This is a genomic window from Microbulbifer mixtoriginis (SeqCode) (assembly GCF_052466695.1).
On the sequence record NZ_CP174285.1, the window covers coordinates 3168357 to 3226027 of the forward strand.

Here is a 57671-nt window from a genome sequence, read left to right on the forward strand (position 1 = left end):
GGCTTGGGTTCTGGTTATTAACAACCTTCACCGGTTGCGATTCGGTCGGACCATTACAAACTTCGAAATCGCCCTGTTTATTACAGGCCCAAACCCGGAATTTATATTGGCCGTTCTCAAGACCGGCGATGGCGGTCGTATTACCGGCGCCTCGGTAGCTGAGAATAGCTTGGTCTAAAACCTGAGGATCAACCTGCTGACCGCTGGATATACTATCGTTCGTCCAGGCAGTTTGCCCTGAATCTACATCGTAACTGCCCTGCTCCAGATAAAACTGTACGACTCTATTGGCTGGATTACTCCAGATCACTTCCACTTTGCCATCGTAGATCACCGCTGGGGTCGCACTAATGGACTCTATAGATCCCGGCCTATGGGCCACGTGTAGTGATTCGGCCGAGGAATAGCCGGAACAGGCTCTAGGGTTACAAGCTTCAACCTGGTAACTGTGAGTGCCGTCATCCTTGCCGTTAACCGTATAGGTCGTCGAGGAGGAGTCACCGTCCTCTCCCAGAACAACCTTGCCATTTTCCTTGAGCACAAAGGTTCCATGGGGAGCATCCAGGTACTGACCCGCTTGATAGCGCCAGGAAACGCTGTAGTTGCCCGAAGTACTATTTTCAAGTGGTTCAATTGTTGGGGCACTCGGTAGTGGCACATGCCACACCTGAACTTTTACGGTATCACTCCAGGCGCTCAAATCGCAGTCAAAATAACTATTACAGCCGCGAACACGATAGTAATAGGTTCCATCCTCTTTTCCGCTAAATGATGCCCCAAGGGTCTGGGTCACGGCGCTGTTAAAGTCGCCCGTGGCAGACTCCTGATATTCCCAGTATTCAATAAAGTCCCCTGGGTTTTCGGCAATCTGAAAAGAGTAATTTCCGTCCCAATCATATCCTTTATAGTCAGTCTCTCCGTGTTCAAGGCTAACTATCGCTTTAACCGGAGGATAGATAATCCTACCGTAGACACGCTCTTCGCCTCCAAGAGGCAGTGATACCCACTCCGAATTTTCATTCGCCTGGGCATGGGCAGCTTCAAGGTGGAAAGAAATTTGTCCTGGTTTTAAAAAAGGGCCAACCTGACATCCACCTTCAGCGCCCTCGCACATGTAGTTAGAGCCATTTTTTACTTGGCTGGATACCACTCGAACCTTGGCCGTACCGCCGCCAAAACTCCAACTGAGGCTGAACTTACCATCGGTAGAAATACTCGGAGAAAGGAACAACAGTGGGTGCTGGTAAGTCAACGAGGTACGCCAACCACTGCATGCCCTCCCCGCAGGCTCCACATTGCATGACTTGACTCTAAAGACGTAACGGCCTGCACTAACGCCTGCGACTGTCGCCGTTAAAGCACTTCCGCGATACTGTTCTTCCCAGGCACCATCAGCCGTTTCTAATTCGAGTACAAACTCGTCGTTGTTACCCTCTCCCGCTTCCCAGTAAACCGAGATTTCATCCGCGCTAGAGCCAGCCTCGACTTCAATAGTGCGCGGAACAGCAGGCGCTAGTATCACGTCTACGAAGGATGTAACCCCCGCGGTAGAACAATCGCCACTGATACAGCCTCGCACCTGGTACCCATAACGGCCAGACTCTGATTGAGTCACGGTAACGCTATTGGTATTGATATCCTGCCAAGGGCCAGCGTTAACCCGGTATTGGTAGTGATCAATCGTAAACGGCGCGGGATCCCAAGAGACGGTATATTGGCCATTCGTACTGACTTCGGGATTGATAGCGGCTGTGCGAGCATTCAAGCGCTTGACAACTTTACTGCCCAGAGTCCCGGTGCAACCATAAATTATTGCTCCATCGCTATGGCAGTGCTCCAGTAGATATTGATACTCTCCCTCTCCTCGATCTTCAATCGGGCCACCGATCGACTCCTGGGTTGGCAACCTGAGATAAGCACGATAAGCCGTTTCCCCCGGCCCCCGTTCACTGATGCGCACAGAGTCCGCTAAATTTGTCCAGAACAATGTGTAATCTGTCGCTAAAACAGGGCCAGAAATACTGGAGTTCGAAGCGCCTCCATCATAAACAATCTCTGCAGAGGCTGAGTAAGCTGAGCAGGCAAAATCATTACACGCTCTCACTTGGTAATACCAAGTACCAGTCCTTAAATCACTATCAGGATAAAAAGTCTTATTGGCGGAATACACCAGCTCCCAAGGACCATCAAAAACCTTTCTTCTTAACTGGTAGGCACTAATCGCTCCAGCAGGCTGGCTCCAGCTAACGACGTTTGACCCACCACTACTCATCGTTGGAATTCCAGGGGTGCCCGGAGGTGTCCGTACTTTCAGCTCTTTACTTTCAGAGCTCGTGTTACAAGACCAATCGTATCCATTACAGGCAAGCACTCTAAACTTCCACTCGCCATCAGTTAAACCCTTAACAGGCTCACTGAGATCCGTTTGTGAGGTCCCAATACGCAACCAGGAGCCACTATTTTGCTTTTCTTTTTCGAGATAATAATAAGTGGCATTACCTGAAGGCTTAGCCCAAGTAAGGTTGACTTCGCCATTGCTACTCTGCGTTGAGGAAAGCGTGGGGGCTTGAGCACTGCCCGGCACCTTGCGATAGAGCATCACATTACTGGCGCTACTGTAATTACCACAGTTATATTCTGGAGAGGCGCCACCGCCTTCACTGAACACCATGCAGGATTTTAAAGAGTATGTGTACTGCCCATCACTCGATGGAGCACTAATCTCTATACGAGTAGTCGGCCCTTTTACCTCCCAGGTGCGCCCACTTTGGTTCTCCTTCAAAAAGAAGGCATTACCGACCCGGGATGACCAAGTGATTGCAACCTTTGAAGCGGCGTGTGTTGAGGGGGCTGTCGGTGCAGTACCTGCTGAAGGGTAGTTCACAGCTGTCTGTTTCTGTCCACCCGTTGTACAAGACCAACTATGGGTGTTACAGGCTCTTACTTTATATAAATAAGTGCCCTGGCCCTTATCTTTTACCGAGAAGCTGCGGGAGGTGCCGGTGTTATGACTTGTCCAACTGGAACCATTGTTACTACTCTCAAGCAGCTCATAATAGGAAACTGTGCCGGAAGCCGCTGACCAGCTAATACTATAATAACCATTCAGGCTAGTTGTTGGGTTGTTTGGTGTTCCTGGTGTGCCAGGCCTTCGTCTTACCGTAAGGGTATTCCCACCATATCTCCAACCACCGCATCCTGAAGCGTTACAGGCCCTAACAGCATAGTTATAAACAGCATCAGTCCGTCCACTTAGCCACTTGCTCCTTGCTGTACCAGAATAAACTGCCACGTATGAGCCTGAGTTTTTCTTTTCTCTCAATTCATATCGAGAAACAATGCCACTAGCAGTACCCCAGGAAATTGTAAACTCACCATTATTATCGGTTTTGGGTATTAAAACTGAACTGGGAATACCAGGCACAGGTACCTTTACTGTTACGCTAACATCACCTAGCGATGACAGCCCACCAGCTACCCACTCCTGGATAATTGGGTTCCAAACTTCGCTATAAACTGCGGTAACTGAGTAAGTGTATGTTCCATTTTCTGTATGAGAGAAGGTCCTACTAGTAACGTTTGATACATGATAGGTACCAATTAGTGTCGATCCCCTTCGGACATTGATCGAATAGTATTCAGCTGATGAGTTATAAGACCAACTAATCTTATGTGTGCCTGTAGAGCTGGTTGTGCTTGTATAAACTGCTGCATTAGCGGAACCTCCCCCCAAAAAGAAAAAAATCAGAATTACCACAGAAGCAACTATTGTTGCTCGCATTGGCTTAATACCAGTAGAGGCAGACGGACCAGCTACCTTCTGTATAGGACTTTTCGCCTCACTGAACAGATAAAAACCCAAATACGGCAGGAGCAAACAAAGGCTTAGAAACATCAAAGAAATACTCAACATGAGATCAAGAAAACGAAACGGAATAGGTTTGGTCTATTGCTCTACAAGGAAATACATCCATACGGAGGGCTAGCAGTAAATAATATAAAGTACGTCTTCATATTTTAATTCACTGCATGCACTATCTTCCATCCACATATGTAAACAAAAGAAAAGATATACATCTTAGGCTGGCAGGACAGGTAGATACTTTGTGTTACTTGAGTGATCTAATATCTCGATAAAAGAAGAAATAGAATATAAACAGACATGTAAAAACCGCACTCTCACTCTCACTCTCAAAATGTTGAGAGCACGATAATCTTAAAATACCAACCAGGCCCCTTATCTCCCTCCAAAAACTGCCCCGAAATGTCTTTAACTCCAATGTACACGGCAACCCCCTGATAAAAACCAGCTTCAGTCAGTCCTCATCACGCTTATTTTCTTTAGGCTTTCCAAAGCCAGTGAAACAAATTTTTATAGCAACGCGCCATTAAGAAAAATTAACCAGCACTAGGAGCAACTTCAAAATAATAAGGAGTAGTGAAGTTTTTCCTCCGGAAACAATAATTTAAAAAGAGAACGTCATCGACACCTTACAAGACTATTTTACAAGCACGGCTAATTCAGCATCGCTTTATATCCCAACTACAGATCAATGGGAGCAGCGGATAAAACGAAGGCCCAAATATAGAATCCCACAAGCAGAATTTTCGAAGAACAGTACAAACCTTAGGACCTGGGAGTAAAGGGGTAACAATTTGGGGAGGCCAGATTGGGCAGGCTAAAGTGAGCTCTCGGCCTTCTCTCTTCGGATACCGATAAAACCTTTAGTGTCCGTTGGTGGGCTTTATACCAGCTTCCAGCCTAAAAGAGCTTTTCATATAAAACCGGTGAGTCAGAGTGGGCTAAACTTGCTTGGTGTCAATGCCAATTAGGGTAACGCCCTTCACCATTTCAAGCACAATCAGTCTTCTATTGATAGTGCTTTGTTATTGGCAGCAGCCTTATGAAACCCTCCTTCCAAGTGTTCTGCCAATGTCCGCTTGCGACCCTTGCCCATAAAGGCCCCATCATACGTCGGTCAAACGTAGTTTGGAGATAGTTACGATAGCGGAGAGAACCAGTGAATTTAACCGATGTTACTGACAGGTTAGTACTCTTTGAGTTTTCTAGACATAAATGAAGACAACCGGCAGCCATAAGGCTGCCGGCGGAGGGTATGAGTCAGGCCAACTCGCCGATCACACCGCGCAGTTTATCCACAATCGCATCGATCTCGTGTTTTTCGATAATCAGCGGTGGGGACATACACAGAGCATCGCCGATACCACGCGCCATTACCCCAGATTCCCAGGCCATAAGGGAAGCCTTGCCTCCGAACTTACCTTTGAGGTTTTCAGGGGCACGTAGCTCGATAGCACCAACCAGGCCGTAGTTACGCACATCGATCACATTGTCCATATCCGCCAGGCTGTGCAGGGCATTTTCCCAGTGCTGCCCGATTTCACCAGACGCGCGCGTGAGCAGACCTTCGCGCTCGTAAATATCCAGAGTCGCCATACCCGCAGCGCAGGCCACTGGATGTGCGGAATAGGTGTAACCGTGGAAAAATTCCACCATACCTTCGGCGGCTGCATTCATAACAGTGTTATGAATTTCGTCTTTTACAAACACCGCACTCAAAGGCACCGCCGCATTGGTAATACCTTTCGCGGAGGTGATCATATCCGGAGTCACATCGAACTCGATAGAAGCGAAAGCGGAACCGGTGCGGCCCCAACCGGAAATCACCTCATCAAAAATCAGCAGCAGATCGTGCTTGTCACAGATCTCGCGCAGGCGCTTCAGGTAACCTTTGGGTGGCAGTACTACACCACCGGCACCGGCAAACGGCTCGACAATGACCGCAGCAATTTGATCGGCACCGTGGAAAGCCACCAGGCGTTCCAGGTCTTCCGCAAGCTCTATACCGTGCTCCGGCAAACCGCGACTAAAGGCGTTGCGCTCGATATCCAGAGTGTGACGCATATGGTTGGCTTTCACCGGCTGGCCAAAGCCCTGGTAATTGGGGGCGATACCGCCCACGGAAATACCGCCAAAGTTCACCCCGTGGTAGCCCTTTTCGCGACCGATAAACATGGTGCGAGTGCCCTTGCCACGCGCACGCTGGTATTGCAGAGCAATTTTCAGCGCGGTCTCTACAGCCTCGGAACCGGAGTTACCGAAAAATACATGGTCCAGGCCATCGGGAGTGTGCTTTACCAAGCGCTCGGAGTATTCAAAGCCCAACTCGTGACCAAAATTGAAGATGGAGCTGTAATCCAGGGTTTTCGCCTGGTGATAAATGGCTTCAGCAATTTCTGTGCGGCCATGACCGGCATTACTGCACCAGAGACCGGCGGTGGCATCAATAATCTGGCGACCACCTTTTTCGGTAAGGTAGATACCCTCGGCGCGCTCAACAATCCGCGGGGCAGATTTAAAGGTGCGGTTGGGGGTAAATGGCATCCAGAAAGCGTTGGTTGGCATTTCAGACATAAACTATATCTCCGCAAGTTCCCTGAAACTTCAAAATATTTACATTGGGGAGCCAGCGACTCCCACGAATTTTTTCAGGCGCTTGTGCAATCTCAGACAAGCGCACGGCACTGCCGTTCGAAACTAAAAATCAGGCGCCGAAGCAGCAGTATTTGGTTTCGTAGAATTCGGCCATGCCTTCGACACCGCCCTCGCGGCCGATACCGGATTCTTTGTTGCCGCCAAAAGGCGCTACGGTGGTGGAGAATACCCCGGTGTTACAGGCAATCATGCCGTAATCCAGCGCTTCCACCACACGGTTCGCGCGGCGAATGTTCTCGCTCATCACATAGGCAGCCAAACCGTAAGGGGTATCGTTGGCACGGCGGATCACATCGGCTTCATCGGTAAACTTCTGTACTGCGGCGATGGGACCAAAGTTCTCCTCCTGAGCCACCCGCATAGCATCTGTGACGCCGGTCAGCAGGGTGGGCGCGAAATAGTTTTCTCCATTGGGCAGCTGCTCACCGCCAATCTCAATTTTCGCCCCGGCTTCTACCGCATCCTGTACCAGGTCCTGTACCCGATCCACCGCGCGGCGATAAATCATCGGCCCCATGCTGACACCTTCTTCGGAGCCATGGCCGATTTTCAGTGAGGCCACTTCGGCACGCAGCTTTTCCACAAACTCATCGTGTACCGACTCGTGCACATAAATGCGATTGGTGGCCACACACACCTGGCCGGCGTTGCGGAATTTGGTCGCCACGCAGGCCTGCACTGCCGTCTCCATATCCGCATCGTCGAATACGATAAAGGGCGCATTGCCGCCTAGTTCCATGGACATCTTCTTCACGGTACTGGCGCACTGCGCCATCAGCAGCTTGCCCACAGCGGTGGAGCCGGTGAAGGTAAATTTGGCCACGCGCGGGTCTTGGGTCAGTACCTTGCCGATGCCCGGTGAATCGCTGCCGGTCACCACATTGATGGTGCCCTTGGGAAGACCCGCTTCCTCTGCCAGCTGGCACAACGCCAATGCGGACAGTGGAGTCTCCAGTGCCGGCTTGATCACCACGGTACAGCCGGCTGCCAGCGCCGGCGCCGCCTTGCGGGTAATCATGGCGTTGGGGAAGTTCCAGGGAGTGATGCAGGTCACCACACCTACCGGCTGGCGAATGGTGCTCAGGCGCATCGCCGGATTGTGGGTAGGGATCGTCTGGCCGTAGGCTCGGCGACACTCTTCAGCAAACCACTCGATAAAAGAGGCGCCATAAATAATTTCCCCCTTGGCCTCTGCCAGAGGCTTACCCTGCTCGAAAGTGAGGAGACGCGCTAAATCATCGCTGTTATCCATAATCAGCTGGTACCAGCGCTTGAGGATGGCAGCACGTTCGCCGGCGGTGCGGCGGCTCCACTCCGGGAAGGCGGCGCTCGCAGCTGCTACCGCCGCCTCTGCATCCTCCGCTGAACCATCGGCCACTAAGCCCAGTACTTCGCCATTGGCCGGATCGCGCACCTCTGCGGTACCCGCAGCATCCCGCCACTCTCCATCGATATAGTTCTGAGACTTCAACAGGTTTGGATTCGCCAGTTCCACCGGAAAACTCCTGATAATTTACTGTTATTAATGGTATTGCGGCGATTCTGGCCGCAGCAGCCCAGGGAGAATAGTAGTATTTTTCGAACTAAAGTTTATATTTATCAAACTTAAGGGTGAAGTGGCTTGTCCACCCCAATCCCCACTCCGCGGGCAGTGCCTAAGCTACGGCAAACTAACTCAAATAACACGGGATAAATCGGCAGATGGGCAAGACAAAAAGCGCCTTGGGCGGGCGCCTCAGCGATATAGACCTTCGCCTGTTACGAGTTTTCCGTGAAGTGGTGCGCGCCGGTGGCCTGGCGCCTGCAGAGGTGGCCCTCAATATCGGCCGCTCCACCATTAGCGTACATATTTCCGACCTGGAAGCCCGCCTGGGTATGCAATTGTGCCTGCGCTCCCGCGGTCGTGCCGACTTCAAACTGACACCTGAGGGGGAGTCACTCTTCGAGGCCATCCTCGAATTGGATGGCCATCTGGAGGCCTTTAAAAGCCAGGTGAATGCCATTCAGTCTCACCTCACCGGAAATCTGCGTCTGGTGATGCCAGACGATGTGCTGGAGATACCACAACTGGATCTACCGGCAACCATTGCCCACCTTCGCCAACAGGCCCCCCAGCTACACCTGGAGGTACAACTTGCCGCTCCCCAGGAACTGGAGCTGGAGATACTCGCCGGCCGCGCCGATGTGGGGATTAACCCCTTGCACACACGTCGACCAGGCTTGGAATACCAGCCGCTATTCCACCACCAATCCACACTCTACTGTGGCGCCCAACACCCATGTGCCCAAGCGGATCAGGTCAGCGAGGAATTACTTACTCAGCAGGAACTGGCAGCCCCCAGTCATGCCGTGCTCTCTGGCGCGGCTCACCTTTACCGATTATTTCCCAACCGTTCCACCGCTAACCACATGGCCGCAAGGCTCGCGATGATTCTATCCGGCTGTTTTGTGGGCTTTCTACCGGATTATCTCGCACAAAAATATGTGGCGTGCGGCAAACTGAAGCCGCTACTGGCCGAGCGTTTTCACTACCGCATTCAGAATGCTGCCACTTTTAAAAAGAATGCAGCAGACCACCCAGCTGTGCAGCTATTTTTGCGGGCTTTAGTAATTAAAAACTAACTACCGGCAAAGCCACAGTAGCCTAAATTGGTCTAGCTTACTGCTTCCCAGACGAAAGACCTATAAGCCATTAATGACTGGCAATAAACCTTAAGGCTTGCACTGTTATAAAAATGCAGCATATATACAATAACTGCGTGTCAAAATGAATCACATGGAAGCTTTATGATCGACTTTGAAAGTTCACCTATATTCAAACTGAAGCCTATTGATATCTCCGAGGCTAGAGATGATTTCAATAAATTTTTAATTGAAAGTGAATCTATCTTCGCAGGGTTCAAAACCATTCGCGATCAGGTGGTTTTCACCAACAAAAGAATTATCGCAGCCAACGTCCAGGGAATTACCGGCTCCAAGGTCGACTACACATCACTGCCCTACAGTAAAATACAGGCGTTTTCTGTAGAAAGCTCTGGCACCTTAGACCTGGACTGTGAAATCGTGGTGTATCTCAGCGAGGTGGGAAAGGTCAAATTTGAAATCAAAGGGTCTTTTGATCTTATCCAATTTAATCAATATATCAGTAAGTATGTACTGGCTTAACAATATTGAAGGAAGTCACAATTTAGGCCTTCAATTTTAATGTTAAGTCGGTATATTTAAGCCACCACAGATTTTATACACAAGAGAGGGAAGTTCATGTCACACATGTGGTTAGAAAGTTTGATTACCGAGAATGCACAGCAAGGGTTTGAATTGGCCATGAAACTATCCAGAATGGGAGTGAAATACACCCAACCTTCGGATGAGGTCAGAGGCAAGTTGAGAGCTTCCTACGAGGAAAACGCAGATAGCTTGATCGCCTCATCCCAGGTAGTTGCCATCAACTTTCAGACAGTAGCTGCCGCCAATAACTACTGGCGCGGTTAAGAGATTTCAGCGCTTTACATTGAATTTGAAAATTAGCTAAAAGTTCTGTAAAGCGCCTCTCCCCCTTCCTCACAATAATTATCCAGTCAAGCTTTACCTAAATAAAACCGGTCTCCCTGGCTGATATTCAACAGAATTCACTATAAACATCAAGAAACACCAGTATCTCCAATTTTTCAATCTATATTGCAACTATTCTTTCTTTTGGATGCCCGTGGCAGAGAAACCTTGATCTAGACATTGGTATAGATATCGATAAAGGTAAGACTCAATTGAGCGGATCACATTGCCATTGGTACCTATCTCCTTTTGGAATATGGAGTGGTAATAGACATGAGTGAGCAAGAAGAACGACTTGTTACGGTCTGGGAAACCCATACAGCAGCCGAGTTTGAGCTAAAGGATGCTGATGCTGCTATCGCCACTATGACCGACAACCCTGTTTTAATTCACGTCCCGGTAAACACAGGTGCAACCGGAAAGGAACCCCTGAGGAACTTCTATCGGGATATTTTTATACCGCAGATGCCGACCGATGTTAGCCTGGAGCTACTGACTCGCACAGTAGGAAAACACAGAGTTATCGATGAGTTTATCCTGCATTTGACACACTCCCTGCGTATGGATTGGTTCGCTCCAGGTATCGAAGCCACGGGAAGGAAACTGTCTGTTCCCCATGTTGCAGTAATTGACTTTGACGGCGATAGGATCAGCTCAGAACATATCTATTGGGATCAAGCCTCTGTACTTAAACAAATGGGATTTTTGGATAACCAACTGCCAATTATTGGCAAGAGTCAATGCGAGCGGCTACTCAATGCCAATGCCCCAGCCAACGAACTCATCCCATAAAGTATAAAAGCTAATAAACGGTAATCCTTAGCAATATTGGGCTTTCTTCTAGTGCGCTCACCTTTCTTTCGCCAGCCGGTGAGATTGACCACTCTATGCCAGCCATTGTGCTTCATTCAAATTTTTGCCCTAATGCATCTATAGAAGCTCTCTACCGCGTCAGAGTGGTATGGGCATATCAAAAGGGGGAAGATATCGCCTTTCTAGGTGCCGCCTGGCAAGGTTTTAGCCCTGGTACCTGAACAGCAACTGCATTAAGTCCCCACAATAACTCTCGAGGAAGTAAGTGTGCGAACCCTGGGCAATTTCTTATGGTTTATTCTTGGCGGAGTCTTTATGGGCCTTTGCTGGTGGTTTTTTGCACTAATCGCCTTTGTCAGCATTATCGGTATTCCCTGGGGTAGGGCCTGCTTTGTAATGGGCAAGTTCTCATTCTTTCCCTTTGGACGTGAGGCTATTTCACGCAAGGAGCTGACCCTAAACGAAGATATTGGGACCAGTGGACTTGGCTTGATCGGCAATATCATCTGGTTCCTATTTGCCGGAATTTGGCTGGCGATTGGCCATTTGGTACATGCTGTTGCCTGCTTTGTAACCATCATTGGTATCCCTTTCGCCATTCAACACTTAAAGCTTGCAGGCATATCCTTATCACCAATTGGAAAAACGATTGTAGTGACAGAAGTAGCCCAAGCTGCAAGGATGAAAAATGCTGAGACGATAGTTTCAAGAATGAGAGGAAACATCTAGCCATTTAAGAATAAGGCCTTTCTGATAAGTGGTTTCAATGAGACAAGGTGATCAATGAACCTTTAAGCCATTAGTACCAGATAGCTTTATTTAAATAGCAGACAATAAATTTATTAATACTGCATCTCCCTGTGATTCTACAGCGTCTTACCGTGAGTGACATAACAACCGTCACTCATTTTAATGAACACAGGGAGTATAACAATGAGAAAACTTACCTTAATTTTAGCTGGTACATTTGCTTTAGCTGCCAACTCTATTGGCTACGCCACTGAAAAACCCGTAATACCAGAACAGGACACACCAGCAGCCCAAGTAATGCTATTTGGTGTTTTTCATTTTCATAATCCTGGATTGGATTCAGTAAAGTCAGAGGTAATCAACGTACTTACTCCCAATAACCAGCGCTATTTGGAGCAACTTACTAGCAAGCTTGCAGATGAGGGGCCCACCCACGTATTAATTGAATGCCCGCCGACATATCAAAAAACAATAAATCGCAAGTTCAATTCTTATAAAAATGGCAACCATGACCTCAGCGTAAATGAGAATCAGCAACTGGGATTTCGTATAGCGGAAAAAGCGGGACTGGACAAGGTACTTTGTTATGACGAAAGAAATGTTCATTGGAAAGGTGCTGAACTAAGAGATTATATGACCAAAGAAACACCGGAGAGAAAAAGAACTCATGACAAACTTATAGAGAAGATCGGCAAGGATACATCTCTCAGGCACAGCACTTTATCTTTAGGTCAATTACTGCAATTCCATAATAGCTCAAAGGAAGATCTAGATAATATGAATCTCTATATTATGGAAAATGATATAGGTGCAGGTAAAGGTTTTATTGGGGCCGATGCAGCAGCAAGCTGGTGGCACCGTAATTTCCGGATGTACGCTAATATACAGGCCAAAGCCCAGCCAGGAACTAAAGTAATTGCTATCGGTGGCTCAGGTCATACTGCTATCCTAAAGACCCTTCTAGAGGTTGATAAAAGTCGCCGGGCGTGGGATATCAATAATTACCTCTAGAATTCCTACCCGGCTTATTTATCACTAACAATTGAGAGTAATACTCATTCCAATCCATACCCTTGGATATCACACTACTTATAGTGCGATATCCAAGCTTAGCAAAAAATAAACACACAAGAAATTTTAACTTTAGCTTTCCCTCCCTAACTACGTGTAAGATAGTTTATTTTCAGCTCAGGAATTACCATACAAAAACAAGATTACATCCACCTTAATAATCATACCTATGATTTTGCTATCAATATTTCTATCTAGCTTTTGGAATAAATTCTTTCTCTAGAGCACTCCGATCCCACCCTCCAGTGCTCGCTGCAGCTTCATAGGTACTCTGCAGAAAAGCCAATAATGTTTCATCTGGTGCAGTAGACTTCCTCACCTCATCATAAGGAAGGATAAATTCAGACAGCTCCTTTGAATAAAACGCAGAATCCGGACTAACCTCTTGACCCGAAAATTTATCAGATGCAGGATACGTATAAGAATAAAATGCAGCATCTTTATAACCTCCTCCGCCGGGCCAAAACCCAGCACTACTGACTTCATGAGAATATGCCTCTTGAGCAGCCCAGTCAGGGAAATTTGGAACGCTTCCAGGATGCAGAGGTGCCTCTCTGCCAGAGAAACGTGTAACCGCTAAATCAAAACTTCCCCAGAAAAAATGTACAGGACTGCATTTCCCTATAAAACGGGAACGAAACTCTTTAAAAACTCTATCTATTTGCACTAGCGCCTGCCAAAAACGGGTTGCAAACCTTGAGTCATAATGACAATGATTCCTATCCTCTTCAAAGGGGATACCATTGGCAATCTCACTAGGTGTGGTATAGATTTCAACTGAAAGACCAAGATCCCTCATTACATTTATAACCGCCATATAGAAATCGGCAACGCACATTGGCGTTAACGGTATGATACGCCTGCCACCATCACTGACCAATATTGAAAGTTGATGCTCAAGAAGATCAAATTCAATAGAAAAATCTCTTCCATCATAGGGGATCAGAGAGGTATTCAATCCCCTTGCTGATATATAAAAAGGCACATGCCAGGAGTGATTTGTCCAAGGTGTCTGAACCAAGCGAATCTTACCAATGATCTGTGTCCACAGATGTAATGTGGCCACTGTGTCTGACCAATCTTGAAAGTGAAGTTCAGGCCAATCTGAATTCTTAGAACGATTTGAAGGCATCTTCATATTTCACTCCGATCACTCACAACAAATAAAATAAAAGACTACTGCCTCAGCAAAAAATAAGCAGCATTCGGAAAAATCCACAACAGTAACATTATCGACACCAAATGATTCTCTACATGCCAACATAACTTATAAATACATTATTAGTGTCACCAAGCAAATTCCCACGCCTTTGACTTGCAAACTACACTCTTCAGTCGAGAAACTAATAAGTTAATCGCGTTACCCCAAACATACCAACTCTAAACAACTGAATACCTGTCACGCATGAGCCGCAAAAGCCATACTGTTCTATTAGTCCCCGGGATTTTTGACCGGGGTACCTCTCTGTTAAAAATGCAACGTATACTTTCTGAAGCAGGCTATAACACACATTACATTCACTTGCGTTACAACTCAGGTTGGCACGGTATGGAGCATTTATCCGCTCAATTAATGGCAAAGATGGAGAATATACTTAAGGGAGAGGAGACTTGTACGTTGATAGGATTTAGCATGGGGGGAATTGTCGCGCGCTATTACCTACAAGCCATGAGCGGTATTGATAAGGTGCATAAATTTATCTCTATTGCCTCTCCACACCATGGTAGCTATTGGGCAAATTTTCTGCCATATAAAGGAGGGAAACAGCTACGCGTGGGTAGTGACTTCTTAAAATCTTTAAACAAGTCAATACACCTCTTGGAACAAACCCAACCTGTCTCAATTTGGACTAAATACGACATCACCATAATGCCACACAGCAGTGCCCAGCTGGGAATTGGTGTATCTTATGAGGTTCCGGTTATCTTACACAGATTAATGCCAATGAGTACTAAAGTTATTTCATTGATGAAAAATGAAGTCATAACAGGTATGGAGTAAATATATTTTATGAATAGCCTCATTAAGAAATTCTAAATGCTTAATATGCCTAGCCTACTTTCACAGGCAATTAACTATGAGTAATTCAGATAAAGAGACCGCCAAGCCAGAAAGTGCCATCCAGAATTATTACCGTAAATTCGAAAGCTTTATTGCACTACTTCTCACCTTTATCATTATTGTAATTGTTATTATCGCCATTAGTCGTCTTGCCTATTCTGTATACTCCATGCTATTGATCGGCATGAAAGATCCTCTTGATCACAAAGTATTCCAGACTATTTTCGGTGAGATTATTACCTTACTGATTGCACTGGAGTTCAGCCACACCCTGCAATATGTGGTAACCAAGCAGCAGAGTATTATTCAAACTACCGTTGTAGTCTTAATTGCTATACTGGCACTTGCGCGTAAGTTTATAATTCTGGATCTGGATAAAGTCAGTGCGGGAGAATTAATCGGGCTGGCAGCTGCGACTCTAGCACTAGGATTAACCTACCTAATACTGAAAAACAAAAGAAGTAATTACTAATTTTTACAGTATATTAGTCACTTTAAATTGGGCGAAGTGCTGATTCACCATTCGCCCAATTAAGACTGGATTTATATACTAGTTATCATTCTCACGTAATGCATGATGTAACCGCACCGGCTTTGTTTTGCGCTCTTTCTTACTACGTAGGCGCAAATTAAGCATCTCCACCGCCATCGAGAATGCCATGGCAAAATAGATATACCCCTTGGGTACATGCACATCAAAACCTTCTACCACCAGGGTAAGTCCAACCATAATCAAAAACGCCAGCGCGAGAATTTTAACCGTGGGATGACGATCGACGAAGTCACCTATTGGTTTGGCTGCTACTAGCATAACCAATACTGCTAGGACAATGGCGACAGCCATAATGGAGATTTCATCTACCAGACCTACGGCAGTAATCACAGAATCGAGTGAAAATACGATGTCGAGAATGGCAATTTGCAGGAGCACCATGCCAAAACCGGCGGTCCCCAGTGAGGCCGAATCAGTCTCAGCACCCTCCAAACTGTTGTGTATTTCATGTGTGGCTTTAGCGATCAGGAACAAGCCGCCTCCCACTAAAATAATATCGCGACCAGATATCTCCATTGAAAAAATACTAAACAGTGGCTCTACCAGCCCCATAATCCAGACGATGGAAAACAATAATGCTAGGCGCATTACCATAGCAAGGGTCAGGCCAATAAAACGAGCCGGTTCCCGCTGATGGGGCGGAAGGCGCCCAACGAGAATAGAAATAAAAATAATATTATCGATACCCAGAACTATTTCCAGCGCTGCCAATGTAGCCAGAGCAACCCAGGCTTCCGGGCTGGCTATCCACTCGAACATAAAAATTCCTTATCTATTAATTATTCTGAAATGCTCTTCCCGTAACTAGGGGAGGCCAATATGGCACAGTCAGCGCCAAACTTTATCTTTTGTAGTCACCTGACTTCTCTACTAACTCAGTGTTCAGAAGAGAGTGTCAGGAAGTAGGCCATATTAAGCTACTCTATTCGCCTTGACGCAACCAGATCATGGCCTTATCTTCAGAATCAAATACTTTATACTCACCGCTGATAAACCAGCTCCCCACTTTACTAGCTATTTTCATCCAGCGCTTATCAGAGATTACCGCAATCCGATTAAACTCACGGCCATGAGATAACCCTAACTTTAAATCGTCCCAAGCAGCGCGCGGCTCCCAACCCTGTAACTCCTTGGCATCCATTAGACAATCAATCTTGGGGTTTTCTACACCGGCAATAGCGGAGTTGAGCATGGGTACCATGGTCTGGTAATCCTCATGCGTCAGTTTTCCGCGAGCTCGCAGAGTCAAAAAGAAGTGATTGCCTTGTTGCTCCAAACCGATAGAAACACCGTGAGGTTGATCACTCATAGGTCACCCTTAACTGACGTTTTCTACACAGGATAAGTTAGCTTTCAATACACACTCTAAAGAAACACTTAGAAGTCGTTGCGCCAAAAATTAATGCTTTATTTTTATCAGGCTAAGAACATTACTTCTGCTTGAAGGAATACAATTTGGACACATGAAAATAGCTATTCTTCACAGGCTACCGGCCGTGATTTTCCGCATTGCCAACAATAGTCAAAGGCCGCCCCGTTCTCTTCACCACAGCTGGGGCAGGTCCAGCCTCTCTGTTCAGCTTCGGCATCCTGTAATAGCTGACAGGCCCGCTCATAATCTCGGTCTCGCTCCAACCAAAGTTCCGCCCAAGCTTGGTTCGGGGCCAGCTCTCCAGATGCACCCTGGGCAAATTCATTTTTCAGTTTGACCGCTATACCGGCAACTTCCAGGCGACTTTTAACCAGCTCCACCAAGAGGCGGTTTTCATGGGTATAAATGAGTTTCATGAGGTAAGAGGCCCTGTTCCAGAACCCCCAGAATACTCACAACCAGTAGATGAACCCGATAGATAAGCTCTATTCCTCTGTTGCAGCTGTGCAATCTACATGTCGACAATATTCTTCATGGGGTACCGTGATGATTTCCAGAACACTTTCTACGGTATTCAGTGCTGCCCGGCTATTAATAAGTACCCGCCCGGAACGACTGGCAATATATTCCAACACAGCCCTCCCCCTAGTACTTTTATAAACCGCCAAAAGTTGCCCCTTTTCCACCGCATCCCCATGCCGGACAAATACTTCCATCCAATTGCCAATCAAACTGTGGACCTGTGTGGTGCGCATTGCCTGGGCATATATTCGCTCCACACTGACTAGCCCCGCAATCTCTCCAAACCTGGGGGCCTCCGCTGCCCGTAGAGGTGTTATTCCGCTGACAGCCAGGATAACGACAAACAGGCAGATTTTTCTCAAGCCAATTCTCCTCAAGCTGGTTTTTCCACAGACTCCAGCCCAGTTTATGGGCCATGTCGCCGAAGGCATTTTTAAAAGGCGATAACTTAGGTATAGCTGACTAAATAATTCACGCCAGATTGAATAGCTAGGTGACAGGAAAATAAAAGGGGTGATAAATAAACTAGCGAGGCAAAGAAAGGGCCACTATTCGTGGCCCTTTTGTAAATTTATGCTACTAAGATGCAGGAAGAGTGAATCTAGCTGAGATCTATCCAGGTGGATTTTAATTCACAGTACTTATCCAAGGCGTGCAGGGACTTATCCCGGCCGTTACCCGACTGTTTAAAGCCACCAAATGGGACAGTGATATCTCCGCCAAAGTAGTTATTGATCCACACAGAGCCCGCATAGATATCGCGGGCCATACGATGGGCGCGTCCCAAATTATTGGTCCAGATACCTGCCGCCAGCCCGTAGATGGAATCATTGGCTATGGCGAGCGCCTCCTCCTCTGTTTCAAATTCGATCACCGACAGTACCGGGCCGAAAATCTCTTCGCGGGCGATGGTCATTTCGCCAGTCACATTGCGAAATACGGTCGGCTCGTAATAGTAGCCACCGGCCACCTCATCCACCGGCTGACCACCACATACCAGCTGCGCGCCCTGCTCCAGGCCCTTGGCCACATAGAATTCAACCGTATCGAACTGACTGCGATCGATCAGCGCACCCATTGCGGTATTGGGATCTTGTGGGTGGCCGGGCTTAAAGCGCTCAGCAGCCTTGCTTACCTTTTGAATAAACTCATCGGCGATGCTCTTTTCTACCAGCAGGCGTGAACCCGCAGTACAAGTTTCCCCCTGGTTATAGAAAATGGCCAATGCTGCTGCATCGGCGGCCTTATCCAAGTCGGCATCAGCAAAGACAATATTCGGGCTCTTTCCACCCAACTCCAGGAAAGTACGCTTCAAGTTTGACTGACCGGAATACTCGGTGAGGGTCTTGCCCACTTCGGTGGAACCGGTGAAGGTGAGGCAGTCGATATCCATATGCAGGCCCAGCGCCTTACCCAAGCTACTACCTGGTCCCGGCAATACATTCAGTACGCCATCGGGCAGACCTGCTTTCTTGGCCAAACCAGCCAATTTAATCGCTGTCAGCGGGGTATTGGAGGCCGGCTTTAGAATCACACTATTGCCAGTGGCCAACGCCGGCCCCAACTTCCAAGCGGTGGTGGACAATGGGAAATTCCAGGGCACGATTGCCGCCACCACCCCCAGCGGCATGCGGGTTACCAGACCAAGCTCACCCGGGCCTGTAGGAGCAACTTCATCGTAGATCTTGTCGATGGCCTCACCACTCCAACGAATAGTGGTGGCTGCCCCGGGAACATCCACGGCCATGGTATCGCCAATGGGCTTACCCGCATCCAGGCTCTCCAACAGGGCAATTTCCACTAAGTGTTCTTCGATCAGTTCGGCAAATCGCACCAGGATTTTTTTGCGCTGCATCGGCGGCATTTTCGACCAGACACCGGACTCAAAAGTCTCGCGTGCTACATTGACTGCCAGATCGGCATCCTGTGGGCCGCAGCTGGCGATCTGCGCCAATTCTTCACCATTGGCGGGGTTATAGGTGGCACGAGTTTCCCCAGATAGAGCATCTACATACTCGCCATTGATAAAGGCTCGGCCTTCAATCTTGAGTGAGGCCGCCAGAGCCTGCCACTCCTGCAGGTTTTGCGGGATGTTATTTTCTTCTTTCATGGCACACCTCGTCTGAGACTGTTAGTTTTTTCAGGTTATATCGAAAATGTGATCACAAATCAAAGGGGTTGCTGGCATCCGGCTTATTGTGGCTTGGCAAGTACATTAAGGGGCCCCAAAAGGCAGGCCCCTAAGTAGAATTACACGACCTCAGTCTCCACCTGTAACCAATCATCCTGTAACTGCATCATCAGCTTGTCGCCGTGATGCAGCTCACCGACGCCCGCTGGGGTGCCAGTCAACACCACGTCGCCGGGTTCAAGAGTAAAGTAACTGCTGATATAGGCCACCAAATCGAGTATCGGGGTGAGCATATGCTCAGTTTTACCACACTGGCGTTGCTCCCCGTTTAGCCACAGCGAATAACTAAGCTTGTCCCAATCCGGCAACCAGTCCAATTTGACGAAAGAAGAAAGGGGGCAGGAATTATCAAAGCCCTTGGCCTTTTCCCAGGGGTACCCGGCTTGCTTAAGTTGTGCCTGTAAATCACGCAGGGTGAGATCCAGCGAGAGACCCAGACCAGCAATTGCCGGGGGAACTTCTGTCGCATTGGCATCGGTCAATTTCTTACCGATCAGCAGTGCCAACTCACCCTCGAAGTGACAGCTGCCACGTCCCGTGGGCAGGTGAATAGGTTTGGCCATGTCTACTGCCGCAGTAGCCGGTTTGATAAACAGCAACGGCTCCTCAGGTACCGGATTATTCAACTCGGCGGCGTGGTCGGCATAGTTGCGCCCCACACAGATAATCTTGCCTAGCTTGTAAGGAACTTCACTGCCACAGGTAAATTGGTGTTGGTACATAAATAAATAAGATAGTTAGGATAGGAATTTCGAATAAAGCGATATAACCAGCATGTGCTATGATCGCGCCTTCGCCTGACTTCGGCACCTCTTAGAAGTGGCAAAGCACTTTTTACATCGCGTTACCCGCACTCAGTGAAGAGATAGTTTATGGCTCCGCACAATTCCGATCAAAGAAAGTCCCTGCAAAAAGACAAGATTCGCATCCTGCTGCTGGAAGGTGTACACCAGTCGGCTATTGATCTGTTGGCCTCCCGTGGCTACACCAACGTAGAGTTTCTAAAAACTTCCCTGCCCGAAGATCGGTTGATCGAGAAGATCACGGATGCCCATTTTATCGGTATTCGCTCCCGCACCCAGCTGACCCGCAAGGTGCTAGAAAATGCCCCGAAACTGGTTGCCGTTGGCTGTTTCTGTATCGGAACCAACCAAGTGGACCTGCAAGCGGCCACTGAGCTCGGTGTTGCCGTATTTAACGCGCCTTATTCCAATACCCGCAGCGTGGCGGAGCTGATTATCGCCGAGACCATCTTCATGCTGCGCGGTATCCCAGAGAAAAATGCCGTGTGCCATCGCGGTGGCTGGCTCAAATCCGCAGTGGGCTCCTTCGAAGCCCGCGGTAAAACCCTGGGGATTATCGGTTACGGTGCTATTGGCTCGCAGGTATCAGTCATGGCTGAGGCCATCGGTATGCGGGTGAAATTTTATGATGTCATCACCAAGCTACCGTTGGGCAACGCCAGCCAGGTAGGCTCCTTGCAGGAGTTACTGCGCGAGTCCGATGTCGTTTCCCTGCATGTACCCGAGCTGCCCTCTACCAAAATGATGATGGGTGCCGAAGAAATCGCACAAATGAAGCCCGGCGCCATATTGCTAAACGCCTCCCGTGGCACCGTGGTGAATATTGAAGCCCTGGCAGAAGCCCTCAATAGTAAGCACCTGGCCGGTGCCGCTATCGATGTATTCCCGGTAGAGCCACGCGGCAATGACGATGAATTTCTCTCCCCACTGCGCGGCATCGACAACGCCCTGCTGACTCCCCACGTGGGCGGCTCCACCATGGAAGCCCAGGAAAATATCGGCACCGAGGTGGCGGAAAAACTGGCGCACTACTCCGATAACGGTACCACCACCAGCTCTGTGAATTTCCCCGAGGTGGCACTGCCAGGACACGCCGGTACCCATCGCCTGCTGCATATCCACAAAAATGTCCCCGGTGTATTGAGTGCCATTAACCAGGTGTTCTCAGATAATGCCATCAACATCTCTGCCCAATACCTGCAGACTAACGAGACAGTGGGTTATGTGGTGATTGATGTGGATGCGGCTTACTCGGACCTAGCGCTGGAAAAACTGAAGAATATCCCCGGCACCCTGCGCTGCCGCGTGTTGTTCTAGCTCCCTAGAAAGCCCTCTATGGACGGGTGTGCAACTCCTCTGCCACCCGTCTTTCTGCGCCCTCAGCTGATCGATAAAAGGATTGATCCACCATGGCGCTCACTTCTACAATAGCAGCTCCTATTCTGTTGGTTCAGTCCCACACGCACCCTCTCGCGTGACCGGGCCCAAGCCAACATCGCATTTTCCATAGCAGGTGTTCCCTTGCGCAACAACGATACCGCCACTACCGGCTTTCTCGCCGGCGTTGCCGCCTTCCTTATTTGGGGGCTGGCCCCAATTTACTTTAATCAGCTACAAGGCATTCCCGCAGCTGAGATCCTCGCCCACCGCAGTATCTGGTCCTTCGCGCTGGCGCTGCTGATTATGTTACTGCTGGGCAAATTGCCCGATCTTATCCGCACTCTGCGCGACCACAAGAAAATGCGGGTGTTGGCCCTTACTACCGCACTGATTGGCGGTAACTGGCTGGTATTTATTTGGGCTATTAACAATGGCCATCTGCTGGAAAGTAGTCTCGGCTACTACATCAACCCATTAATCAATATTGTCCTGGGGGTTTTATTCCTAGGAGAAAAATTGCGGCGCCTACAATGGTTGGCGGTGGCGCTTGCCGCCATGGGTATTGTCCACGAACTCTGGCAGTTCGGCCGTGTGCCGGTCATCGCCCTATTCCTGGCTGGGTCTTTCGCCCTCTATGGGCTTGCGCGCAAACGTGCGCCGGTGGAAAGCCTTACCGGGCTGGCCATAGAGACTCTGTATATGTTGCCGGTAGCCTTGATCTACCTGCTTTGGAGCGCCAGCCCCACCAGTAACTTATTGAACAACGGCTGGGAACTAAACAGTCTGTTGGTATTGGCCGGCCCCGTCACCCTAGTGCCACTGCTGTTATTCACAATTGCTGCGCGCAGGCTGAACTTATCCACGGTGGGATTCCTGCAGTACATCGGGCCCTCACTAATGCTGGTGGTCGCCACCCAAATGCTTGGTGAGCCATTTAGCGAGGGCAAACTCACTACCTTTATGTTTGTATGGATGGGTCTAGCGCTCTACTCAATGGATGCCCTGGCACAAAGACGCAAACTCCATTTGCAGGGCAAGGCCTCACTTTAAGGATAAGCTTCGCCAGCCCAGTGTGTGAAAATGGCGGCTACGGATAAGGATTAAGTACCGCCATGCACCAACCCCCTCGACTTTCAATCGATAAGTTGCCGCTTCCCGGCCGGCAGCAGTTACTTACGGTGCTAATCGCCATACTGGCTTGGACCCTGCTCCTAGGACTTTACTGGAAAGGTACTTATCCAGAACTGCTGGTGCGCACCAGCAGTTCCGCACTGGCCGCGCTGCTGTCTTACAGACTGTTGGAACATTGGCCCCAAAAGTTACCGCAATCATTACCGCGCTGGGCCCTTCAAGTTGTTGGGGTAGCTCTATCCATACCCTTGGCCTTACTGACCGTCTACATGGGCACAGCAGAAGAAGGTGGACCCTCATTTTGGCAAAACCACGACCAGCACCTGGGCTTTCTTGCCATTATGGTAACCGGTGTATTGTTTGCCCCCTGGATCGCCATGTCCGCCCTATTGCGCCAGCGAGATGAAATAGTACGCGAGCAGGCCAGACAATTTGAACGTGCGCGGGGCGCACTGGAGCGGCAGGCACTGGATAGTCGCTTGCGATTGTTACAGTCCCAGGTAACGCCACACTTCCTTTTTAATACGCTCGCCAATGTGCGCGAGTTGGTGGATTCCGCCTCTCCACAGGCACCAGCACTACTGGACAGCCTGATCACCTATCTGCGTGCAACCATTCCACAGTTGGATTCAAGCCAGAGCACTCTTGGCCAAGAACTGTCCCTGGTCAAAGCTTACCTGTCCCTGATGAAAATGCGCATGCCCGATCGCCTGCATTTTTCTATCAATGCCGATGAAGAGGTTCACTCACTACCCTGCCCTTCTTTGGCCTTATTGACCCTTGTTGAAAATGCCGTTCGCCATGGCATAGATCCCAGCGAAAGCGGCGGTGAAATAAAAATACGTGTACTCCTACATAAAGGTATGTGCAGGGTAAAAGTTCAAGATACCGGGGTGGGCATGCAAGGTAAAACCAGCGGAATGGGGACAGGACTTTCAACATTGCGAGAACGTTTACGCCTTACTTTTGGGGAAACGGCTTCGCTGGAATTATCGGCCCTACAACCTCGGGGAATGCTCGCAGAAATCCACTACCCTATCGCCAGGAAACAACACCTATGACACTGTGCACTGCTACCGCCCTGGTCGCCGATGATGAGCCCCTACTGCGTCAAGCCCTTATTCGCAAACTTGCCGCCCAATGGCCCGAATTGGAAGTTGTGGCGGAGGCGCGCAATGGCCGAGAAGCCATAGAGTTATTTGAGCTCCACCAGCCGGATATTTGCTTTCTCGATATCCAAATGCCGGGTATTTCCGGCGTTGAGGCAGCACAGGAAATTGGCCGCCGCGCCCATTTGGTCTTTATTACCGCCTACGATCAATATGCCGTGAAGGCCTTCCAGCAAGAAGCCCTGGATTATCTGGTTAAGCCTGTGGAAAACGACCGACTAGCCAACACCGTGTCTCGTCTACAAGAACGCCTGCAAATGACAAGCTCAGTAAAAAACAGCCTTCAGTCGTTGGAACAAATTACCGAGCAGTTTCAAAAGACGCAACCAAGCAATTATTTGCGCTGGATTAAAGCCTCTATTGGAAACACCCTGCGTTTAATCGCGGTAGAGGATATCCACTATTTACGTTCCGATGAAAAATATACGCTAATAGCCTGGAGTGAATCACATGGGAAGACATCTGAAGCACTGATTAAAACACCTCTAAAAGACCTTTCTGCCCAGCTGGACCCACAACATTTCGTACAAGTACATCGCTCAGTAGTCGTTAACTTTAAAGCCATTCAACATGTCATCCGAGACGGAGATACAGCTCAAATACATTTAAAATATTGCCAGGAAGTTTTGCCTGTCAGCAGACGCTATATGCACTTATTTAAGCAAATGTAACCAAAGCAAAGACTGGTTTTATACCTCGGTAATTAAAAGAACTTAAAAAGATAAGATCTGAAGTCTAGGGATGAACAAAATGGAAGTTTTATAGATCCGGGCTTACTCTTGGTTTATCTCCAAGATCAACGATTAGCAAAAAAATGCTGAAAGTTTTCGCCAAACTTTTCCTGGCCATTCTACTCTTCTCAATTCTGTCTTCTCATTCGACAGCCAAACAACCTGAATCCCTTCGTCACTATCCTCCCTATGTGGAAGACGATGGCAAGATGCATATTTACTTCTGTGGCACCGGAACCCCGGACCCGGCCTATCAATGGCTGCGCCATCCTGCCTGTGTAGCAATACGCAGTAGTGGAAAATTATTTCTAGTTGATGCGGGTGAAGGTACGACAGCGCGTATCGGCCAGCTGGATCTTAACTTGGCTCAAGTGGACCCTATATTTATTACTCACTGGCACTCCGATCATTTTGGGGGGCTGGCAATGGTGATTAATGAATCCTGGTTTGTAGGCGCCAGCAAACCGATCAACGTTTATGGGCCCTATGGTATTTTCAACATTATGGAGGGGATCAGGAAGAGTTTTGGACCCGATATTCTCTTTAGATCAGCAAATAGACAAGGGATACTCGATCCCGTTTTAGCTGTTGCCACTCCACACCTAATAAATATTGCCGGTGATCAATCGGAAGTTATTCAGGAAGTCTGGCACCATGGAAACACTACGGTTTCTGTCTTTGCCGTACATCATGAACCCGTATTTCCAGCATTTGGCTATGAGATACGTTTCGGTCCTTGTAAAGTCATTATCACCGGAGATACCCATGTATTCGATGGCCTGGAAAATATTGAACGTGACGCGGATTTATTAATTTCTGAAGCCCTCAGCTATGCTCAATACATTAGTAAACTCAAGCAAACGGGGAACAATCGCAGGGCACGACTTCGCTATGAAAAATCGGATCAAATCATTCATTATCACTCTAACACCCTGGATATTGCCAAAATGGCAACTAAAGCTGGAGTAAAATCTGTAGCTTTGACTCATCTTATTCCACCCCCGGTAACGGAAGCCGATAAAAAGGAATTTATTGCCGGCATGAGCAACTATTACACGGGCCCTATCAGAGTAATGGATGACTTAGATAAAATAACACTGGCAGATAGTGGACGCGGACAATGTAGGGTGGAGTATCCATCAGACAGCAAGAACAATAAAGCAAGTAAAAAACCCACAAATAAGCAAGACATACAACATAAGCAATCAACAGAAAATAGCGGCTCTAAACTCTAACCTGAAAATCATATGGAAACTCCTTATGAAGTCTCTTCAAACTATGATTCTTGTATCTGCTTGCCTAACACTTCCCTTAAGTGCTAAGGGAGAGGCAGATATTGGTGGTGTAACGTTCGAAAAATTAGTGGCTTCAAGCAAAGACTGGGAGGGGCATAAACTCCCTGAAATGAAACCGGGTCAACAAGAGCTAACTATTGTTCGCGTAAAAATCCCCCCAGGAAAGCAAATGCCAGTACACAAACATCCTGTTTTAAACGGTGTGTATATTGAGAAAGGCACGTTGACTATTGTTCTTCCTGGACAAAAAGAAACACTAACTCTCGGAGAGGGAAAAGCTTTTATTGAGGTCACCAATAAATGGCATTATGGTCGCAACGATGGTAGTGAACCAGTAACTATCATTCTTTTCTACTCTGGCCCTGAAGGGGAACCAACAACCATTTTCAAAAATCCAGAAGAAAAAATAAATTAAGGCAACATAAAAAATAAAATTTAATGGCTACTCACATTAGCCTGTCTCGTTAGCGCACCAAGAATCGCCAGCACACTTAAGGCTGGCGATTCTATCAAGTCAGAAACTTTACCCCACCCGATGTAAGGCACAAATTTTATTTCCTGCAGGATCACGCAAATAGGCAATATACAATTTGCCAGCTACACCCTCACGTATTCCAGGAGGATCTTCACAAGCAACCCCGCCATTAGCAAGACCTGCTTGATGCCAAGCATCAGCTTCTTCAGTACTCTTTGCACTAAAACCTATAGTACCGCCATTGGCATGAGAAGCTACTTCCCCATCAATAGGCTTGGAAATAGCAAAGACACCGGTTTTAGTGAAGTAAAAGCAGCGACCTTTTTCATCAATAACACCTGGCTCATACCCCAGAGCACCTAAAACAGCATCATAAAATGCTTTAGACCGCTGAACATCATTAGCACCAACCATGATATGACTAAACATTACACCCTCCTGTTCAATAGTAAATGACAAGACAACCTGTAAGGTTATCTAGGTAGTAATAACTGAGTTCCTCTTACTCCACGTCTTCTCCAGTATGACTATCATCTACCCCGACTAAAAATTGGTCAACACTTTATCGCTGCATACTGCCATTCAACGCTCTCATTCAGCATTCCGTCAATCTCCAGATAGCAACACTAATAGCCTAAACATAAACTCTCGAACAAAAGGAGGCATAGAGGATAAATATTAATCAACTATCAGAAGATGAAGTTTAGATTAAATGCAAGAGGGGAAAAGTCGATATCAGCTGTTATAGGCAACATGAAATCATATAGGGCAAGCGAAGACGAAGAATATGTGGGCTAATCTGAAAACACAATGTTAATGGCACCATCTAATAATATCCTTATTGCATGATAATGCTCTATGTATAGGACTCAAATAACGTTTTTTAGGAAAACAAAATGACTCAAATAAAGTATGCCAAGAATTGAAACCAACTCAAGTAAAGAAGCAGTCGTACATAAAGTCTAGAGGACATCATGAGTAACAAAAAAGAAACACGAAAAACCACAGTCAGTTTATCTGAACCTTATGTAAATGTGAAAATTAAAATATCTGCTTTGTGGGCATCAGTATTATTTTGTTATATATATGGAGATTTCTTTGGACTGTTCAAGATAGGAAAAATTGAGAGAATTATAGAGGGATTTGGCCCATTCGGTGCAGTTACTCAAGGTTCACTGCTTTCAGTGGCGATAATAGTATCAATACCATGCATTATGGTTGCACTAACCTTAATGCTAAAGCCGAAGATTTGCCAATGGCTTAATATAATTGTTGCCACAATATTTATTATATTCTTGGGTGCCACAATGCTCATGTCATCATGGTACTTCTATTTTTATCTAGGCTTTATTGAAATCACTCTTAAGTTAGTAATTATTTGGCTGGCTTGGCAGTGGCCTAAAGAAGAAACATGATAATAAGCAGAATAATCAATAAGAACGCAAGATAGAAAATATAGTTCCACCTCAAACTTTTCATACCTTGATTTCAACATGCTTGACCTGGACCAAAAATATCGATCCAGGTCAAGTAGGCAGAACCTTCATACAACCGCCATCAACAAGCACTTTAACTATCTCCAATATAGTTGTTTTTCTCAAAAATAGGGTATCTCTTCAACCTTATATTTCACTTCAGATATTATAGGCCTTACTAAATTTTTTAGTGCAACTCCAAAAAAATTACTTTCTAAAAATTAACAACCCATTCAATTTTTTCAGAATTAAAATACACCTACAACGGGCCTTTCTGTTTAAGCCACAAGATCCCAACAACAATCCATCATAATTTTTCAGCCATGGAATAGTGTCCGTAGACTGCTGGCATTCCACAGGATTGTAAATACTTATGATTTTTCCTTAGGAGCTGAAATAAAGTACGTATTACTTGAGAAAGAAATTCGCCTCTCTCGACACTCCCCCCCCTCAATCATTTTCTTACCCTTGTTCACCTCCCTAATTACCGGAGAAATCCTTTGGTAAGAATCTCCCTCTCTCTTTGAAAAACATGAGACATGTGATGAAAGGCTCAATCAATAGAATTACCGAGCCCAATAAAGCCTCTCAATGTAATAATATGAGAAAATCAGTGGAAAATTAGCATAGATAAAATTGGGGAATGAGAGGCTTTTTAGCCTATCTATTTAACCAGTCATCCATAGCAGCCAGTATCTGATGCCTATAGGGCTGGGTTTCATTGATCATTTGGTGGCGGGCACCGCGAATTAATACTCGGTGGCAATGCGGAAAACGATCGCGAATTGCGCGCATATCATAGCGCCAATCCACCGTGCCATCACCGGTGCCCTGTACCACCAAGATCTTGCGTGGATTGCGTGCGCTTTTGGGGAAAGTCTTGATCCAATCCACCATGGCGCCGAGCCAACACATGGAAATTACCCTGGATTGCAGGGGGTCGCGCAGGGCCTGGCGCCGGGAGAATTCGGCATCGTGGGTATTAATCGTGAACTCTCGACTGGGTTCACTAATAAACAAGCGTCCAAGATAGTACTTCCATTTCACCAGAAGCCAATTGGCCGGGCGCACCAGAGGAGCCAACAGAAAAACCTTATCTAGTGGCTGTTTACGACTGTATTGCAAGTGCGCTAATAAGGCGGCACCACCAGTACTTTGCCCTAGGGCGTGCCAAGGCTTGGGTAGTTTCCCTTCGGCAACCGATAAAAGACGATCAAATACCTGGCGGTATTGCAGGAAAGTCTGAATAGCCACCCGCTCGCCGCTGGAGAGGCCGTGACCAGGAAAATCGAAAATCACCACATTGAGATTGCGCTCGAGGCCAAAACGAATCGCTGGTCCATAAATACCGGTGTGATCGAAATAACCATGGCAGATAAACAAGGTACCGCGTGGTTTTTCAACCAGCCAATATTGGGACACCAGCTCAAAGCCCGCCGCAGTAAAAGTGCCGACACCAGTTTTATAGGAGAGAGGAAAATGTAAGTCGTAAAAATTTCGGTAGTCTTGCATCTCAGTCAGCAACGGTGCCGTATCATTGGCAAAGTCCAGCTGCGGCAGCTTTTGCCGCAATGCCGAGTAGTCCGGGCGCTGAATTACCGGGCTACTTTCGTAGGTGTTGATGTCTTGCAAGGTTTCCATTGAACCAATGGTACTGCATTTTCACTGGGTGGGAAGAGACAGGCTGAGTGAATGGTGACTTAAATATGAAAAAGGCGGACACAATGCCCGCCTTTCTTCACTGCAAAATAAGTAAGCGCTTACTTGATTTGCGGTTCCAAATCGCCAGCGGCATAACGCTCACTCATGGCATCGAGGCTGAGCGGACGAATCTTGCTGGCCTGACCGGCGGTACCGAAGGCTTCGTAACGCGCAACACAAATTTCCTTCATAGCTTGCATAGCAGCCTTGTAGAATTTGCGTGGATCAAATTCTGACGGGTTCTCGGCCAGGAAACGACGGGTGGCGCCGGTGGAGGCGAGACGCAGGTCAGTATCAATATTGACCTTACGTACACCGTGCTTGATGCCTTCGCAAATCTGCTCTACCGGCACGCCGTAAGTTTCGGGGATTTCACCACCGAACTCATTGATTACCGCCAGCCACTCCTGAGGCACAGAGGAAGAACCATGCATCACCAAGTGGGTGCCTGGGATACGCGCGTGGATTTCCTTGATACGGTCAATAGCAAGGATGTCACCAGTAGGCGGGCGGGTAAATTTATAGGCACCGTGGCTGGTACCACAGGCGATTGCCAGGGCATCCACCTTAGTTTTTTGTACAAAGTCCGCAGCCTCTTCCGGGTCGGTCAGCAGCTGATCATGGGATAGCTTGCCCTCAGCACCAACACCGTCCTCTTCACCGGCCATACCGGTTTCCAGGGAACCCAGGCAACCCAGTTCACCCTCAACAGAAACACCACAGGCGTGCGCCATATCTACTGCGCGCTGAGTAACATCAACGTTGTATTCGTAGGAAGCCGGGGTTTTGCCGTCCTCACGCAGGGAGCCGTCCATCATCACGGAGCTGAAACCCAGTTGGATAGAACGCTGGCACACTGCCGGACTGGTGCCGTGGTCCTGGTGCATTACCACTGGAATTTCAGGGAATTCCTCAATGGCGGCCAGGATCAGATGACGCAGGAAGGGCGCACCGGCGTATTTACGCGCACCGGCGGAGGCCTGCACGATTACTGGAGAGTCGGTTTCCTTTGCCGCCTCCATAATCGCGCGCATCTGTTCCAAATTGTTTACGTTGAAGGCCGGTACGCCGTAACCATGCTCGGCAGCGTGGTCCAGCAATTGGCGTAGGCTGATAAGAGCCATATTAAATTCCTTTCTCGTCTACTCGTCGTATTTGTAATTTTTTGCTTTTATTGCCTTCCACATTTAAGAGGAGGGCATTATTGGGTACTCAGCCTTCGCCGCGGGACTCCAGGATGGCTACCGCGGGCAGCTTCTTGCCTTCAACATATTCCAAGAAGGCACCACCGCCCGTGGAAATATAAGATACCTTATCGGCAATACCATATTTATCCACAGCCGCAAGGGTGTCGCCGCCGCCGGCAATAGAAAAGGCATCACTATCGGCAATGGCCTTAGACAGATGTTCAGTGCCAGCGCCAAACTGATCGAATTCGAATACGCCTACAGGACCATTCCAGATAATGGTTTTCGCGCCCTTAAGAATCTCCGCCAGCATTGCAGAAGATTGTGGACCAATATCAAAAATCATATCGTCTTCAGCCACGGCATCGGCGGCCTTGGTTTCCGCTACAGCTGCTTCGCTGAATTCCTTACCGGTCACAACATCAACGGGCACAGGAATATCGCACTTCTGCATCAAACTCTTAGCGGTATCCACCAAGTCGTGCTCACAGAGAGACTTGCCCACCGGCTTGCCGCTAGCGGCAAGGAAAGTATTGGCGATACCACCACCCACAATCAGCTGGTCTACTTTATCCGCCAGACTCTCCAATACGGTGAGCTTGGTAGACACTTTAGAACCACCCACTATCGCTACCAATGGGCGGGCTGGCTCGGCCAGTGCCTTCTCCAGAGCATCAAGTTCGGCTGCCAGTAATGGACCGGCGCAAGCGACTGGAGCAAACTTGGCCACACCGTGTGTGGAAGCCTGAGCGCGGTGCGCAGTGCCAAAGGCATCCATTACAAAAATATCGCAGAGTGACGCGTAAGCTTTAGCCAGCTCTTCGCTGTCTTTTTTCTCGCCGGCATTGAAACGCACGTTCTCCAGCAACGCCACATCGCCCTCAGCCAGCTCGACGCCATCGCGCCACTCTTTGATCAGGGCCACTTCGCGACCGAGTAGTTCACTTAAATGCGCAGCTACCGGAGCCAGGGAGAATTCATCCGCATACTCCCCCTCTGTAGGACGGCCCAAGTGGGACATCAGCAGTACTTTGGCACCAGCATCAATGGCGGCCTGGATAGTGGGAAGCGCCGCGCGAATACGGGCGTCAGAAGTTACCCGACCATCTTTCACCGGTACATTCAAGTCCTCGCGAATTAGTAGGCGCTTACCCGCAAGCTCCAGATCTGTCATCAATTTGACCGCCATTCGCCAATCCTCTTTTACTTCGATTAACTGAAAATGTGGGCGCGGAGTATATCAACTGCGCCGCACCACTGCCGACAGTTAAACAAGGAAAAACATGGCAGTTTTAATGTCAGAGCCAGAAAAGATCGAAATTCACTCTAAGCCTGTTTGGCAAAAGCACCTGTAGGCACCTAATGCCAAACTTATAGCCGCGCTCATATAAACTCCTAACTCCATACGCGAGCTAGGTATTTGGCAGAGAAGCTGCACGAAAGACTCAACTAGAACCTATGGCTTGAGAGATCCAGCCTCACCCTTACGACTCGTGTTCTCCTTCCTCTCTGCTCTGTAACCCATTGATGCAAAAGTTCTTTTCGCTGAAAAGCCACACCGCTAGAATCGCCGACCCCATCGAATAAGCACTACTACACAAGACCCGGCGTATACCACGGTAGCGGCGGGGCACATATGGAGATTTCTTACCTATGGAACAATCCGACAGCGATATAGTCTTTCAAAGTTACGGACGCTGCTGCAACAATGAGGAATTCTTTAAGGACTTTTACGATCGCTTTATGGGCAGCTCCGCGGATATTCGCAATCTGTTTGCCAATACAGATATGAAGGCCCAGCGGCATTTGTTGCGTAACGGCATTATGCAATTAGTGCTTTACTCCCGTGGTATGTCTGACACCAAACTGCGCGCCCTGGGTAAAAGCCACGACCGCACTGGCTATAATATTCGCCCAGAATGGTACCGCCTGTGGCTGGATGCCCTGATAGCCACCCTACGCCAACATGACAGTGCGTTCTCCCCTGAGATCGAAGCGGCATGGAACCGTGCCATCACACCAGGAATCGATATCATTCGCCAAGCCTACTAAGTCATTAGGCTTTTTATTGGGAGCCACCTACGCGTAAAGCAGCGTATTTGCCAGGTGCTCCCTCGCCCGCTATAAGAACTCAGTAATAAAGCTCAATTCATCGTGCATCAATATAGGTCTACAGCAGACCCACTAACTCTTTAGATCGTATTGCACAGGTAACTCCTCCATGAACTAGTGTCGTATTCATGGAGAAAGCAGCAAATAATTAGCCAATCTGTTTTCAGAAAAAATTTTATAATAAGAAACTCATAAGAGACTCAGCGTTAATTGCCTGCCACTCAAAAGCGCCCCCAATACCGATTATTAGGATTATTCGACAAGGAAATACTATGAAAATTGTACGAAAGTACAGTGTACCCCTGACACTGATTCTGGCTATATCTGCCTGCGGAAAAGCACCAGAAAATAATAATCACGAACAAAACTCTCTCAGCTCAGCATTAACCTCCACAGCAAGTGCCACAGCTCCGCTTTCCATCAATTTCGAGAAATTTACCCTGCCGAATGGCCTGCGCGTTATCGTTCATGAAGATCGCAAAGCTCCCATTGTTTCCGTGGGAGTCTGGTATCACGTTGGTTCCAAGGATGAAAAACCTGGACGCACAGGTTTTGCCCATTTATTTGAGCACTTAATGTTCAGCGGCTCAGAAAATTACAACGATGAGTATTTCAAACCTTTTGAGCAGGCCGGTGCCACAGGAATGAACGGCACTACCTGGCTAGACCGTACCAATTACTTTGAAACTGTACCGACCAACGCACTGGACATGGCCCTTTGGATGGAATCCGATCGAATGGGCCACTTACTGGGAGTGATTACCCAGGAAAAGCTCGATGAGCAACGCGGGGTGGTACAGAATGAAAAGCGCCAAGGGCAAAACCAACCCTACGGCAAAGTTTGGGAGCGTATGCAAAAAGCGATCTTTCCCGCCAATCATCCCTACTCCTGGACCACCATCGGCTCGATGGAAGACCTCAATGCCGCAACCCTTGAGGATGTGCATGAATGGTTCAAACAATACTATGGTGCAGCTAATACCGTATTGGTCCTAGCTGGCGATATCGACGTGGAAACGGCCAAGGCTAAAGTGAGCCACTACTTTGGCGATATCCCCGCCGGCCCTCCCCTAATAAAGAAAAAGGCCTGGATTGCAAAACGGGATCAATCCAGCCGCGAGCAAATGTTCGACCGCGTAGCCCAGCCCCGCCTGTATAAAGTCTGGAATACCCCCAACCTCACCCACGAAGACGCCAATGCTATTGCTCTGGCCGCAGCAGTGCTCGGTGACGGCAAGAATTCACGCCTGTATAAGCGTCTGGTTTACAAGGACCAAATCGCCACCAATATCAGCGTGGGCCTGCATGAATTCGAACTCTCCTCCATCTTCCCTATTACCGCAGACGTCAAGCCCGGTGTAGCGCCTGCTAAGGTGGAGGCCGCCATTGAGGAAGAGCTGGAGAAATTCCTTGCCGAAGGGCCAACCGAGGAGGAGCTGGCCAGGGTAAATATGAGCGAATACGCCTCAATGGTGCGCAGCCTCGAGCAAGTCGGAGGCTGGAGCGGTAAAGGGGTACTCCTTGCCCGTGGCGAGCTCTATAAAAACAGCCCCAATGCCTATCTGGATGCACTGAGTGAGAAACAAAAAATCACCCCACAAAAGGTTCGTGAAGCTGCACAGAAATGGTTGTCCAGTGGTGATTACAATCTTGAGGTTCTGCCCTTCCCCGAATACAAAGCAACCAAAAGCGGGGCTGACCGCAGCAAACTACCTGAGACGGGCAATTTCCCCAGTGTACCCTTCCCCAAGCTACAAACAGCCGAGCTTTCTAACGGACTTAAAGTAGTCCTGGCTGAACGAAACTCTATACCTGTCGTGGATCTACGCCTGCAGTTTGATGCCGGATATGCCGCAGATCAAGGCAACAAATTGGGCACATCCAGCTATGCGATGTCCATGCTGAAAGAGGGCACCAGCAAACTGGATGCACTGCAGATCAGTGCGAGAGAGGAAATACTGGGTGCACATATTGGCGCAGGAGCCGACATCGACACTTCTACCGTGCGCCTCAATGCCTTGAAAACCAACTTAGATGACTCCCTAGCGCTATTCGCCGACATTGTTATGCACCCGGCTTTCTCAGAAGAGGAAATTGAACGTAAACGGTCGCGCTGGATCGCTGCTATTCAACAAGAAAAAACTCGTCCAGTACAAATGGCGTTACGCAGCTTACCGCCATTACTTTATGGAGAGGGCCATGCCTACGGCGTACCATTTACCGGTTCCGGTACAGAGACTTCTATAGAGTCATTAAATCGTGATGACTTGGTGGACTACCATAAAACTTGGCTGCGTCCAGACAATGCCACCCTAGTTGCTGTTGGTGATATCACCCTCGAGGTATTAACACAGAAACTGGAACAGCATTTTGCCGATTGGAGCGCACCAGAAAGTCCCCTGCCCCAGAAAAACCTTACACGAGTAGCACATCCTCAAAAAGCCAGTGTCTATCTAATTAACAAACCTGACGCAGAACAAAGTATTATTATTGGCGGCTTGCTGGCGCCCTCCGAAAAGATTGCTGAGCGCGATGCGATGCATATGATGAATGATATTTTTGGCGGCACATTCACCGCTCGCCTAAATATGAACCTGCGCGAAGATAAGCATTGGGCTTATGGGGCTTATTCCTTTTTAACGGGAGCGAAAGGCCAGCAGCCATTAATGATCTATGCACCGGTACAAACAGATAAAACCAGAGAATCCCTGCTAGAACTGCAGACTGAGTTGCGCAGTTATATCAGCAACAAACCAGCTCAGGAAGAGGAGTTGCAAAAAGTAAAAAATAAAAGTGTCAATGAGTTACCAGGTAGCTTTGAAACCATTAAAGCTGTTTCCAGTGCAGTTTCGAGCATAATCACTTATGACCGCCCTCTGGATTATATGGATAGCTATGCAGAAAAAATCCGCAATGTAAACCTTCAGGCAATACACAAATTGGCCCAGGACACTATTAAGCCAGATCAGTTTATCTGGGTGATTGTTGGTGATAAAAGCAAAATAGAAAACGGTATTCTTGAACTTAACATTGGTCAGATTATTGAACTCGACACCAATGGCAATCCGATAGAAAAAACAACCCTGAACTAGCCCCCTAATACTGACCAGGCACACAAAAGTGTGCCTGGCTTCTAATTCACACACCTTTAAAACTAAATTTAAATACTTAAGTATTATTTTTTATTTTTATACCCGCCGTAAAGAAACGTTTTCAAGTGAAAACCTTTCAATGAAAAAAACGCCAATTTTTAACCAGCTATTAAAAATATATTTTTTTAAATAAAAAGCACGTTTTTGATTCCTCAAAAACTAAAAGGTTGTTATTTTTCATGACGGGGAAAGGCGGGATTTGCTTCCCGTAAGGATTTCCTTTTCCCAAAAATAAAATAATATCTGTTAAGGAGTAACTCATGAAAAAGGCCCTTTCGATATTTGCCAGCGGCGCCCTGGCATTAAGCCTAGCGGCATCTGCCACTGCCGAAGACAAGCGCTATATCGTTACATTCAAAGAAGGCAAGGGGGAGTCCGTCAGGTCTCTGGTTCAGCAAAACGGCGGCCGTAAAGCGCTTGACGTCCGCAACCATAACGCTATGGCTGCACACCTGCCGGCAAAAGCATTAATGGCACTACGCAGGAACCCCAATGTCGCCTTTATTGAAGAGGATTTGAAACGCTATCCACTGTCTCAGGAGGTACCTTACGGTATCCCTATGGTACAGGCAGACCAACTCAGCGATTTACAAGCTGGCAACCGCACCGTATGTATCATTGATTCCGGTTACGATCTGGCCCACGAAGACCTGTCAGGAAATGCCGTTACCGGTAGCAACGATCCAGAGGGTACTGGCAACTGGTATGAAGATCAAAATGGCCATGGTACCCATGTAGCCGGCACTATTGCCGCCATGAACAATAACGCTGGCGTTGTGGGGGTAATGCCTAACAGCAATATCAATCTGCACATCGTCAAAGTATTTGGTGCTGATGGCTGGGCTTACTCTTCATCCCTGATTGCCGCTGCAGAAGATTGTGCAGCGAATGGTGCAAATGTAATTAATATGAGCCTCGGTGGTGACAGAGCCAGCTTCTTTGAGAGACGCGGTTTCGACAACCTCAATAAACGCGGCATTCTCTCAATTGCCGCCGCTGGTAATGATGGCAATACCCGCCATAGTTACCCGGCCTCATACAACTCCGTTGTATCCGTAGCAGCGATTGACAGCGGCAAAAACATCGCAGGTTTCTCCCAGCAAACCAACCAGGTTGAACTCGCCGGGCCTGGCGTGCAGGTATTGTCCTCCATCCCCACTGGCAGCGGCCAGGCAGCCACCCTGGAAGTAGCAGGGGCTGAAGTCGAAGCCGCAGCTATGACTGGTACTCCCATTGGGACAATTACCGGAGCCTTGGAAGATTGTGGTACCGCTGAATCTGCCTGCGTAAGCGCAGCAGGTAAAATCTGTTTAATTCAACGTGGCAATATCAGCTTTGCTGATAAAGTTCTGAACTGTGAAGCCGGTGGTGGTGTTGGAGCGATCATCTATAACAACGTACCCGGAATGCTTTACGGTACCCATGGTGGCGTGGAGACTCATATTCCTTCCGTGGGTATTTCCGATGCGGATGGCAGCGCTTTATTAACCCAGCTGGGTGCCAGTGCCACGATAGAGACCGAAGCACAGGATTACGCCTACTTTAATGGCACCTCCATGGCGACCCCACATGTTGCTGGTGTAGCTGCTCTGGTTTGGAGCCACTACCCGAACTGTAGCAACAGCGAAATTCGCACAGCCCTGCATGCTACCGCAGAGGATCTGGGTGATGCAGGCCGTGACAATGCCTATGGTTATGGCTTGGTTCAAGCCAAAGCCGCATTTGATTACCTGGCGGCCAATGGTTGCACCGGCTCCATGTAATTCTGATCGAACCTTCTCAGATGGGGGAGCTTATTGCTCCCCCTTTGGGAAGGATTCATCCTCTGATTAAAATTAGCAGTCAGCAGCTGAAATAATATGGCCTGTTATTGCGGGAACAGCCAAGTGTGCTCTGAGCTATAGCTTTCCAGAAATAGAAGCTCTAAATACTTACATAATGTTTAATATTTTATAAGCATCCAATTTCCCCAACAAAAATCTGCTCGCCAGGTTATAAAAGGCCAGAAGTTGCTTCCAGCCTTTATCTGCAAACACTATTTACCAGCCACCTGCTTTACTTGATCATTAAGGACCGCGTGTTGCATGCCGATGGTCCCCAATGCCTCTACAGGCAAAAATACCTTGTTGTTTGACTCAGCCATTTTATCGAGGACTTCCAAGGTTCTATAAGCCAGATATTTATCCGTCACCGATTTGGCAAGCAGATCATTGACCTCTTTCTGTCCAATCGCTTTTTCACGGGCAATGGCACGATTCATTTTTTCCCTCTCCAAATCGCGCTCCATCTGTATCTTCTGAATCTGAAATTGAGCCTTTTCCTGCTCTATGAGTTCACGTCGCTCGGCCGCACGCTCTTTAGCCTGAGTGATGACCTTAGGAAATTGGATATCCGCTAGTCCCAATCGCTTAATCTCAATAGGTGTGCCTTTTAGGGCTTTGGATACCTCATTAAACAGCTCGTGGCTCAGAGACTCTCGGCTTGAAGCAATCTCATTGATGGAGTACTTGGCTACAACACGGCGTACCACATCTCTAATTACCGGCTGTGCATAAGTACCATAAACGCGATTTACCGAAATATTGTCATTGTCAGGCGGAATACGATCGAAAACACTATCGATAGCCTCTCTACTGATGGCACCGGTCATACGTACATCAAAGCTCATATTAAGCTGATCTTTGGGCATAAAGACTTTAAATTTTTCCAAATGACCAAAGTCTGCAATTGTCATTGTGACCAACTTGTCACAATAAAACATACACATATCCAAGCGAAACTTGGAAGGCGGTACCACTTCGGGCTTGTAGCCACTCTCCGTTAACACCTTGCCAACATGTGCAGGCGGCACTTCTACTCGCTCACCACAAGCGGACAACATAAAAAGGAAAGCCGCCAGGCCCGCAACTGAAACAAAACGCATTTTCAACACCAATCAATAAAAAAAACAAGATATTGCATTTACTCACATACAACAAGACAGAGAAATTAAGTGAAAGATGTTACAATCGATAAAAATTTAAATCTGATTTATCGAAATAAAAAATATGCAATTAGAATTTATAACCGCAACACTATTTAATCTCGGCATCAACCTAATCTACACAGTTTTGGCTCTTTTTATTGGAATAATCGCCTTAATAACAATCGACAAAAAACTGCTACGTACAGTAGACATCGAAGGTGAATTGAAAAATGGCAATATCGCAGTTTCTATCTTTGCGTCCACAATTCTGATTTTTGTTGCCATCATTATTTCTTTCGGATTGAAAGGGTAAAAACGTGTATAAATGGATTGTCCCCTTGCTTATTTTCTCTGTGCTGTTAACACTGCCAGAAATTCTACGCAATACAATTCAAGAGCCTGAATTAAAACCTTCGTCGGAGCAGCCCCTCAATTCAGCAAGTAGGGCCTATGGTTCTACTAACGCTGATACCATAGATCGCCAAAATGGGGTGGTAAGAGTAGTGGGTACCAGCTATCCACTATCGGAAGAAACAATCCAACAGGTAGTGGCCAAGCGTTCTCTTGAGGAGAGCGCACAGGTTTCCATCTGGAACTGGCAAGGGCTGGAGGCAGTCACAGCTACTGCAAGAGGGCTGGATAAACAGCACCATTTTGCCAATAGCTACCTGGTGGGCTTCAAGCCTTTCCAAACCCGCGAGCTTTGGGTACCGCTATATACTTTGGCGATGCAAAAGGAGTATCAGTACGACCATCTGCAGTATGCCGGACTTTCCGATATCTGGCAGACATCCCGTCAGGCTTATTATCAAAAGCGCGGCGACTGCGAAGATCATGCCATCTTACTGGCCGACTGGCTGATTGAGCTGGGCGTGGACGCGCGAGTAGCACTAGGGACACACAAAGGCCAGGGACACGCCTGGGTAGTTGCCATATTGGATGGCCAGGAGTACCTACTGGAAGCCACCAGCAAACGGCGTCAGACCAGCTGGCAAGCGATGCCATTGGCAGCCCTGGCAGAAGGTTATGAAGTAGAGTTCCAGTTTAATCGCCATTTCTTCTGGGCAAAACGCAATTCCGCCTCTACGAGAAAGTATCGCGGCAGTCACTGGATAAAAAAATCTCAGTTCATTCGCAGCTGATCTTGCCTGGGATCGCCCGGCAATTATTCCGGGTGATCTCAGGCTTAATCTCAAACGCGACAAGACTCAGATTGGTGAACCCGGTGGCATCGCTTTAATGTCCCCGGCTTTTACTTCAAGTTCACCGCGCATAAAAGATTCAATGCGTTTGGCTTGGAAATAATAATGGGCATTGTATCCCTGCGAATCTTCACCAAATAATTTTTTCTGCCCAAGTGCCAATTGGAATTTGGCCAGCTGTAATTGTGCCTTGGCTCGTATCGATTCAGCGGCAGTGCGATCACTAGCAAGCAGCATCAGCTTCTGGATGTATACATGGTTGATACGCTGGTGAATTGACGCGTGTAAACCGGAATACTGTTCATTATTTAGAGATCCCGTCGTAAGCCTCTCTAATAGGCTATCGAATGCGGGAATTTCACTACTACGTGCATTCTGCTGATCCATACGTGCCGCCCGCTGTGGGTCCATCAGGATCGACAGGGTGTGACCCGCTGCTGCTTCGGCCAAAGCCACTGCGTCGAAGGCAACACCGGTGTGAGAGGGGAAACTCTCCCTGGTGCGTTCATAACCATAGGATTTGGGGGGAATTAGCTGAAGAACCTGTTCTGACAATGCCAAAAATTCTGGCGACAGAGTTTCAACTAGCGCATCCATGGCTTGCTGTTGGCGTTCAGCCGGTACTAGCGTGTAGCTATTCTGCTCAGCGCCGTTATATAAGTAATCGTAATCCAGCCCACCAATCAACTTGCCCACGGCTTCGGCCTGATAGCGATGCCCGTAGTAAACTGGCACCAGGGTCTCCTCCATGTCAGAGCGAGGTGCGGATTTGGGATTTGCCGCGCGGGAGAAATTATCCAGAGCATGGCGGCGCAGCTCGGTTAAACGGCTGAACTCTTCCAGGGGATCCCTGCCGTTATCCCATAAATGGGAGGCTGCATGAGCATTGTTTATCGCGCGGGAATCGGGGTCAGAAATAAAGCGCAGCTTTTGCTTCTCCGCTTCTTCGATGATGCTATCCAGATAGGACTGTTCCTCCCCGCTGTTTCCGTAGCCATAGCGAATTGCTAACTTATCCCAATCGCCAATACCAGTGGCATATGCCTCGGAGAAATCCAGCTCGGTGCCCAACAGAGCAATCAGCGGCGCCGGATAATCCATCACGGAAGCGCGCTCTACGGCACTCGCGGCAAAATTATGCGCAAGACCCAGGGTATGCCCCACTTCGTGAGCAGACAGCTGACGAATTCGAGCTAACGCCATCGCCTGCAAGGCCTGGGTATTAGCAGATTTATCGGAATAGGGCTGCAAAAGCCCCTGGGCGATTAGAAAGTCCTGGCGTACACGCAGGGAGCCCAGAGTTACATTACCCTTGAGAATCTCGCCGGTACGGGGGTCAAAAACAGAATACCCATAGGACCAACCGCGGGTGGAGCGGTGTACCCAATTGATTACGTTGTAACGCACATCCAGCGGATCTACACCTTCCGGCAAGATTTCCACGCGGAAGGCGTCCTTATAACCGGCTGCAGTAAAAGCCTGGTTCCACCAACTGGCTCCCTCTACCAACGCGCTGCGTACAGGCTCCGGCACACCGGGGTCCACGTAATAAACAATAGGCTCAACCACTTCATCACTACCCGGTTTTTTCTCCAGGCGGTGCCGGTAGATAAGGCGCTGATCCAGAGGCTGGTCAATTGCCGTAGCGTAATCACGGAAAGTGAAGGGGAAATAACCGCTGCGGCTGTGAAATACCCGCGGCTGGTACTGTTTATCAGGAAGCTCTATTAGAGAGATATGCTGACGCAGCGAAACCAGAGTGGGAGTTGGCACCACTTCACGCAAATACTTACCAGGCTTGTTACCAGAAAAAGTCAGTTGAGCCTCAAACTCACTGTTCTTGGGGAAATTTTTGGTGCGGGGCAAGTAGATTGCGGACTTGGACTTATCCACAGAGTAATTGCCTTGCTCCGCCTGTTTCAAACGAGCACTAATACCGTGCTGATCGCTGAGAAGGAAGGGGGTAAAGTCCACCAGGGCAACGCCATCCTCCTGTGCCAAGGTTTCAAAACCCCAGAGCACAGAAGAGGCAAAAGCCTCCTCCACCGCGCGGCGTTCTGCCAGGTTTTCTGATTCAGCGCGATAGTTGGCGTTCACTTGGTGCATTAGCACCCTGTTACCCACACGTTGGAACTTAACCAAACGGCTCTCGCCTATCTGATTGCGGTCCAGACCCACAGGGTTGGATCCAAGCCCCTGGGCCAGACCGGTGAGAAGCAGCAGTTCACGCTCAAACTCATTAATCTGCAACAGCATCCGACCGCTGTTTTCATCCCAATAGAAATCGTGATAACCACTGTACTTGCGCATATCCGCCGTGTACTCGGCGATATCCCCAGACCGAGCCACTGTGCTTAACAACACTAAGCACAGAGCCATCAACTGCCTGCTGAATGACATTTGCCATCCCCCAATTCTTAATTATTTAGAGCCAATACCCTGCAGCACCATCACCGCATTGGACCGCGGCCTAGGGTAGCACTTAGAGAAGTCCCGATCTGTATAAAAAATAACCTGCAATTTTTTTCCTATTCTCTGCATCTATTCACAGCCCCTACCTCGTCTCAATGGGAAAGGTACAATACAGAGATATAAATATGTGGAAGCCACTTGCGATATCAGCCCTGATCAGCCTGGGTGGAGCCAGCCAAGTTATGGCACTTGAGTCCATTCATATCGATACTGACAACTGTGAGTCCACCCTGGATTACACCGTAAAAGTGGGGTCCGATTTTTTCGAAATACACGAGGATAGCGATAAGCAGCAATTGGTGTCTTTTCACTCACCTGCACAGCTAATAGTAAATGGAGACATGATCACCCTGGATGATCAACAACAAGGGCTGTTACAGGAATATCGCCAAAAACTGCATGTAGCCGGCCGTGATACCTTGCTAGTCACTTTAGAGGCCGTAGATATCGCTATGGATGGCTTATCTATTGCTATTAGCGCCCTGGCCGGGCCAGATCATCCAGAAAATCAGGAGCTTAAGCAGTTCTCTGCAGATTTAATCCAGCGCACCGAAGATCGTCTCAATCGCGAGGGAGAAATCTACTATCTCGGCGATACTGAGATTGGTAACTTTATCGACGAGACGATTTCCAAAGAATTTGAGCCCCGCATCGAACGCTTGGCAAAGGATGCCGCAGGAACTATTGCCTGGCACGCACTCAAGGCAGCCTTCACTGGCGGTCAGAGTATTGAGGAGCGTGTTACCGAGGAAGCGGAAGAACTACTGGAACAACGCGCTGAGCAAATTGAACACACTGCGGAGCAGCTATGTGCCTCCCTGCAATCCATCGACCGTCTGGAATCAAAAATTCACCTGACAGTGCCCGCATTGGGTGATTACGACTTGGTTAAAATAAAATAATTCTACCTCTTTTATCCCCCCAAACCTGGCCGCTATGCGGCCTTTTTTATCTAAGGAAAACTCCCTCGATTTGCTTTAGGAGGTAAAGCTGGCCCTCATCTAATGATAAAGCACTTGAAAATATTCTGTAGGTAAATCCAACTTGAACATCCCATTAAAATTATTTTTTATGCAATAACCAGTCAACACTCAACAGTAAAAATATAAAAGTAATATTAGGCCAGTAAAATTTTTAAGCAATTATGAATTGAGAGCTTGAACTCCACCATATATTGGCTTCCCCCGCCCTCAAATCATATTAATTTTTACTCTTCACTAATTTGAATTAGTACTTACATCCAAATAAGCAGGCAAGCCTTCCTGACCAGCATGGTCTACCGCAATGATTTTATATCGATAAGTAGCATCCTGCTCCACATCAGAATCCCTATAGGATAATTGACGTGTTTTATCTATAAGTTCCTCTCCACGAAAGATCTTATAATGATGCACACCACCATTCCTGATGGTTTCATTCCAGGACAAATCTACCTGCCAATCAGAGACCGTATATTTGAACCCCGTAACTTGAGCGGGTGGAGGATGGTTACCATAATTACAGGGTACTATATCCCTACCTAAGCCATCGGTACATTGATCAATATTCTTATTTTTCTTCTCAGAAGCATTCCAGTTTTTGGCTATTCCTCCGGTACACATATTGTCTACACAGAAAGGAAGGTCATAATTAAGACACGTCCTGCAAGTTTTAAATCCATATCCATCAGTGAAGGGAATATCACCTTTATTCAACGAAGGAAAGTAATTACAGACCAGCACATGTGCGCCATCGTTGTAGGCAGGATTATTAGAACCAACAATACTATCGCATTCCGCTACAGCACAGCCTACATAGCGGGTTTCTCCATGGCATACCTGAGCCCAATGTCCGCATGTTTCATCATGACAAAATTTCATATCCCAATCATAGGAATTACTTTCAGCGTACCAGGATTCAACTGAACCAGCCCATGTTTCGGCGCTATATTGCGATGCCGGCGGATTGAAAATATTGATTGAAACATTCTCTCCAATTTCAATATTACCTGCTGGCAACACAAAAGAGACTTCATCTTTAACTTTATCGAAAGATTGCCTAATTCCCTCCGCTTCATTGAAGTGTCCAAAATAACACGCAGAAGCTCTCTCCTTCGCCATCTTGGCCAAGGCGTCATCCCAAAAAAGTGTCTGCATATTACCGGAACTCTCTGGGCCGTTACCCTCACCAGCTTCTCCCATAGCACACCTTTGACGATACTCATTGTGGGTATCCAGCATTACGCGCTTTTGTTCCAATGAGAGTTCAAAGGATCCATTGCCATTAGGGTCAACAGTAACAACAGAAAAAACAACAGATTTTTCAGCTCCATCAGTTAATGTGAAAGTGACGGTATCTGTGACCGCATCCCCTGAACTGAGACTCTGCGCTGTGTCATTCAAGGTATATTTCCAGTCACCGACGTCGGTAATACTAAAATCACCATAATTCCCAGCAATGCTACTCTCAACAAATCCTGGGGTATTGCTGTCGACATCTATGATTGTCAGAGTACCCTTGGCTTCTTCACTGCTCCCCACGAGCAAAGTAGCAAGAGGGGATTCAGGGCTAAAAGTGTAAGCATCATCCGCACCTGTCACCTGAATAGTAATTAATGTGATGTCATCACCTACTCCAACACCAACCATAAATTCATCAATTGCCAATTCATCAGCGCTCAAGGGGTCAGCCAGGCCCGCATCCAGGGTATAGCTCCAGGTACCATCAAGAGAAACATCAAGCAGACCGTATTTTCCCCATTCAGTAAGCTTTCCAAAAGTTTGCTCGGCATCAACGCTATCAATCAACTTGCCAGAGGTAGAGGTCTCATTATCCTCGCTAACGCTACCTTCACCGCCACTAATAGTATCGGGACTAGGGTCGGGATCGGGATCGGGATCAGGATCAGGATCAGGATCAGGATCAGGATCAGGATCAGGATCAGGATCAGAGGTCCCAGCGCCATTATTATCAATAACCCCAGGATTATTATCTTTCTCACTATTAGAGCTGCCTCCGCCCCCCCCACAGGCAACCAGAAATGCGGATAAAGAAATAGCTGTGATCAGCTTAAATAGCTCACTCATATCAGTCTCGGTGAATATAGTTGTGCTTGGTATAAATCCCGGCGGATTATATTAATGATGGCCCTCTATTCTGTGAAATCTATTAGATATTATTATTTCAATATTGGCTTAACTTTGTTTCCAATTAACGAACAATAGAAAAAGATAAATCACATGAACGAGAAAAAAGAACGCTACTTAATAGAGATCCCACCCACACATCTTACTCATCAAATGCACACCTTTAAAAAACCAAATATAAATAGATAGAAAACTTTTAGCTTTTAATTAAACCCTTCAACTTATAAACTCATTTGACAAACAGCTACCATATAAGTTTCAAAGAGCTTTCACTTTCAAAAAGAAAACAAAAATGATACATACTCACATTATAAAGAAAGCTTAGACCTCCTAAAAAATGGGCACTTATTTACCTTTAACTTACTTAACCTAAGGCAAGTACTTTTTCAATTTATTCAGGGAGCATATCCAGACAACCAGAAGGCCTCTCTTATCCAGCATGGTCTACAGCAATTACTCTATAGCGACAGTTTATATTATTTCGCTTCTAAATCACTGTAACTTAGACGGCGAGTTCTGCCAGGAAATCCTCATCACGAAATATCTTATAGTGATGTACACCACCATTCTTGATATATTAAATCCAGGGTAAATTATCTTGTTGTCAGCTAAACTATATTTAAATTCAGTCACTTGTAGTGATGATCGCCAAGGGTTATAAACAATCCAAGGTACAATACCTCCATCCAAACCATCGCTATAATGATCTACAAAATTATTTTTTCTGAAACATTCCAATCTTTGGCTTTCCCCCTGTACACATATTGTCAACGCAAGAGCAAACAGCATAATTCTGGCAGATTCTAAAATCTTCACAGCTTAAACCATTAACTAATGGAATACGGTGTCTTTTATCTACCAAGGAAAAATAATTACACACCACAACATGTGCGCCATTGTTATAGGTAGGATTACTAGAAACAACAATATTATCGCCTTCCGCCACAGTACAGCCCGCATAGCGGATTCCCCCATGACAAAGCGGTGCCTAATAACCACGTGTTTCCGCATGACAAAATTCACTATCCTAAACATATCCATAGCTTTCATAGCACCAACACTTTACTTAGCCAGCCCAAGTCTTTGACCATATTGTGATGCGGGAAAATTAAAAATATTAATTGAAAAATTTTCTCAAATTACAACATTGCCAGCATGCAGAACAAAAGATTTTTCACCTTTAATTTTTTATTTATTCTTATCAAAACCTGAATTTTAACAGGCAAAAACACTCACCTTAAAAAATTGCGAGCACTAACGGCGACTTTTATTAGACAGGCAAGATATTTACCAACCTCTGCCAGACAAACAATTCAAGTGGATATTTAATCTACCATTAAAATAAACATAAATTCCAGGTAGGCACCCACTAAACTTTTAGTTGTTTTTCACTTTAGCAAAAATCACTACAACCCTTTGATAAATTTAATTGCATCATCGGCACTGGTTTTTGCATTTTCAACATGAACCATATGCCCAATATTTTCATAAGCTATCAATTGACTGCCAGATATTTTACCTGAAAAATAGCGCCCCACCTCCAAGGGAATAATGTGGTCATCCGCACCCCAAATAAACAGAGTGGGAGTCTTGATATTTTCAAGACCGTTAAGTGGTTGAAAATTTACAGTGGCATTAGCTACCAAATTAAGAACTGTTCCCCGGTTTTTTTTATAACGGGAGAGGAGGTAGATACGTTCCACCATTTTTTCAGGCAGCGACGCTGGGTTGTAGAAAAACCGGGCTTTTAACATTCTTCTAAGCAACCCACGGCTACCCAGATGAGAGACAAAGCGTCGCCCCCAGTGACTAAGTACAAATCGTGCCATAGCTGGAGGCATTTCCAACCCCTTGCCACATTGGTAACCACCCGGTGCAATCAAGATGGCAGCCTCTGCAGCATCGGGATGTTCAATCAGGTATCGCAATACTGCGTTGCCTCCAAAGGAATGGCCAACCAACACAAACTTTTCTAAGCCCATTGCCTCAATGAAGCGCCCAATAAAATCCGCCAGGTGTTTGGGGGTATAGGTGCCCCCCGGCAAGGGATCTGTGAGCCCATGGCCAGGGAGATCCACCAATATCAGGTGGTAATCCCTAGCCAAAACTTTTGCCCACTCTCCCCAACCCCCTAAGGAATCACCACCACCGTGAAAGCACAACAGCAACGGACGCCCCTCCCTGCCAACTTCCCGATAATTCACCGAGAAACCATCGGCAAAAGCCAACTGGTTGTAGGAAAAATTGGACAATTCATTACGGTTCAGATTTGGGCTAAAAAAAGCGATCCCCAGTAACCAGACAAAAATCAGTAAAAGTATTAAAACAATCCAGAATGTCATACTCACGACAGGGTCTCCCTGGCCCGTGCTGCTTGTCTATAAAAACGGTGTGATCTGATAAAGGATCAATTCATCGAAGTGAAAGTCAGCCCTCTAAGACTGGTCGAAGCAACAGCCACATAAAAGTGCATCAATAAAATCATAAATAGGCCGCCGGCCAGGGTAAGCCAAAACCGGTTATAGCCCAGACGACGCATAGACAGAAACCAGGCGCCAAGATTTAATAACTGCAATACTGCAGATAAGCCAGCCAGCAGTGCCGCTTCGGTATAGGCCAACCAATTGAGATTAAATGCAAGAGAGGGAGCCTGAATAATCACCGCTGCAGCCCCCAGCAAGGCTGCAGCCAAGCCAACATTGCGCACCGAATCGAAGGTGATTTCCAGTGCTCTAGGGTAATCGCTCATCTGCTCCATGCGCCAATGTTCTCAGTTCAGCCCACTTTAAAATTCATGGGCCAACCAGAAGGATAGACTGCATTCAGCAGTGGAGTTCTGAATCCTCTAGGGAAAACGAGCACAGCGCTTAGTCAGTATTGCCACCGCACAGAGTGGCAACGCCCAAAAGTTGATCTCTCCAAGCGGGAATTAGAATCACTTGGCCCCAAGCACCTGTTCCATTGCTCGGCGAATAGAATCCAGTGACAAAGCAATATCCTCTGCCGAAGTTGCCCAGGACGAGACACTGAGACGTAACGCCACTCTACCCTGCCACACAGTAGTACCAAACCAGCACACACCCTCCTCCTGCACTATACGCACAATCTGTTGCAAAGCGGATTCATCATTGATACTGGCCACTACCTGATTCAGCACGACCTCATTGAGAATTTCAAAGCCTAATTTGGCCAGTCCATCAGCAAACTGACGGGCAAATCCACAGCACCGCTCCACCAGAGCGGCCACCCCCTCGCTGCCCATCTCCTGAATTGCCGCCCAGACCTCAACACCTCGGGCACGGCGGGAAAATTCGGGAACCATATCCTTCGGTGGCACCTGAACCCCAGCCTGTAAATATGGCGCCTGAGTAGTCATAACACGATGTACCATCTGGGCTTCACTACAGATAGCAACACCACAATCGTAGGGTGTATTTAGCCATTTGTGCCCATCCACCGCCCAGGAGTCCGCTAACGCCACTCCCGCAGTCAGGTGCCGCTGCTTGGGTGATGCCGCCGCCCACAAGCCAAAGGCGCCATCTACATGTACCCAGGCCCCGGCCGCCCTGGCCATCGGGATAATTTCTTTAAAGGGGTCGAAATGACCAGAGTTCACGTTACCTGCCTGCAAGCACACGATAGTGGTTTCATCCAGCTCGGGAAAAGTGTCCACCCGCACACGGCCCTGATTGTCACAAGGAGCCTTCACCAATTGATCCTTTCCAATACCGAGAATCGAAAGGGCTTTATGCACTGTGACATGTGATTCTGCAGAGACGACAATCCTCAGCGGTGGGGCTCCGGCGAGCCCCGTTCTCGCCAAATCAATATCCATTCTCTCATATTGACGGTTGCGCGCTGCAGCCAAACACACCATGTTTGCCATAGAGGAACCAGTGGTAAATCCAACACTACTTTCTTCTGGCAACTCTAATAATTGCAGCAGCCAATGGGCGGCTATTCGCTCCAAGTAAATGGCCGATGGTGCCGATGATTCGAGTACCGCTACCTGATCCCAGGCCGCATTCAAAATAGAGGCCCCCATTGCCGCAGGTGTGGAACCTCCAACCACCAAACCAAAAAAGCGACCACCGGTACTCGCCACAGTGGCGGGGGAGGCGTAATGATGGAGATCTGCAATCACTTGCTGAGCATCCTGCCCCTTGTTAGGCAGGGAGGAGTTTAATCTTTCCAACTCAGCCAACTCCAAAGATGATGGGCTGACTCTTTGTTCTCGAATACCAGAAATATACTCCTCAGCACACCGCGCTGCCTCAGATAGAGCTTTCAACGATTCTAAATTACTGGTGACTTTATTGTTTCCCATCTATCCACCTCATACTTCCTTTTATCAAATTTCTTCAACATTCTTAGGCGACAATGGAAATTTCGCAACAAAAATTAAAAATATCGATCAGATATAAAGTGTTGAAAGAACCTCAACGCATATCTAATCAAAGTAGACGCTCTATAAATAATTTCTCGAAATAAAATCCCAGGTTTGCTCACAAAGTAACTGATGCCCAGCGGGGTTAGCATGGAGACCATCCTCAGAAAGCAGTGGAATAATCTCAAGTGCGCACCATAAACTTTCAAAATCCAGCACAGGGACTCCCTCACTAAAGGCAACTTCTCTCACCACCTGACTATAAAGCTGTGCATCTTTACGAAAGAAATAACTATCACTGTCACGATAAGGCGTTGTTCTCTGCTCATCGAAAGGAATACCCGTCATTACAAAGCTGGGGGCAATCGAATTAGATGCTTGCAGTAGCTCTAACACCGCTTGACGAAAAAAATCTAGAGTTACCGTATTCTGTGCTTCTGCCCCACCAGTGCGACAAATATCATTAAAACCTGGGTAAAGCCCTATTAAATGTGGCCTTCTCACAGAAAGTTCCAATGATATCCGCTGAGTGAGCGTTACAACATTTTCACCAAATATTCCCAGGGCGTAGACTAGGTTTTTGGGATTCAAAGGTTCGAAGCGGAAACGAATCCTTTGCACGAAACCGCCCAACTCGGTATCACCTCGACCATAGATAGAACTGGAACCAATAAAAGCGATTTTTTTGGGTACTCTTCTATTCACAGGAATAACCTATAAGGTAAATTAACTTATATATTCGCTAGAGGTCATCACCAATAAAAAATAGAGCTCCAACAATATATGAAACAAGGTCTTAAAGAGCCGCCATTCAAAATAGCATTAAATTTATCATTTAACAGGCGGTTAATATACCTTCTTACCGCCTGCACCAAGATTCAACAATCAAATGATATTCGATAGTTATGCAGGAATTTCTTAAGCCCAAGGCTCGAGAAATCGATCACACGAGAATCCACCCTCCTTCGTGCCCATTTTTTTCGAAATGCATCCTCTAATATCCATTGACCCAGGGTGCCAGCCAGATGATTGCGTCTCTCACTCCAGTCTAGACAAGACTTGCATAATGGACGCCGAGTATTTTTCAATCCACCAATATCAACACCTAGATTACGGAAAAATTTCTTGCCGTTTTCAGTCAATTTCGTACTCTGAAATTCTTCGATGATGACACTTTCTGCCACTAGAGAGTCGTATAGGGCTACGCCGAGACTTCCTGCCAGGTGATCGTAACAAATTCGAGCTTTCCTAACATCGGGGTCTTTAGGACCAGTATCAATACTTCCTTGCATCGGAGTACTACCGATATTAAGTAGTTTCTCTAGTAACTCTGCTACCTCATAATCGCGCAATTGAAAATACTTATGACGCCCTTGTTTACGCACCACCAGTAAACCCCCTTCGGTGAGTTTGGATAAATGCGTACTCGCTGTCTGAGCACTGATATCAGCTTTACAGGCCAACTCAGTTGCCGTCAGGGCTTTGCCACCCATCAGTGCCATTAGCATTTTCGAGCGAGTCTTATCACCAATCAAACCCGCCACCAGAGATATATCAGGCTCCATAGACACACCAGATAGTTCGTTGTAGATCGAAGCATAAAAAAATTAGTGTCATAGAATGCAATGAATTCCAAACAGAGGCAAAACCTATGACGATCACCTGTTTTATCGAGTATCGTATTAATCCCTATCAGCTCGATGAATTTAGACAGTATGCGGAGAACTGGGGAAAAATTATCCCTGAATGTGGAGGAGAGCCAATAGGCTATTTTCTACCCTATGAAGGCACCAATAACCGTGCATTTGGCCTGATTAGTTTCGATAGTCTGGCGAGCTATGAGAAATATAGAATACGACTGAAATCATCGGAAGGTGGCCATGACAATTTTCTATTTGCTCAAAATCAACAATTTATCCTGGAGGAAAAGCGCTCATTCCTCACAGCAGTTCCATCTACTTATATACGCTTGAGGGGAGGATAAACTGGTGATCGCGGTAATTTTTGAAGTTAAACCTAAAAATGACAGCAAAGAAGTCTACTTTTCCAAGGCCCGGGAACTGAGAAAGTATCTCAAAAATATAGATGGATTTATCTCGGTGGAGAGATTCCAGAGCCTCAACAACCCAGACAACTTTCTCTCACTTTCTTTTTGGCGGGACGAGCAAGCCGTACAATCCTGGAAGTGCCAGAACCAACATCGGGAAGCTCAGAAATTGGGTAGAGTCAGTTTCTTTGATCACTACCGGATACGGATTGCCACAGTAATAAAGGATTACGATATTCATCGAGCCGATGATCAGTAATTGGCTCTTTTCTTCAAAATTCAACCACTATCCTCAATGGGGGAGCATACTCTCCCATTGAGGGGGTTTTAAATTATCAAATGCGCACAGTCCAGAAGAGACGAATAATATTCGCAGAGAAACTATAGGCAGGTTCACTTCCCGGAGTAATAGCCGTACTATCACCATGCACCGTAACATCGAGGAAATCCTCGTAGTCAAACAAGATATGATCCCAATATAGGTTTATAGTATTCCTGCGATTAAGCAGGGACCAGCGTTGTGGCAATTCATAAGATACACCTATACCAAGTGCTAGCGTGGTATAGTTACTCAACTCTTTGTCACGTGCTCGAAAACTGGTAGCTTTCGAATAGGGAAACAAGTCGCTATAAAAATCGGCACTGGTTTGCTGGTAATAGCGTATCTTACCTTCAAGGATCCATTCATCCTGCTCTTCTAGCGGGTGAGTGTAACGAAACTCGATATTATCCGCCGTTATTCCCCAGCTATCCGCATAGCGGCGATACTCACCTTTTATTGATGCACGGTAAGGTAATCGATATTTTAATCTAATAGCTACCGCATCACTATTTCTGGTCCTTGGATAGTCCTCAGGTTGATAACTAAATCCCTGCGGAACTGTTGGATCAAGAAAACGTACAGTTCTATAAGGATTATTCAGATAACCTTCATCGGTAACCGTCTCTATGCTTAATTCAGCAATTAATTTTTGTGTAAGAATCTGATTCCAGCTCACCCCATAGCGACGGTGTTGAGCTTCATCAGAAAAATACTCATCATCATTGCGAAAAACTTCATCACTACCATAGCTGACACGCAGATCAATAGTACTTAGGTCGCCAAAGAATCCTTGACTAATGCCAAAGCCAACTGTTTGGGCCTCATAATCACTCTCCGAGCTATTGGTATAGCCTAAATTGATGGTGGTTTTATCCACCAAATAATCCACCCCGAGAGAGTACTGATCGCGCCGTTCAGTATATTCACTTGCAGTTGCCTCAACATCAATAGAGGCCCCAGAAATCATATCTACATAGTAATTTGCGGAAAAGGAAACATTGTTGCCGATATTCTTACGAATTAACACTGAAGGGCCATCAATGGTAACCCCTCCACCACTATAGGCATGGTACAGATTATCAGCTCGCTCCTCAGGTAACACGGCAGCAAAAGCGTAAGTAGGCAAAAATAACCCTACTATAAAGAAATAACGTAACAACTTAGTTACAACCACATCCGCCTCCACTACCACCTTCGGCTCCCCTGGCCGCTTCGCGGGCTTCATAAACATGGTTCATATAACTGGCGGCGACTGGATCTCTCTCAAAACCCATAATCGGGTCCGCCAGATATTGACGCTCATAAGGAGCCACCCAGGGCGTTACTGTGCAGCCACTGAATAGCGATACCGCCAACAGCGGCAACAAGTAGCGCAACATTCTATTACTCCCGGATTAATTCCTTAATGATTTTCTTATAAGCTGCCTCATCGCCATCGCGATAGCCTTTATGGATATGGCGAACATTGCCATCTCTGTCGATAAAAACAGTACTCGGCATAGCATCAATACCGTACATTTTGCTCACCTCACTGGTGCTATCGAATAAGATGGGGAAGTCCACCGGTATTTTTCCCAGTAATTTCTCTGCATCAGATCGATGTGCATCTACGTTTACGCCCCAAACCTGGAATCCAGCGGCGGAATAACGCTCGTGCAACTGATCTAGTAAAGGCATTTCCTGACGGCATGGCCCACACCAAGATGCCCAGAAATTCAGCATAATTACTTCACCGCGCTGCTCCGCCAGGCGCAGGTTGGCGCCTTGGTTAGAAGCCAGCGTAAAATCTCGGGAGGGTTCTGCGGCACTAATACCTATCGACGATATTAGTAATATAAAAGCAGCAACGAGTCGTAACATATTAAAAATCCTTATTAACTATTCTTTTAAAAAAACTAGAAAAATACAGTAAAACCTAATTGGGTAGACAAATTATGAGTGGATTGTGCCTCACCAAATAATTCATGTTCAAATACGTGATCACGTACATCGAAGCGTAATGCCAACCAATCATTAGCCAACAAGCGCACTCCAGCACCAAAGTTGTAGGTAAAATGCTCTTCATCTGCAAATGAGGTATTGCCGGCACCGCTCACCAGATAAAAATCCGTATTGAATGCCCAATCATCTGAAATGAAGTACTCTCCTTGAAAAATATTCCAACCCAGAGAGAAATTGTAATAGCTAAGTTCCCTTTGCTCATCGGTCAACAGAGGAGCAGCACCACTTAAACGCTCAAAGCTGGATTCACCCAACTCAGTTTGCGCATAGGTGCCTTCCATAAAGATATCTTCAGTAATATGGTAGGAAACAGAGGTGCCATAGAGGGCATTAGATCCAAAGTCTTCTACATTGATAACTCCGGCAAAGATGCCCAATTCAATATTTTCACTGTCGATCAGTGCATCACGTACCTCTCGACGCTCCAAGTCTGAAACGACAATATCTGCAATAACGTCTTCACCTTGCTGGGCAACACAGGCCTGAGCACTGAACAGCGCGGATAGGGTTGCAGTGCCTACAGATATACGTCGAAACCAAGTTTCCACTCGACTATCTCCTGATTATTTTCCCGCGAGGTGAGCAGGTAGTGGTTTGTGTATTCCGCTTTTATGGCAAAGCGGCGCGATAGATACGTTTTTATGCCTATGCCTGCCAGCATTACTGTGTCCTGACGATCTTCCGTAGCAATAATGGTTGCGTTAGGTGATGTGATATTTAGACCAGCACCAAGTAGAAAATAGGGGGATAATCGCCAACGCGGGAACGGCTGATGCAGTATTGCCATTTGATAAACCTGGCTATCTGAAAATTCACCAACAGCCTGAGTAGCACGCAATTCGGTAGCTAAATTAGAGGTAAATTGGTAACCGATTCTTGTCGCCAAGGAATTAGCTCCGGCAAAATCGCCATAGGATAAGCCCAGATAAAAGAAACCCGCCTGCACATTTCTAAAATCGGGAAGGGAAACCCGCACCAGCTCACCCTCCTCACCATAAATGTCTTGCAAATCCGCAACTCGTACCCAGCCAGTCTTATTGTGCGCAGCCAATACCTTTACCCAATCAGTACGACGTTTAAGCAGCCAAATTTTTTCACCATATTCAGCCACATGAAAAATCGGATAACCGCGGCCAGGACCTCGATACATATTGATAAATGCATTACCAACGGTAACTTGCTCTGCGTCATCCGGTATCTTGCTGACCAAATTAATCGCAGTTGGAATTACCGCTTCTGATTTTTCCTCTACCGTGAGAAATTCCTCAGAGATATCTCCCGAAGATTCACCGACTTTCAGACTCTCGTTCGCCTGTGTTACGCCAACTTCCTCTGCAAATACAAAGGAAGAAAGGAAGTTGGCTCCGAACAGCAGGAAAATAAAAAGATATTTCTTTAAAATAGACATGGATCAGTCAGCCGGTGCCGCAAAAGGATCGTTATAGTACTGAGCGCCGATATCCAGCCACTCTGCAATTAAACGTAGTTCGGCCGGATTTAAGAGTCCCGTATGCGCACCACCGGTCGAAAAGATAGGAAAAAAAGCACTTTCTGCCGCAGTTTCAGCCATGACAGAAGAAGTAGTTACAACGATCATCACCGGTATAGGATTTCCATTGGCATCGAGAATCAAGTTACCATCTTCATCAGTTTCAAATACCGGGTTGCCCTGGTTATCCGTCTCCTGCCTCAGCCGTGGAGTTAAAATTCCACCGACAAGATCCAATATCGGGCTATCAACTAGTAGTTCAGCATAGGAGGTAAACCAAGCATCGTTCACAGAAGACGCGCTTGCGGTCAGATCCAGCTGCGCGGCGGGAACTCGTGTAGCACCAGCGGCATCTACTGGTGAATGACAGGCAGTACAGGTGTTATCACTAATTACCGTACCGGTATTATCCACAACTTGACGTGGCAGATCCCAGATTGGCTGAATATGCTGCTCGTAATGAATAACACTGCGGCAACTGCTCCCCCAATTATCCAGGCAGGCTAATGGAGCGGGGATTTCAGTCAATAAATCAGCGTAAGCCAGAGAAATATCAGTGTCTTTAACGCGAACTGCTGGATCGGTCCAGACATCAGAAAAGTGTATATCCCCTTTTAATCCAGCTTCTCCAACAATCCGAGCCAATAACTGCGCCATGGTTTCACCCATTTCCGCCAGTAATGCAGGCTCGGTATTTACAAATGGCGCCGCTGAAGTAGGAGACCCACTCCAGGCAGATTCCAGCTCCATATCAACGCGACCATGAACCACTTCACTCTCACTGGTATGGCAGCCCACACAGCTGCGTACCTCACCGGGTCGTAACTGTAACCAGTTATTGTGTTGTTCAAAAATTCTCTTACCCTCGGCATCTATCACTGATATTGCAAAGGGAGTATCGGCAGGTATTTTGACCCGTACCGAACCATCCGGTTGAATAGGCGTATAGCCCAGGATTTCACGCATACCCTGACTGCGATTGCGACCAAAAGCCGAACCGTCGAAGTCCAGGGTGTCGTCATCTGGGATCGCTACAGCTTTTACAATACGGAGAAAACGTGCGGGACGCTCATCGGCAGTAGTCATAGCAGGATCAGCGAGAGTTTTTATTCCCGCTATATCCTCACCATCAAAATCGTAGACGCTACGGATATCCAAAATACCCACAGATTCCTGCACTAGATCGCCATCTACGTCTATTCCAGGAATTGGGTCGGGAATATAAGCCGGCTCCGTGCGGGGCTCCAGTGTCACCCCCTCGGAAATCATTTCACCCTCTTCCGCGACGATAATAGGTAGTTGAGTACCTGCCACGTAGTCATAAATCCACAGGCCGTAAAGAGGATCAGCTAATACCGGTTCCTCTTCTTCCCCTAAGGTTTCTGGGCAGGGTCGTAGCAGTTCCGTCTCTTCCTCCACAATGCGGCATTCACTCCAAGATACCAACAACCTGCTGGTACCATCGTAGAAAGGCCAAGCTGTGGAGAATGTGCCATGGGGAGAGAGGGTTCCATCAGTTGTGACCTCAGCAAAGGCGATAGAGGCCTGACCAACCAGGTCTCCCTCTCCGCCGGCTTCACTATAGGCTTCGCTGTAATTGATTCCATCAATGGCCACCAGATCGCCGCCATAACTTATTCCCGAAGG

The 57671-nt window shown here is 47.3% G+C and carries 51 protein-coding genes (2 of these 51 cut by a window edge); 23 read left to right on the top strand and 28 right to left on the bottom strand.

All coding sequences use genetic code 11. The features are described from left to right. The 3 genes from ACJJI0_RS13680 to ACJJI0_RS13690 form a co-directional block, all read right to left on the bottom strand. Positions 1 to 2884, bottom strand: partial view of an RHS repeat-associated core domain-containing protein gene (locus tag ACJJI0_RS13680; protein WP_444883022.1) — the beginning only. Its footprint begins 6734 nt before the window's first position; only the first 2884 of its 9618 coding nucleotides appear in the window; its start codon is at positions 2882 to 2884; the stop codon falls past the left edge of the window. A 2238-nt stretch (positions 2885 to 5122) separates the two neighbouring features. After that, positions 5123 to 6436 (bottom strand): omega-aminotransferase AptA, encoded by a 1314-nt coding sequence (aptA, locus tag ACJJI0_RS13685; protein ID WP_252083630.1) that lies wholly within the window; start codon positions 6434 to 6436, stop codon positions 5123 to 5125. A gap of 130 nt (positions 6437 to 6566) precedes the next feature. Beyond that, a complete protein-coding gene (locus ACJJI0_RS13690) occupies positions 6567 to 8012 on the bottom strand; it encodes an NAD-dependent succinate-semialdehyde dehydrogenase (protein ID WP_444883023.1) in 1446 nt (481 codons plus the stop codon). 206 nt (positions 8013 to 8218) lie between these two features. On the opposite strand from ACJJI0_RS13690, the gene ACJJI0_RS13695 reads away from it, so the two are divergent. The 6 genes from ACJJI0_RS13695 to ACJJI0_RS13720 all read left to right on the top strand — a co-directional run bounded on the left by ACJJI0_RS13695 (position 8219) and on the right by ACJJI0_RS13720 (position 12643). Next, positions 8219 to 9139: a LysR family transcriptional regulator gene (locus tag ACJJI0_RS13695; protein ID WP_252083631.1), complete on the top strand. Its 921-nt coding sequence runs from the start codon at positions 8219 to 8221 to the stop codon at positions 9137 to 9139. A gap of 165 nt (positions 9140 to 9304) precedes the next feature. Further along, positions 9305 to 9682: a PH domain-containing protein gene (locus ACJJI0_RS13700; protein ID WP_444883024.1), complete on the top strand. Its 378-nt coding sequence runs from the start codon at positions 9305 to 9307 to the stop codon at positions 9680 to 9682. Between the two features lie 96 nt (positions 9683 to 9778). Then, complete coding sequence (locus ACJJI0_RS13705) at positions 9779 to 10009, top strand: hexameric tyrosine-coordinated heme protein (protein ID WP_152455425.1); 231 nt, start codon at positions 9779 to 9781, stop codon at positions 10007 to 10009. A gap of 333 nt (positions 10010 to 10342) precedes the next feature. After that, positions 10343 to 10861, top strand: a complete 519-nt coding sequence (locus tag ACJJI0_RS13710) for a nuclear transport factor 2 family protein (protein ID WP_444883025.1) — start codon at positions 10343 to 10345, stop codon at positions 10859 to 10861. A gap of 288 nt (positions 10862 to 11149) precedes the next feature. Continuing rightward, a complete protein-coding gene (locus ACJJI0_RS13715; protein WP_444883026.1) occupies positions 11150 to 11611 on the top strand; it encodes a YccF domain-containing protein in 462 nt (153 codons plus the stop codon). A 204-nt stretch (positions 11612 to 11815) separates the two neighbouring features. Then, the gene (locus tag ACJJI0_RS13720) at positions 11816 to 12643 is read left to right on the top strand and encodes a DUF5694 domain-containing protein (protein ID WP_444883027.1); all 828 of its coding nucleotides are present in this window, start codon (positions 11816 to 11818) and stop codon (positions 12641 to 12643) included. 250 nt (positions 12644 to 12893) lie between these two features. On the opposite strand, the gene ACJJI0_RS13725 is transcribed toward ACJJI0_RS13720, so the two are convergent. Beyond that, complete coding sequence (locus ACJJI0_RS13725; protein ID WP_444883028.1) at positions 12894 to 13841, bottom strand: DUF5996 family protein; 948 nt, start codon at positions 13839 to 13841, stop codon at positions 12894 to 12896. A gap of 267 nt (positions 13842 to 14108) precedes the next feature. Between ACJJI0_RS13725 and ACJJI0_RS13730 the strand changes: the two genes are divergently transcribed. Then, positions 14109 to 14705, top strand: coding sequence for an esterase/lipase family protein (locus tag ACJJI0_RS13730; protein WP_252083637.1), 597 nt, complete (start codon positions 14109 to 14111; stop codon positions 14703 to 14705). A gap of 76 nt (positions 14706 to 14781) precedes the next feature. After that, positions 14782 to 15237, top strand: coding sequence for a phosphate-starvation-inducible PsiE family protein (locus ACJJI0_RS13735; RefSeq protein WP_444883029.1), 456 nt, complete (start codon positions 14782 to 14784; stop codon positions 15235 to 15237). A gap of 78 nt (positions 15238 to 15315) precedes the next feature. Here ACJJI0_RS13735 and ACJJI0_RS13740 read toward each other — a convergent pair whose 3' ends face one another. The 6 genes from ACJJI0_RS13740 to ACJJI0_RS13765 all read right to left on the bottom strand — a co-directional run bounded on the left by ACJJI0_RS13740 (position 15316) and on the right by ACJJI0_RS13765 (position 20125). Beyond that, positions 15316 to 16077, bottom strand: a complete 762-nt coding sequence (locus ACJJI0_RS13740) for a TerC family protein (RefSeq protein WP_444883030.1) — start codon at positions 16075 to 16077, stop codon at positions 15316 to 15318. Between the two features lie 163 nt (positions 16078 to 16240). Continuing rightward, positions 16241 to 16627: a SpoIIAA family protein gene (locus ACJJI0_RS13745; protein WP_444883031.1), complete on the bottom strand. Its 387-nt coding sequence runs from the start codon at positions 16625 to 16627 to the stop codon at positions 16241 to 16243. A 164-nt stretch (positions 16628 to 16791) separates the two neighbouring features. Further along, positions 16792 to 17106 carry a putative signal transducing protein gene (locus ACJJI0_RS13750; protein ID WP_252083641.1) on the bottom strand — a complete coding sequence of 105 codons (315 nt, stop codon included), beginning with the start codon at positions 17104 to 17106 and terminating at the stop codon, positions 16792 to 16794. Positions 17107 to 17175: 69 nt separating this feature from the next. Beyond that, on the bottom strand, positions 17176 to 17574 hold the full coding sequence (locus ACJJI0_RS13755) for a biotin/lipoyl attachment domain-containing protein (RefSeq protein ID WP_252083642.1): 399 nt from the start codon (positions 17572 to 17574) through the stop codon (positions 17176 to 17178). Positions 17575 to 17813: 239 nt separating this feature from the next. Beyond that, the gene (locus tag ACJJI0_RS13760; protein ID WP_444883032.1) at positions 17814 to 19322 is read right to left on the bottom strand and encodes an aldehyde dehydrogenase; all 1509 of its coding nucleotides are present in this window, start codon (positions 19320 to 19322) and stop codon (positions 17814 to 17816) included. Positions 19323 to 19462: 140 nt separating this feature from the next. Next, positions 19463 to 20125, bottom strand: coding sequence for a fumarylacetoacetate hydrolase family protein (locus ACJJI0_RS13765; protein ID WP_444883033.1), 663 nt, complete (start codon positions 20123 to 20125; stop codon positions 19463 to 19465). A gap of 150 nt (positions 20126 to 20275) precedes the next feature. On the opposite strand from ACJJI0_RS13765, the gene serA reads away from it, so the two are divergent. From serA to ACJJI0_RS13795, 6 genes are all read left to right on the top strand, one after another. Then, the gene (gene serA / locus ACJJI0_RS13770) at positions 20276 to 21523 is read left to right on the top strand and encodes a phosphoglycerate dehydrogenase (protein WP_252083645.1); all 1248 of its coding nucleotides are present in this window, start codon (positions 20276 to 20278) and stop codon (positions 21521 to 21523) included. Positions 21524 to 21727: 204 nt separating this feature from the next. Further along, positions 21728 to 22636 (top strand): EamA family transporter RarD, encoded by a 909-nt coding sequence (gene rarD / locus ACJJI0_RS13775; protein ID WP_444883034.1) that lies wholly within the window; start codon positions 21728 to 21730, stop codon positions 22634 to 22636. Positions 22637 to 22698: 62 nt separating this feature from the next. Further along, positions 22699 to 23778: a sensor histidine kinase gene (locus ACJJI0_RS13780; protein WP_444883035.1), complete on the top strand. Its 1080-nt coding sequence runs from the start codon at positions 22699 to 22701 to the stop codon at positions 23776 to 23778. Further along, positions 23775 to 24557 carry a LytR/AlgR family response regulator transcription factor gene (locus tag ACJJI0_RS13785; protein WP_252083648.1) on the top strand — a complete coding sequence of 261 codons (783 nt, stop codon included), beginning with the start codon at positions 23775 to 23777 and terminating at the stop codon, positions 24555 to 24557. The genes ACJJI0_RS13780 and ACJJI0_RS13785 overlap by 4 nt, the downstream gene beginning before the upstream one ends. 143 nt (positions 24558 to 24700) lie before the next feature. Further along, the gene (locus tag ACJJI0_RS13790; RefSeq protein WP_444883036.1) at positions 24701 to 25852 is read left to right on the top strand and encodes an MBL fold metallo-hydrolase; all 1152 of its coding nucleotides are present in this window, start codon (positions 24701 to 24703) and stop codon (positions 25850 to 25852) included. Positions 25853 to 25877: 25 nt separating this feature from the next. Beyond that, positions 25878 to 26327 carry a cupin domain-containing protein gene (locus ACJJI0_RS13795; RefSeq protein ID WP_252083650.1) on the top strand — a complete coding sequence of 150 codons (450 nt, stop codon included), beginning with the start codon at positions 25878 to 25880 and terminating at the stop codon, positions 26325 to 26327. Between the two features lie 108 nt (positions 26328 to 26435). Here ACJJI0_RS13795 and ACJJI0_RS13800 read toward each other — a convergent pair whose 3' ends face one another. After that, on the bottom strand, positions 26436 to 26816 hold the full coding sequence (locus ACJJI0_RS13800; protein WP_252083651.1) for a VOC family protein: 381 nt from the start codon (positions 26814 to 26816) through the stop codon (positions 26436 to 26438). Between the two features lie 545 nt (positions 26817 to 27361). Here ACJJI0_RS13800 and ACJJI0_RS13805 point away from each other — a divergent pair. Beyond that, positions 27362 to 27802 carry a DUF6326 family protein gene (locus ACJJI0_RS13805; RefSeq protein ID WP_252083652.1) on the top strand — a complete coding sequence of 147 codons (441 nt, stop codon included), beginning with the start codon at positions 27362 to 27364 and terminating at the stop codon, positions 27800 to 27802. 720 nt (positions 27803 to 28522) lie between these two features. On the opposite strand, the gene ACJJI0_RS13810 is transcribed toward ACJJI0_RS13805, so the two are convergent. The 3 genes from ACJJI0_RS13810 to ACJJI0_RS13820 form a co-directional block, all read right to left on the bottom strand. Next, complete coding sequence (locus tag ACJJI0_RS13810) at positions 28523 to 29503, bottom strand: alpha/beta hydrolase (RefSeq protein WP_252083653.1); 981 nt, start codon at positions 29501 to 29503, stop codon at positions 28523 to 28525. A 119-nt stretch (positions 29504 to 29622) separates the two neighbouring features. After that, complete coding sequence (gene fba / locus ACJJI0_RS13815) at positions 29623 to 30687, bottom strand: class II fructose-bisphosphate aldolase (protein WP_252083654.1); 1065 nt, start codon at positions 30685 to 30687, stop codon at positions 29623 to 29625. Between the two features lie 88 nt (positions 30688 to 30775). Further along, entirely contained in the window at positions 30776 to 31939 is a 1164-nt protein-coding gene (locus ACJJI0_RS13820; protein WP_444883037.1) for a phosphoglycerate kinase, read from the bottom strand. 464 nt (positions 31940 to 32403) lie between these two features. Here ACJJI0_RS13820 and ACJJI0_RS13825 point away from each other — a divergent pair, with 464 nt between their 5' ends. The 3 genes from ACJJI0_RS13825 to ACJJI0_RS13835 all read left to right on the top strand — a co-directional run bounded on the left by ACJJI0_RS13825 (position 32404) and on the right by ACJJI0_RS13835 (position 37777). Next, complete coding sequence (locus tag ACJJI0_RS13825; protein WP_252083656.1) at positions 32404 to 32802, top strand: globin; 399 nt, start codon at positions 32404 to 32406, stop codon at positions 32800 to 32802. A 332-nt stretch (positions 32803 to 33134) separates the two neighbouring features. Then, entirely contained in the window at positions 33135 to 35954 is a 2820-nt protein-coding gene (locus tag ACJJI0_RS13830) for a M16 family metallopeptidase (protein WP_444883038.1), read from the top strand. Positions 35955 to 36274: 320 nt separating this feature from the next. Continuing rightward, on the top strand, positions 36275 to 37777 hold the full coding sequence (locus ACJJI0_RS13835; RefSeq protein ID WP_444883039.1) for a S8 family serine peptidase: 1503 nt from the start codon (positions 36275 to 36277) through the stop codon (positions 37775 to 37777). A 272-nt stretch (positions 37778 to 38049) separates the two neighbouring features. Here the strand turns inward: ACJJI0_RS13835 and ACJJI0_RS13840 are convergent, their stop codons facing one another. Further along, positions 38050 to 38937, bottom strand: a complete 888-nt coding sequence (locus tag ACJJI0_RS13840; protein ID WP_444883040.1) for an SPFH domain-containing protein — start codon at positions 38935 to 38937, stop codon at positions 38050 to 38052. Positions 38938 to 39061: 124 nt separating this feature from the next. Here ACJJI0_RS13840 and ACJJI0_RS13845 point away from each other — a divergent pair, with 124 nt between their 5' ends. Further along, positions 39062 to 39292, top strand: coding sequence for a DUF350 domain-containing protein (locus ACJJI0_RS13845; protein WP_252083660.1), 231 nt, complete (start codon positions 39062 to 39064; stop codon positions 39290 to 39292). 4 nt (positions 39293 to 39296) lie between these two features. Further along, entirely contained in the window at positions 39297 to 40121 is an 825-nt protein-coding gene (locus ACJJI0_RS13850; protein WP_444883041.1) for a transglutaminase domain-containing protein, read from the top strand. Positions 40122 to 40187: 66 nt separating this feature from the next. On the opposite strand, the gene ACJJI0_RS13855 is transcribed toward ACJJI0_RS13850, so the two are convergent. Continuing rightward, entirely contained in the window at positions 40188 to 42581 is a 2394-nt protein-coding gene (locus ACJJI0_RS13855; protein ID WP_444883042.1) for a zinc-dependent metalloprotease, read from the bottom strand. A 197-nt stretch (positions 42582 to 42778) separates the two neighbouring features. On the opposite strand from ACJJI0_RS13855, the gene ACJJI0_RS13860 reads away from it, so the two are divergent. After that, on the top strand, positions 42779 to 43555 hold the full coding sequence (locus ACJJI0_RS13860) for a DUF2884 family protein (RefSeq protein ID WP_444883043.1): 777 nt from the start codon (positions 42779 to 42781) through the stop codon (positions 43553 to 43555). Positions 43556 to 43870: 315 nt separating this feature from the next. Here ACJJI0_RS13860 and ACJJI0_RS13865 read toward each other — a convergent pair whose 3' ends face one another. The 6 genes from ACJJI0_RS13865 to ACJJI0_RS13890 all read right to left on the bottom strand — a co-directional run bounded on the left by ACJJI0_RS13865 (position 43871) and on the right by ACJJI0_RS13890 (position 51730). After that, positions 43871 to 45718, bottom strand: coding sequence for a VCBS domain-containing protein (locus tag ACJJI0_RS13865; protein ID WP_444883044.1), 1848 nt, complete (start codon positions 45716 to 45718; stop codon positions 43871 to 43873). Positions 45719 to 47184: 1466 nt separating this feature from the next. Further along, entirely contained in the window at positions 47185 to 48120 is a 936-nt protein-coding gene (locus ACJJI0_RS13870) for an alpha/beta fold hydrolase (protein WP_444885936.1), read from the bottom strand. Between the two features lie 65 nt (positions 48121 to 48185). Continuing rightward, positions 48186 to 48527, bottom strand: coding sequence for a hypothetical protein (locus ACJJI0_RS13875; RefSeq protein WP_444883045.1), 342 nt, complete (start codon positions 48525 to 48527; stop codon positions 48186 to 48188). Between the two features lie 186 nt (positions 48528 to 48713). Then, on the bottom strand, positions 48714 to 50105 hold the full coding sequence (locus ACJJI0_RS13880) for a pyridoxal phosphate-dependent decarboxylase family protein (RefSeq protein ID WP_444883046.1): 1392 nt from the start codon (positions 50103 to 50105) through the stop codon (positions 48714 to 48716). Between the two features lie 141 nt (positions 50106 to 50246). Next, positions 50247 to 50870, bottom strand: coding sequence for a GDSL-type esterase/lipase family protein (locus tag ACJJI0_RS13885; protein ID WP_444883047.1), 624 nt, complete (start codon positions 50868 to 50870; stop codon positions 50247 to 50249). A 173-nt stretch (positions 50871 to 51043) separates the two neighbouring features. Continuing rightward, a complete protein-coding gene (locus ACJJI0_RS13890; RefSeq protein ID WP_444883048.1) occupies positions 51044 to 51730 on the bottom strand; it encodes an ArsR/SmtB family transcription factor in 687 nt (228 codons plus the stop codon). Positions 51731 to 51816: 86 nt separating this feature from the next. Here ACJJI0_RS13890 and ACJJI0_RS13895 point away from each other — a divergent pair, with 86 nt between their 5' ends. Further along, positions 51817 to 52149 (top strand): NIPSNAP family protein, encoded by a 333-nt coding sequence (locus ACJJI0_RS13895; protein ID WP_444883049.1) that lies wholly within the window; start codon positions 51817 to 51819, stop codon positions 52147 to 52149. Positions 52150 to 52153: 4 nt separating this feature from the next. Continuing rightward, positions 52154 to 52471, top strand: coding sequence for an antibiotic biosynthesis monooxygenase family protein (locus tag ACJJI0_RS13900; RefSeq protein WP_444883050.1), 318 nt, complete (start codon positions 52154 to 52156; stop codon positions 52469 to 52471). Positions 52472 to 52547: 76 nt separating this feature from the next. Here ACJJI0_RS13900 and ACJJI0_RS13905 read toward each other — a convergent pair whose 3' ends face one another. The 6 genes in view from ACJJI0_RS13905 to ACJJI0_RS13930 are tightly spaced (at most 35 nt apart) and all read right to left on the bottom strand, a layout consistent with a single transcriptional unit that may run on beyond the window. Then, on the bottom strand, positions 52548 to 53708 hold the full coding sequence (locus ACJJI0_RS13905; RefSeq protein WP_444883051.1) for a DUF3570 domain-containing protein: 1161 nt from the start codon (positions 53706 to 53708) through the stop codon (positions 52548 to 52550). Continuing rightward, positions 53695 to 53913 carry a DUF4266 domain-containing protein gene (locus tag ACJJI0_RS13910; RefSeq protein WP_020414172.1) on the bottom strand — a complete coding sequence of 73 codons (219 nt, stop codon included), beginning with the start codon at positions 53911 to 53913 and terminating at the stop codon, positions 53695 to 53697. The genes ACJJI0_RS13905 and ACJJI0_RS13910 overlap by 14 nt, the downstream gene beginning before the upstream one ends. Positions 53914 to 53917: 4 nt before the next feature. Beyond that, on the bottom strand, positions 53918 to 54394 hold the full coding sequence (locus ACJJI0_RS13915) for a TlpA family protein disulfide reductase (protein ID WP_444883052.1): 477 nt from the start codon (positions 54392 to 54394) through the stop codon (positions 53918 to 53920). A gap of 35 nt (positions 54395 to 54429) precedes the next feature. Continuing rightward, positions 54430 to 55083: an outer membrane beta-barrel domain-containing protein gene (locus ACJJI0_RS13920; protein ID WP_252083674.1), complete on the bottom strand. Its 654-nt coding sequence runs from the start codon at positions 55081 to 55083 to the stop codon at positions 54430 to 54432. Further along, complete coding sequence (locus ACJJI0_RS13925; protein WP_444883053.1) at positions 55053 to 55943, bottom strand: SH3 domain-containing protein; 891 nt, start codon at positions 55941 to 55943, stop codon at positions 55053 to 55055. The genes ACJJI0_RS13920 and ACJJI0_RS13925 overlap by 31 nt, the downstream gene beginning before the upstream one ends. 3 nt (positions 55944 to 55946) lie before the next feature. Then, on the bottom strand, positions 55947 to 57671 hold the 3' portion of the coding sequence (locus tag ACJJI0_RS13930) for an HzsA-related protein (protein ID WP_444883054.1). The gene runs 891 nt beyond the window's last position; 1725 of the gene's 2616 nt are visible here — the last part of the coding sequence; the start codon falls outside the window, past its right edge; the stop codon is at positions 55947 to 55949.

Bases quoted from the DNA above. Each gene is read 5' to 3' on its own strand.
- ACJJI0_RS13890 (WP_444883048.1), bottom strand. From the start codon at position 51,730: ATGGAGCCTGATATATCTCTGGTGGCGGGTTTGATTGGTGATAAGACT.
- ACJJI0_RS13800 (WP_252083651.1), bottom strand. From the start codon at position 26,816: ATGTTTAGTCATATCATGGTTGGTGCTAATGATGTTCAGCGGTCTAAA.
- ACJJI0_RS13790 (WP_444883036.1), top strand. From the start codon at position 24,701: ATGCTGAAAGTTTTCGCCAAACTTTTCCTGGCCATTCTACTCTTCTCA.
- ACJJI0_RS13735 (WP_444883029.1), top strand. From the start codon at position 14,782: ATGAGTAATTCAGATAAAGAGACCGCCAAGCCAGAAAGTGCCATCCAG.
- ACJJI0_RS13825 (WP_252083656.1), top strand. From the start codon at position 32,404: ATGGAACAATCCGACAGCGATATAGTCTTTCAAAGTTACGGACGCTGC.
- ACJJI0_RS13710 (WP_444883025.1), top strand. From the start codon at position 10,343: ATGAGTGAGCAAGAAGAACGACTTGTTACGGTCTGGGAAACCCATACA.
- ACJJI0_RS13780 (WP_444883035.1), top strand. From the start codon at position 22,699: ATGCACCAACCCCCTCGACTTTCAATCGATAAGTTGCCGCTTCCCGGC.
- ACJJI0_RS13750 (WP_252083641.1), bottom strand. From the start codon at position 17,106: ATGAAACTCATTTATACCCATGAAAACCGCCTCTTGGTGGAGCTGGTT.
- ACJJI0_RS13840 (WP_444883040.1), bottom strand. From the start codon at position 38,937: ATGCGTTTTGTTTCAGTTGCGGGCCTGGCGGCTTTCCTTTTTATGTTG.
- ACJJI0_RS13765 (WP_444883033.1), bottom strand. From the start codon at position 20,125: ATGTACCAACACCAATTTACCTGTGGCAGTGAAGTTCCTTACAAGCTA.
- ACJJI0_RS13745 (WP_444883031.1), bottom strand. From the start codon at position 16,627: ATGAGTGATCAACCTCACGGTGTTTCTATCGGTTTGGAGCAACAAGGC.
- ACJJI0_RS13705 (WP_152455425.1), top strand. From the start codon at position 9,779: ATGTCACACATGTGGTTAGAAAGTTTGATTACCGAGAATGCACAGCAA.
- ACJJI0_RS13855 (WP_444883042.1), bottom strand. From the start codon at position 42,581: ATGTCATTCAGCAGGCAGTTGATGGCTCTGTGCTTAGTGTTGTTAAGC.
- ACJJI0_RS13895 (WP_444883049.1), top strand. From the start codon at position 51,817: ATGACGATCACCTGTTTTATCGAGTATCGTATTAATCCCTATCAGCTC.
- ACJJI0_RS13875 (WP_444883045.1), bottom strand. From the start codon at position 48,527: ATGAGCGATTACCCTAGAGCACTGGAAATCACCTTCGATTCGGTGCGC.
- ACJJI0_RS13730 (WP_252083637.1), top strand. From the start codon at position 14,109: ATGAGCCGCAAAAGCCATACTGTTCTATTAGTCCCCGGGATTTTTGAC.
- ACJJI0_RS13740 (WP_444883030.1), bottom strand. From the start codon at position 16,077: ATGTTCGAGTGGATAGCCAGCCCGGAAGCCTGGGTTGCTCTGGCTACA.
- ACJJI0_RS13925 (WP_444883053.1), bottom strand. From the start codon at position 55,943: ATGTCTATTTTAAAGAAATATCTTTTTATTTTCCTGCTGTTCGGAGCC.
- ACJJI0_RS13695 (WP_252083631.1), top strand. From the start codon at position 8,219: ATGGGCAAGACAAAAAGCGCCTTGGGCGGGCGCCTCAGCGATATAGAC.
- ACJJI0_RS13845 (WP_252083660.1), top strand. From the start codon at position 39,062: ATGCAATTAGAATTTATAACCGCAACACTATTTAATCTCGGCATCAAC.
- ACJJI0_RS13870 (WP_444885936.1), bottom strand. From the start codon at position 48,120: ATGACATTCTGGATTGTTTTAATACTTTTACTGATTTTTGTCTGGTTA.
- ACJJI0_RS13785 (WP_252083648.1), top strand. From the start codon at position 23,775: ATGACACTGTGCACTGCTACCGCCCTGGTCGCCGATGATGAGCCCCTA.
- ACJJI0_RS13795 (WP_252083650.1), top strand. From the start codon at position 25,878: ATGAAGTCTCTTCAAACTATGATTCTTGTATCTGCTTGCCTAACACTT.
- ACJJI0_RS13880 (WP_444883046.1), bottom strand. From the start codon at position 50,105: ATGGGAAACAATAAAGTCACCAGTAATTTAGAATCGTTGAAAGCTCTA.
- ACJJI0_RS13860 (WP_444883043.1), top strand. From the start codon at position 42,779: ATGTGGAAGCCACTTGCGATATCAGCCCTGATCAGCCTGGGTGGAGCC.
- ACJJI0_RS13810 (WP_252083653.1), bottom strand. From the start codon at position 29,503: ATGGAAACCTTGCAAGACATCAACACCTACGAAAGTAGCCCGGTAATT.
- ACJJI0_RS13915 (WP_444883052.1), bottom strand. From the start codon at position 54,394: ATGTTACGACTCGTTGCTGCTTTTATATTACTAATATCGTCGATAGGT.
- ACJJI0_RS13760 (WP_444883032.1), bottom strand. From the start codon at position 19,322: ATGAAAGAAGAAAATAACATCCCGCAAAACCTGCAGGAGTGGCAGGCT.
- serA (WP_252083645.1), top strand. From the start codon at position 20,276: ATGGCTCCGCACAATTCCGATCAAAGAAAGTCCCTGCAAAAAGACAAG.
- ACJJI0_RS13820 (WP_444883037.1), bottom strand. From the start codon at position 31,939: ATGGCGGTCAAATTGATGACAGATCTGGAGCTTGCGGGTAAGCGCCTA.
- ACJJI0_RS13865 (WP_444883044.1), bottom strand. From the start codon at position 45,718: ATGAGTGAGCTATTTAAGCTGATCACAGCTATTTCTTTATCCGCATTT.
- ACJJI0_RS13835 (WP_444883039.1), top strand. From the start codon at position 36,275: ATGAAAAAGGCCCTTTCGATATTTGCCAGCGGCGCCCTGGCATTAAGC.
- ACJJI0_RS13720 (WP_444883027.1), top strand. From the start codon at position 11,816: ATGAGAAAACTTACCTTAATTTTAGCTGGTACATTTGCTTTAGCTGCC.
- ACJJI0_RS13910 (WP_020414172.1), bottom strand. From the start codon at position 53,913: ATGTTGCGCTACTTGTTGCCGCTGTTGGCGGTATCGCTATTCAGTGGC.
- ACJJI0_RS13700 (WP_444883024.1), top strand. From the start codon at position 9,305: ATGATCGACTTTGAAAGTTCACCTATATTCAAACTGAAGCCTATTGAT.
- ACJJI0_RS13725 (WP_444883028.1), bottom strand. From the start codon at position 13,841: ATGAAGATGCCTTCAAATCGTTCTAAGAATTCAGATTGGCCTGAACTT.
- ACJJI0_RS13830 (WP_444883038.1), top strand. From the start codon at position 33,135: ATGAAAATTGTACGAAAGTACAGTGTACCCCTGACACTGATTCTGGCT.
- fba (WP_252083654.1), bottom strand. From the start codon at position 30,687: ATGGCTCTTATCAGCCTACGCCAATTGCTGGACCACGCTGCCGAGCAT.
- aptA (WP_252083630.1), bottom strand. From the start codon at position 6,436: ATGTCTGAAATGCCAACCAACGCTTTCTGGATGCCATTTACCCCCAAC.
- ACJJI0_RS13805 (WP_252083652.1), top strand. From the start codon at position 27,362: ATGAGTAACAAAAAAGAAACACGAAAAACCACAGTCAGTTTATCTGAA.